Source organism: Nonomuraea bangladeshensis (assembly GCF_039529455.1).
GTDB lineage: Bacteria > Actinomycetota > Actinomycetes > Streptosporangiales > Streptosporangiaceae > Nonomuraea > Nonomuraea bangladeshensis.
In genome coordinates, this window is the sequence record NZ_BAAAMV010000008.1 from 111,834 (window position 1) to 169,504 (window position 57,671).

Consider the following 57,671-nt stretch of genomic DNA (forward strand, 5'->3'; position numbering starts at 1 on the left):
CTCGATCTCGTAGTTGTTCCACATCCACAGCCGGACGTCGGAGCCGGACGGGACGGGCAGGTCACGGGTGAGGGTGACGTTGGCCCACTCCTGGTCGAGGTTGGTCCACCAGGCGTTCGAGCCGCTGTGCGGGGTGACCATCTCCAGCGGCTCGGAGGCCAGGTTGACCCGGACGCCGTCGGCGGTCAGCTTGGGCGTGCGCGAGGACTGGCCGACGGTGACGAGCTTGGCGGCGTCGCCGGGGTCGAACGTCTTCGGGTTCGCCCAGCCGAGCACCCACTTGTCCCACAGGCCCATGTGCGCCGGCATCGACTGGAAGATCGGGCCGGAGTGCGAGCCGCTGGACATCAGGTCCCAGAAGTCGACCGCGGAGCTGGCCGAGCCCGAGGTGTCGTACAGGTCGGGCAGGCCGAGGTCGTGGCCGTACTCGTGGGCGAAGACGCCGACGCCGGAGTCCTCGGGCTGCACGATGTAGTTGGAGATCTTCTTGTTGGTGCCGGGGACGGTGTAGCCGCCGGCGACCGCGCTGGAGTGGGCCCAGATGGCGTAGGTGCCCTCGGCGCCGCCGTCGGAGGACTTGTCCTTGCCGGCGTGCACCAGCACCAGGTGGTCGATGACGCCGTCCGGCTCCTGGAAGTTGCCGTCGCCGTCGGCGTCGGAGATGTCCTCGACGTCGTAGTCGGCCCACGGGAAGTTCGGCTGGGCCTGGGCGAGGGCGTTGACCGAGTCGATGGCGAGCTGCTGGGCGCCGACCTCGTTGCTCGGGTGGCCGGACATGTCCTGGGGCGCGCCGCCGCAGGCCGCGGCGCCGTAGTACGCCTCGGAGTGCGGGACCTTGATCCAGCCGACCGCGGAGCCGGTCACCGAGTAGGCGCCCTTGGACATCTCCTCGTACATCTTCTTCATCGTGAAGCCGGAGATGTCGATGCCGGGCTTGCCGTCGCGCGGGTCCTTGAGGTCCTTGCGCACGCGCTCGGTGATGCCCTTGTCGCTGTAGAGCATCTTGTTGAAGTGCTCGGTGCTGAAGTCCTTGACCCAGAAGGAGTTGTTGTCCAGGTGGGGCAGGGTGGCCGGGTCGGGGATGTTGTTGTGCAGCGGGCCGTTCTTCAGGGTGCCCGGCGGCTCGACGACGCAGTCGTCCGGGGCGCTGTTGACGGTGCGCAGCCGGTTGAAGCCGGAGAAGTCGTCGTTGGCCTGCTCGTTGAACTCGACGAGGACGGTCAGGAGCTTGGCCGTGCGGGTCTGCTTGCTGTTCTTGAAGATCCACTCGGCCGGGTTGCGGCCGGTTCGCAGTGCCTCCCGCTCCCGCGCGGCGAGAATGCGCCCGGCGGCCGGGTTCCCGCTGCTGAACTTCCGGTCGTACTTCTGCGCCGGGGTCAGCGAGCGGGCCTTCTGGTCGGCGAGGCCCGGCTCCCGCGGCTCCCTCTCGACGGCCGGCGGGGCGTAGTTGATGTAGTGGTCCGCGGCCGTGGGCTCGTAGTGGGCGACCGAGGCCGCCTGAGCGGTGGGCACGGACAGGGCGGCGCCAAGCAGGGCGACCGCCGGAAAAGCTGCCAATAAGCGCTTAGTGCTGGGCACCAGGAACCCTTTCTGCCCGGGATCTCCGGGCGAATGGCCATAGGGCATGCAATGCCGGACGCTAGAGCTTTTATCAACGAATCGTAAAGTGCGTTGTTGAAACGTGACCAAAACACCACAATCGGAACATCAACGCTGCGGTGATCAGGTGGGAACGGGGGTCCTGCGGGGTCAGCCCTCCGTGTCCTCGCCCGGCTCCCGCTTCTCCCCCTCACGGGGGTAGTGCAGGTCGAACGCGGGCCGTTCGGAGCGGATGGGCGGGATCGCGGTGAAGTTGTGCCGGGGCGGCGGGCAGGAGGTGGCCCACTCCAGGGAGTTGGCGTACCCCCAGGGGTCGTCGAGGGTGACCTTGGGCGCCCTGCGTGCCGTCCTCCACACGTTCCAGAGGAACGGCAGCGTGGAGACGCCCAGCAGGAACGCCCCCACGGACGAGACCTCGTTGAGCGCGGTGAACCCGTCGCCGGGGCTGTAGTCGGCGTAGCGGCGGGGCATGCCGATCTGCCCCAGCCAGTGCTGCACCAGGAACGTGGTGTGGAAGCCGACGAACAGCAGCCAGAAGTGCAGCCGCCCGAGCCGGTCGTCCAGCATCCGCCCGGTCATCTTCGGCCACCAGAAGTAGAAGCCGGCGAACATCGCGAACACCACCGTGCCGAAGACCACGTAGTGGAAGTGGGCCACCACGAAGTAGGTGTCGCTGATGTGGAAGTCGAGCGGCGGCGAGGCCAGGATGACGCCGGTGAGCCCGCCGAGCAGGAACGTCACGAGGAAGCCGACCGCGAACAGCATCGGCGACTCGAAGCTCAGATGGCCCCGCCACATCGTGCCGATCCAGTTGAAGAACTTCACGCCCGTCGGCACCGCGATGAGGAACGTCATGAACGAGAAGAACGGCAGCAACACCTGCCCGGTCGGGAACATGTGGTGCGCCCACACGGTCATCGACAGCCCGGCGATCGCGATCGTCGCCCCGACCAGCCCCATGTAGCCGAAGATGGGCTTGCGGCTGAAGACCGGGAGCACCTCGGTGATGATCCCGAAGAACGGCAGCGCGATGATGTAGACCTCGGGATGCCCGAAGAACCAGAACAGGTGCTGCCAGAGCAGCGGGCCGCCGTTGTCGGCCACGAAGACCTGGGTGCCGAGCTTGCGGTCCGACTCCAGCACCAGCAGCGCGGCGGCCAGCGCCGGGAACGCCATGAGCACGAGCATGCTGGTCAGCAGCACGTTCCAGGTGAAGATCGGCATCCGGAACATCGTCATGCCGGGCGCCCGCATGCCGATGATCGTGGAGATGAAGTTCACCGCGCCGAGGATCGTGCCGAGGCCGGACAGCGCCAGCCCCATGATCCACAGGTCGCCGCCCACCTGCGGCGAGAACGTGGCCGACGCCAGCGGCGTGTACGCGAACCACCCGAAGTCGGCCGCACCGCCGGGCGCGAAGAACCCGGCCACCGCGATGATCCCGCCGAACAGGAACAGCCAGTACGCCACCGCGTTCAGCCGGGGGAAGGCCACGTCGGGCGCGCCGATCTGCAGCGGCATCACCACGTTCGCGAAGCCCGCGAACAGCGGCGTGGCGAACAGCAGCAGCATGATCGTGCCGTGCATGGTGAACAGCTGGTTGTAGAACTGCTGGTTCACCAGCTGCATGCCGGGCTGGGCCAGCTCGGCCCGCATCACCATGGCCATGACCCCGGCCACGAGGAAGAACGCGAACGAGGTGATCAGGTAGAGATAGCCGATGACCTTGTGGTCCGTCGTCGACAGCCACGACGCGATCACCGTGCCGGTGCGGCGGCGCCTGACCTGCTCGATCGAGGTCTCGCGGACAGTCGTCATCGGCTGCTCCCTCCGGTGTGGAGTGGGGATGCCCCCGATCCCCCCATTGCACGCCAAGGACGGCCGCTCGTGAAGCCGTTGACCGACATTCGCCCCCGGCGACTTCGCACGCCGCCGATTCTTCTATCCTTGGGCGGGCACCGATCCGATCCGGAGGAGAGACTTCTCGTGACCGCACAGCGTGACTACGACGCCCTCGTCCAGCGTGGGCTCTCGCTCGACCTCACCCGGGGCAAGCCGTCACCGCGCCAGCTCGACCTCTCCGACGATCTGCTCAAACTGCCCACGAGCTACCGTGCGGCCGACGGCACCGACGGCCGCAACTACGGCAACCTCCAGGGTCTCGCCGAGCTGCGCGAGCTGTTCGCGCCGCTGCTGCAGGTGCCGGCCGGGCAGCTCGTCGTGGGCGGCAACGCCAGCCTCGCGCTCATGCACGACACCGTGGTGCACGCGCTGCTCAGCCCGGTGCCCGGCGCGGCCCGGCGGTGGGTGGAGGAGCCCGAGATCACGTTCCTGTGCCCGGTGCCCGGCTACGACCGGCACTTCACGATCTGCGAGCGCCTCGGCATCAAGATGGTGCCGGTGCCGATGACCGCCGACGGCCCCGACATGGACGTCGTCGAGCGCCTGGTCGCCGCCGACGCGAGCGTCAAGGGCATGTGGTGCGTGCCGAAGTACAGCAACCCGACCGGCGTCGTCTACAGCGACGAGACCGTCAGGCGGCTGGCCGCGATGCCCACGGCGGCGCCCGACTTCCGCATCTTCTGGGACAACGCCTACGCGGTGCACCACCTCACCGACACCCCGGTCGAGCTGGCCGACCTGCTCGCGCTGGCCGCCGAGGCGGGCAACCCCGACCGGGTGTTCGTCTACGCCTCCACGTCCAAGGTGACGCTGGCCGGCGCGGGCGTGTCGTTCTTCGGCTCCTCGCCCGCGAACGTCGAGTGGTTCCTGCGCAACACCGCCAAGCAGTCCATCGGCCCCGACAAGATCAACCAGCTCCGGCACGTGGAGTTCCTGCGCGACCCGGCGGGCGTCGAGGCGCACATGCGCAAGCACGCCGCGCTGATCGGGCCGAAGTTCGAGCTGGTGGACAAGGTGCTCTCCGAGCGGCTCGGCGGCCTGGCGAGCTGGACCAGCCCCAAGGGCGGCTACTTCATCAGCCTGGAGGTGCCGCACGCGGCCGAGGTCGTCGCCAAGGCCAAGGCGGCGGGCATCGCGCTCACGCCGGCCGGGGCCACCCACCCCTACGGCAAGGACCCCGACGACCGGACGATCCGCATCGCGCCGACCTACCCGGACCTGGACGAGCTGGAGCAGGCCATCGAGGGCCTGACCGTCTGCGTCAGGCTGGTGGCCGAGGAGCACGGGCTCGCCTGAGCCCTTCAGGCATCAGCGGCCGGGGCGGAAGCCGAAGATGTACTCGCGCGTCTCGCTCGGATGGAACGAGACGCCCACCCCGGGCTCGTAGACGACGTTGTCGCGCGCGCAGTAGTAAAGGCGCTCCCACACGGCCAGGGCCTGCTCCCTGGCCGGCGCCTCCTGCGCGTCGCGCCTGCGCGCCCCGCGCGCGCCGAGCACGTTGAGCAGCCCGAACCCCCAGAACAGGCCCGTCAGGCAGAACGGCGCGAGCAGCACCTCGCCCCACTGCGGGTCCTGCCCCATCGCGATCACCAGCGAGACGACCAGATGCACCAGGGCCGCGCCGAGGAGCAGCAGATAGCCCTGGTTCCTGGTCCAGGCCGTGTAGTGGCGGCTGGGGAACGACAGCCACACCGCGAGCTGGGTGCGGCTCATCACGTGTTTGGACGCGCCGAGCACGGCGGCGGTGGGCAGGTCGGCGACCTCCCTGGCCCCGGGGAGACGGGCCCGCCCGATCTTGTACGTGGTCCCGGCGGCGACCGCTCCGGGGACCGCGACGACCTGGTCGGTCTCCGAACACACCGGGCACCTGACTTCCACCCGGGCAGTTTGTCCTTAAGGGCCGCCTTGCGCAAACCGTAGGCTGCTCCGCGTGAGACCGATTGATGCCCTGGCGCACTCCCTGTCCGAAGCCCGGGTCGTGACCGACCCCGACGTGATCGACTCCTACGCCCGGGACCGGACGTTCCTGGAGCCCGGCAGGCCGCTCGCCGTCGTCCTCGCCGCCTCCCGCGACGACGTGGTGACCACGCTGCGGTGGGCGAGCGAGCACCGGGTGCCGGTGGTGCCGCGCGGCGCGGGCACCGGCCTCGCGGGCGGGGCCGTCGCCGGGGACGGGGCGATCGTGCTGTCGCTGGCCCGGATGACCGCCATCAGGGAGCTGTCGCCGGCCGACGAGATCGCCGTCGCCGAGCCGGGCGTCATCACCGCCGACCTGGACCGGGCGGCCAGGGAGCACGGCCTCATGTACGCGCCGGACCCGTCGTCGCACGAGATCTCGACGATCGGCGGCAACCTGGCGACCAACGCGGGCGGGCTGCGGTGCGTCAAGTACGGCGTGACCAGGGACTCCGTGCTCGGCCTTGAGGTCGTGCTGGCCGACGGCCGGGTGCTGGAGACCGGCCGGCGCACGATGAAGGGCGTCACCGGCTACGACCTGACCGGGCTGTTCGTCGGCTCGGAGGGCACGCTCGGCGTGATCACGGCGGCCACGCTGCGGCTGCGGCCCGCGCCGGCCGGGCCGCCCGCGACGTTCGCGGCCGAGTTCGGCTCGCTGCGGGACGCGGGCGCGGCGGTGTCGGCGATCATCGCGGCGGGCTGCGCGCCGTCGCTCATGGAGCTGCTCGACCGGGCCACGCTGGAGGCCATCGACGACTGGCGGCACATCGGGCTGGAGCCCGGCACGCAGGCCATGCTCATCGGCCAGTCGGACGCGGGCGACGGGCAGGCGGCGGCCCGCCGGATGGAGCGGATCTGCGCCGAGCACGGGGCCTCGTTCGTGGCGGTGTCCTCCGGCCCGGCCGAGACCGAGGAGCTGGTGGGGTTGCGGCGGCTGGCGTACCCGGCCACCGAGCGCCTCGGCGCCTGCCTGGTGGAGGACGTGTGCGTGCCGCGTTCGGCGTTGCCCGACATGATCACCGCCATCGAGGCGGCCGCCGTCCGGCACGGGGTGCGCATCTGCACCGTCGCGCACGCCGGGGACGGCAACCTGCACCCCGTCTTCGTCTTCGAGCACGGCGCCGCCGAGCCGCCCCCCGAGGTGTGGGCCGCGGCGGACGAGGTGTTCACGCGGGCGCTGGAGCTGGGCGGGACGCTGACCGGGGAGCACGGAGTGGGGCTGCTCAAGCAGCGGTGGCTGGCGCTGGAGTCGGGGCCGGTGGCCGCCGACGTGCAGCGGGGCATCAAGGCCGTCTTCGACCCCCTCGGCCTGCTCAACCCGGGCAAGGCGATCCAGCAGCCGCCGCAGGTCTAGAGTTTGCCAAGCCGTGACCTTGGGTTTCCGGGTGCACACGACCTGCGGTGGGAGCTGACTGGCCGGGTCAGGATGCGGAAACTTCTGTCCGGACCGGCAGACGCCCCGCTTATCACGCTGGTAGCGTTTTGCCCCATCTGTTGGGGTTGTTATGGGGGTCCGACGTGAATCAGTTCCAGCCGTTGGCGGCGGACGATCCGCGGCGGCTGGGGGCGTATGACATCGTCGCCCGGCTCGGCGAGGGTGGCCAGGGCGTCGTCTATCTCGGCAAGAGCGACACCGGGGAACAGGTCGCGGTCAAGCTGCTGCACCACGCCCTGGTGGCCGACGCCGACGCGCGCACCCGGTTCCTGCGCGAGGTGGCGGTGGCGCAGCGGGTCGCGCGGTTCTGCACCGCGCCCGTGCTCCACGCCGACCTGGACGGCAGCCGGCCGTACATCGTGAGCGAGTACGTCCCCGGCCCGTCGCTGCGCGAGCTCGTGCTCACCGAGGGGCCGCGGCGGGGCGCGGCGCTGGAACGGCTGGCCATCAGCACGGCCACTGCGCTCGCCGCCATCCACCGGGCCGGGATCCTGCACCGCGACTTCAAGCCGGCCAACGTCCTCATGGGGCCCGAGGGGCCCGTCGTGATCGACTTCGGCATCGCGCGCGCCCTCGACTCGCCCGGCGCGACGGCCACGGGCATGGCGATGGGGACGCCGTCGTACCTGGCGCCTGAGCAGCTCAGCGGGGCCGCGGTGTCGGAGGCGGCGGACGTGTTCGCCTGGGGCGTCACCATGGTCTTCGCCGCCACCGGCAAGCCCGCCTTCGGGGCCGACTCGATCCCCGTCGTCATGAACCGGATCCTCAACGAGGAGCCGGAGCTGGGCGGGATGGAGGGCGAGCTGGGGGAGCTGGTCGCCGCCTGCCTGTCCAAGGACCCGGCGCAGCGGCCCACGGCCGACGGCCTCATCCTCCGGCTCACCGGCCAGCCCGCGCCGAAGGCCGCCATCGAGCCGGTCACCGGCCAGCACCTCACCGGCGCCCCCGGCCCGGGACAGCCCGGACAGCCGGGACAGCCCGGACACCCGGGACAGGACGCCGGCCCCTGGGCTCAGGGCGGCGGCCCGCAGCCCATGTTCCCGCCCCAGCAGGGCGGCCCCTTCCCCCACCTCGCCGCCGCCATCCAGAACGGCCCCGGCCAGCCCTCCGGCGCCCCGGGCGGCCCGGGCTCGGGCCACAGCGCACCGGGCGCGGCCTCGGGCCCCGGCGCACCTGGCGGTCCGGCAGCGGGTCCCGGCGCACATGGCGGCGCGGCCGGAGGTGCCGGCGCTCCCGGTGGGCACGGGAGCGTGGGCGGGGTTCAGCCCGGCGCTCCGAGTGGGCCCCAGGCCGGAGCGCCCGGTGGTCCTGCGCAGGCGGGCATGCCCGGTCAGGCCGGGCCTGGCGTCCCGCCGCAGGCACCCGGTCAGGCCGGGCCCGGCGTCCCGCCGCAGGCCGGTGCGCCCGGCCAGGGCGGAGGCCCTGGTGTTCCGCCGCAGGCGGGGAGGCCCGGTCAGGGGGGCCACGGGCCGTACAACGGGCCCCGTTCGCAGTCTCCCGGTGGACAGGGCGACGGGGCGCCGGCCAAGCAGCGGCGGACCATGACCCTCGCCCTCTCCGGCGCCGCCGCGGCGGCCCTGCTGGTGGTCGCCGGCGCCGTCGTGGTGCAGGCGAACAGCAAGGAGGTGCCGGTCGTGGCCGTCGGCGACGCCTCGCAGCGCACCGAGGACGGCGGTTCGGCCGCGGGCAAGCCCGTCGAGCCTCCGTCCACGCAGCCGACCGCCGACCCGGTGCTGCCCACGGACAGCCCCGTCCCGGTGGGCACCCTGGACATCGAGGAGCCGGAGAAGAGCGACAAGAAGAAGCGCTCCGAGCAGCCGGTCGCCCAGATCCCGACCCAGCCGAGTACGGCGCAGCCGCGCCCGCAGACGAACGACACCCAGCGCCCGCAGGCCACCTCGACGCCCAAGCCGACCAAGACGAAGAAGAAGGAGAGCCTCGGCGTCGACCCGGAGGCCGAGCCGACGGACGCGCCCACGCACAACCCGGACGAGACCACCAAGACGCACCCGCCGACCAAGCTCCCCGCCAAGCGGAACCCGTACACGGCGGCAGGCGTCTGCGGCGCCGGCTACAAGGTGATCAACTCCCACGCCCTGGGCAGCTACGCGACCGTCTACCTGCTCTGGAACGCGAGCGCGGGCAAGAACTGCGTGGTGACGCTGTCGCGCTACGTCTATCCCAACAAGGTCGAGATGAACGCGATCCTGCAGGTCAAGGGCGGATCCAGCGGCAGCAACCCGGGCTCGTTCAGCACCTACGCGGGCCCGGTCCGGCTGCCGGCCACGAAGAAGTGCGTGATCTGGGGCGGCTCGATCTCCAACGTGAGCTGGAAGTCCGGCTGGAGCCACTGCAAGTAGGCCGCCGGTCCGGCACGAAGCGTCCGGCTCTTCCGCATCGGAGGGCCGGACGCTACCGTACTTGGCGTGATCATCAGGTCGTCGGCGGGACAGCCGTGATCAGAAGCAGGCTCGATCCCGGGGGCGAGGACTACCTGGCGCGCCGCGAGGCCATGCTGGCCAAGCTGCGCGAGCTGGACGCCGAGCACGCCAAGGCGGTGGCCGGCGGCGGCGAGAAGTACGTCGAGCGGCACCGGCGGCGCGGCAAGCTGCTCGCCCGCGAACGGGTGGAGCTGCTCGTGGACGCCGACTCGCCGTTCCTTGAGCTGTCGCCGCTGGCGGCGTGGGGCAGCGACTACCCGGTCGGGGCGAGCGTGGTGACCGGCATCGGGGTGATCGAGGGCGTCGAGTGCGTGATCACCGCGAACGACCCGACGGTGCGCGGCGGCGCGACCAACCCGTGGACCCTCCGCAAGACGCTGCGCGCGGCCGACATCGCGCTGCGCAACCGCCTTCCGTACGTGAACCTGGTCGAGAGCGGTGGCGCGGACCTGCCGACGCAGAAGGAGATCTTCATCCCGGGCGGCCAGGTCTTCCGTGACCTGACGCGGCTGTCGGCGGCCGGCGTGCCGACGGTGGCGCTGGTGTTCGGCAATTCGACGGCGGGCGGCGCGTACGTCCCCGGCATGAGCGACCACGTGGTGATGGTCCGCGACCGCGCCAAGGTGTTCCTGGGCGGCCCGCCGCTGGTGCGGATGGCGACCGGCGAGGAGTCCGACGACGAGTCGCTGGGCGGCGCGGAGATGCACGCCCGGGTGAGCGGCCTGGCCGACTACCTGGCCGAGGACGAGTACGACGCGCTCCGCATCGGCCGCCGCGTGGTGCGCTCGCTGAACTGGCGCAAGCGGGGCGTCACGCCGCTGCCCGCCGAGGAGCCGCGCTATCCGGCGGAGGAGCTGCTGGGCATCGTCCCCGAGGACCTGAAGGTGCCGTTCGACCCGCGCGAGGTGATCGCGAGGGTGGTGGACGCGAGCGCGTTCGAGGAGTTCAAGCCGCTGTACGGCACCTCGCTGGTGACCGGGTGGGCGCGCGTGCACGGCTATCCGGTGGGGGTGCTGGCGAACGCGCGTGGCGTGCTGTTCAGCGAGGAGGCGCAGAAGGCGACGCAGTTCATCCAGCTCGCCAACCAGTCGAGGACCCCGCTCGTCTTCCTGCAGAACACGACCGGCTACATGGTCGGCAAGGACTACGAGCAGCGCGGGATCATCAAGCACGGCGCGATGATGATCAACGCGGTGTCCAACTCGACGGTCCCGCATCTGACGATCGTCATGGGGGCGTCCTACGGCGCCGGCAACTACGGCATGTGCGGCCGGGCCTACGAGCCCCGGTTCCTGTTCGCCTGGCCGAGCGCCAAGTCGGCGGTGATGGGGCCCGCGCAGCTCGCCGGGGTGCTGTCCATCGTCGGGCGGGCGGCGGCCGAGGCCAGGGGGCAGGCGTACGACGAGGAGGCGGACGCGGCGATGCGCGCCCTGGTGGAGGCGCAGATCGAGGCCGAGTCGCTGCCGTTCTTCCTGTCGGGGCGGCTGTACGACGACGGGGTGATCGATCCGCGCGACACCCGTACCGTGCTGGGCATGTGCCTGTCGGCGATCAACAGCGCGCCGGTGCCGGAGCCGGCCGGGTTCGGGGTGTTCCGGCCGTGATCAGCCGTCTGCTCGTCGCGAACCGGGGTGAGATCGCCCGGCGCGTCTTCCGTACCTGCCGGGCGCTCGGGATCGAGACGGTCGCGGTCTTCGCCGACCCCGACGCCGACGCGCCGCACGTGGCCGAGGCCGATCTCGCGGTACGCCTGCCGGGCGACCGGCCGGCCGGGACCTACCTGGACGCCGGCCGCGTGGTGGCCGCCTGCCGCGCCTCCGGGGCGGACGCCGTGCACCCGGGTTACGGGTTCCTGTCGGAGAACGCGGAGTTCGCGCGGGCGGTGCTGGCGGCCGGGCTGGTGTGGGTGGGCCCGCCGCCGGAGGCGATCGCCGCGATGGGGTCCAAGATCGAGGCCAAGCGGCTCATGGCGGCGGCCGGGGTGCCCGTGCTGCCCTCGCTCGACCTCGCGGCGCCCGATGAGTTCCCGCTGCTGGTCAAGGCGTCGGCCGGGGGCGGCGGGCGGGGCATGCGGATCGTCCGCGGGCCGGAGGAGCTGGCGCGCGAGGTCGACTCGGCGCGCCGGGAGGCGGAGGCGGCCTTCGGCGATCCCGCCGTGTTCGCCGAGCCGCTGTGGGAGCGGGCCAGGCACGTCGAGGTGCAGGTGCTGGCCGACGCGTACGGCACCGTGTGGACGCTGGGCGAGCGCGAGTGCAGCGTGCAGCGGCGGCACCAGAAGGTCGTCGAGGAGTGCCCCTCCCCCGGCATCGCGGCGGAGGTGCGCGAGCGGCTGTGCGAGGCGGCGAGGCGCGCGGCGGCCGCGATCGGCTACGTCGGGGCCGGGACCGTCGAGTTCCTGGTGCGCGGCGACCGGGTGGCGTTCCTGGAGATGAACACCCGGCTCCAGGTCGAGCACCCGGTCACCGAGCTGGTGCACGGGGTGGATCTCGTACGGCTGCAGCTGGAGGTGGCCGAGGGCGGCGCGCTGCCCGCGGAGCCGCCCCGGCCGTCCGGGCACGCCGTGGAGGTGCGGCTCTACGCGGAGGACGAGCACTACCTGCCGCAGTCGGGGGTGCTGCGGCGTTTCGAGGTCGGAGGAGACGTCCGGGTGGACTCCGGGGTGGAGTCCGGGTCGGTGGTGTCGCCGTACTACGACGCGATGCTGGCGAAGGTGATCGCGCACGGGGCGTCGCGGGCGGAGGCGGTCAGGAAGCTGGTGACGGCGCTGCGGCGGGCACGGCTGCACGGCCTCACCACGAACCGCGACCTGCTGCTGCGCATCCTCACCCATCCGGACTTCGCGGCCGGGGACACCCACACCGGTTTCCTCGACCCCGACGGGCCTCTCGCGACATCCCCGCCCGAGCCGACAGCCCCGTCCGAGCCCACAGCCCCGCCCGAGCCGACAGGGCCGGGCGAGCTGGCCGGGCTGGCCGCCGCGCTCGCGCTGGCCGCCGGCAACCGCCGCCGCGCGCCCGTGCTCGGCGGCCTGCCGAGCGGGTGGCGCAACGTCCGCTCCCAGCCCCGCCGCACCGCCTTCACCACGGGCGACGGCGGCACGATCGACGTCGTCTACGACCCGCTGCCCGCCGGCGTCACCGCCGTCAGCGCCGCGCCCGACCGGGTGGTCCTGGAACGCGACGGCGTCCGCCACGCCTTCGCCGTCGCCCGCTACGAGCCCGGCGGCCCGGTGTACGTGGACCACGCGGGCGGTCACGCCGAGCTGACCCCGCTCCCCCGCCTGCCGGAGCCCGTCGAGCACGTCGTCCCCGGCTCCCTGCTGGCCCCGATGCCGGGCAGCGTGCTGCACGTGGAGGTGGCGCCCGGCGAGCGGGTCGTCAAGGGTCAGGCGGTGCTGGTGCTGGAGGCGATGAAGATGGAGCATCGGATCACCGCTCCGGCCGACGGCGTGGTCTCCGGGCTGCACGTCGAGCAGGGCCGGCAGGTCGAGGCGGGGGCCGTGCTCGCGATCATCCACGAGGGGGACCTATGACGAGCCTGGTGCACGCAAGCCTGGCGGACGGTGTCGCGACCGTCACGCTCGACTCGCCGCACAACCGCAACGCGCTGTCGAGCCGCCTGCTGGCCGACCTGAAGGAGCAGCTGACCCGGGCGCTGGCCGAGCCCGGGTGCCGGGTGATCGTGCTGACCGCCACCGGCACGGTGTTCTGCTCAGGGGCCGACCTGAAGGAGCAGCGCGCCGCCGAGGGGAAGCCCGGCGCGCCGGTGACCGCGTCCCTGCCGGAGATCTTCACGCTGCTGTGGGAGAGCCCGAAGCCGGTCGTGTGCCGGCTCAACGGCACCGCGCGGGCGGGCGGCCTCGGGCTGGTGGCCTCGTGCGACTTCGCGGTGGCGCCGCTGACGGCGTCGTTCGCGTTCACCGAGGTGCGGCTGGGCGTGGTGCCGGCGATGATCTCCGTACCGGTGCTGCGGCGGCTCGATCCGCGGGCCGCGGCCGAGTACTTCCTGACCGGCGAGGTCTTCGACGCCGCGCGGGCGGCCGAGATCGGGCTGGTGTCGCGGGCGGTGCCGGAGGAGGAGCTGGACGCGGCGGTCACGCACTACACGGAGCTGCTGGTCAAGGGCGGTCCTGAGGCGCTGGCGATCACCAAGCGGCTGGTGCGGGAGGTGCCGGCGCTGCCGTTCGAGGAGGGGCTGCGGCGGATGACGGAGCTGTCGGCGGAGCGGTTCACCTCGGAGGAGGGGCAGGAGGGCATCGCGGCGTTCTGGGAGAAGCGGCCGCCCAAGTGGGTCTCGGGATGAGCCTGCGGATCGCCAACTGCAGCGGGTTCTACGGCGACCGGCTCTCTGCGGCGCGCGAGATGGTCGAGGGCGGCCCGATCGACGTGCTGACCGGCGACTGGCTGGCCGAGCTGACGATGTTCATCCTGGCCGGCAACCGGCTGAAGGGCCGGCCCGGCTACGCGCCGACGTTCCTGACGCAGCTTGAGCACGTCCTCGGCACGTGCCTCGACCGGGGCATCAGGATCGTCTCGAACGCGGGCGGCCTCGACCCGGCCGGCTGCGCCGAGGCGGTGCGCGAGCTGGCCGCCCGCCTGGGGCTGTCCGCGAGGGTCGCGCACGTGACGGGCGACGACCTCATCGGCCGCGACCTCGACCTGGTCAACGCCGACACCGGCGAACGCCTGACCGAGACGCCCCTGACCGCGAACGCCTACCTCGGCGGCCGGCCCATCGCCCAGGCCTTGGCGGCGGGGGCGGACGTGGTGGTGACCGGCCGGGTGACGGACGCCGCGCTGGTGACGGGCCCCGGCATCTGGCGCCACGGCTGGGGTCCTGACGACCTGGACCCGCTGGCCGGGTCCGTGGTGGCCGGGCACGTGATCGAGTGCGGCTGCCAGGCGACGGGCGGCAACTACGCCTTCTTCCAGGACGTGCCGGACCTGGCGCACTGCGGGTTCCCCCTCGCCGAGCTGCGCGCCGACGGCTCCGCCGTCATCACCAAGCATCCGGGGACGGGCGGGCTGGTGTCGGTGGGGACGGTGACGGCGCAGCTCGTGTACGAGCTGGGCGGCCCCCGCTACCTCGGTCCTGACGTGGTCGCCAGGTTCGACACGATCACCCTCACCGACGACGGGCCGGACCGGGTGCTGATCTCGGGCGTGCGCGGCGAGCCGCCGCCGGACACGCTCAAGGTCGCGGTCAACTACCTCGGCGGCTACCGCAACACGATGACGCTGGTGCTGACCGGGCTGGACGTCGAGGCCAAGGCGCGGGCGGCCGAGGCGGCGATCTGGGCGCGGATCCCGAAGGAGTCCTTCGACGCCGTGGACGTGACGCTCACCGGCTCGGGACTGCTGCGGATCACGGTCATGGACGCCGACCGCCGCACGGCCGGCCGCGCCTTCTCCTCGGCGGTGGTGGAGACGGGGCTGGCGAGTTATCCGGGCTTCCACGCGCTCTCGCCGCCGGGCGACGCCTCGCCGTACGGGGTCTACTGGCCGGTGCTCGTCCCGGCCGCCGAGGTGCGCCCGCGGGTCTGGCTCGACGGCGAGGAACTGCCGTACACGCCCGTCGCAACCTCGGCGGAGCCGATTCCCGTGCGCCCGGTGGAGAGGCGGGCCGCCGTCCCGTCGGGGCCGTGCGTGCGGCTGCCGCTCGGCCGAGTCGCGGGGGCGCGCTCCGGCGACAAAGGCGGCGATGCCAACCTCGGCGTCTGGGTGGACACCGACGAGCGGTACGCCTGGCTGGAGGCGTACCTGACGACCGGACGGCTGGCCGCGCTCCTGCCGGAGCTGGCCGCGTACCGGGTCGAGCGCCACGAACTGCCCAATCTCAGGGCGCTCAACTTCGTCGTCCACGGCCTGCTCGGCAGGGGCGTGGCCGCGAGCACCCGCATGGACCCGCAGGCCAAGGCGCTGGGCGAGGAGCTGCGGGCGCAGGTCGTGGACGTCCCCGCGGCCCTGGCGCGATAGCCGGGTTGACCGAGGGGTAGGGCTCTCGTAGGGTCCCCGCTAGAACATCATTCTGTCGAGAGGTGATCATGACCTCCACGCACATCGACGTCGGCGCGATCGACTTCGGCGCGCTCGGCGCGTGGATGGACGCCCAGGGACTCCCCGGCGGCCCGATCACCGGCGCGGCCCCGGTGATCGGCGGCACCCAGAACGTCATGGTCCGCCTGGAGCGCGGCGGCCGGTCGTACGTCCTGCGCCGCCCGCCCCTGCACGCCCGCAGCAGGAGCAACGAGGTGCTGCGGCGCGAGGCGCGGGTGCTGGCGGCGCTGCGCGGCACTCGGGTGCCCGCGCCGGCGCTGGTGGCCGCCCAGACCGAGCGGGAGCCGGTCTTCTACCTCATGGAGCCCGTGGACGGGTTCAACCCCTCCACAGGGCTCCCCGAGCCGCACGCCTCCGATCCGGCGATCCGGCACCGGATGGGGCTGGAGGCCGCCGCCGCGCTGGCCGAGCTGGGCCGGGTCGATCCCGGCGTGCTGCCGGGGTTCGGGCGTCCCGAGGGCTTCCTGGAGCGGCAGGTGCCGCGCTGGCTCAAGGAGCTCGACTCCTACGGCGACCTCGACGGCTATCCCGGCCCCGACATCCCGGGCCTGCGCGAGACCGCCGACTGGCTGAGCCGGCGGCTGCCCCGGTCGTACACGCCGGGGATCATGCACGGCGACTACCACTTCGCCAACCTCATGTTCGCCTGGGACGGCCCGCGGGTGGCGGCCATCGTGGACTGGGAGATGTGCACGGTCGGCGATCCGCTGCTCGACCTGGGCTGGCTGCTGGCGACCTGGCCGAGCGGCAACGGCTACGTGCCGGGCCTCCCCTCGCCCCAGGAGCTGGTGTCGTACTACGCGGCGCTGTCCGAGCGCGACCTGTCGGCCATCGGCTGGTACGCGGTGATGGCCTGCTTCAAGCTCGGCATCGTGCTGGAGGGCACGCACGCGCGGGCGTTCGCCGGCAAGGCGCCGAAGGAGACCGGCGACCTGCTGCACGCGATGACGCTGGGCCTTTTCGAACGGGCCGGGGAGTTCATGGAGGGCGCCCTGGACTGAGCGCCCACTACCCAAAAAGGACAATTTCCGGAAAAACGATCACAAAACACTCCCCGGGTCGTACAATTGCGCGCAATTGCACTTTGCATCGGGGAAGGATCGTCATGCGCATGAGATTCCTCGGCTCCACCTCGGAGGCCGGCGCCTGTCCCACCCTGTACGAGACCGACCGCGGCACCATCGTGGTCCAGGGCCTCGAGGTCACCGACGCCGAGGCGCTCGCGGACCTCCGCGACGTCCTCGCCGGCGAGACCGCGGTCGAGGTCCCCCGCGAGCTCATCACCGAGATCGCCCGCCGGGTCCTTCCCGACGGCGCAGCAACCGCTTTCCCGACCAGCGGAGGAACACCCTCGGCTACCGCTTGATCACAATTGCGGCGGGCCCTGGCATGATCCGAGCAACCAGGGCTAGCCTCTTGCCGCGTGACGTCGTTTCAGCAGGCGCGCATCGACCTCGGCGGTCAGCTGCGCCAGCTTCGGGAAGCCGCCGGCCTGTCGGGCAAGGAGCTGGCCGAGCGGGTGCACTGGCAGCCGTCCAAGGTCTCCCGGCTGGAGAACGCCAGGCAGACCCCCACGGAGGACGACGTGGTCACGTGGGCGCAGGCGGTCGGCGCCGCCGCCGACACGACGGACGACCTGATCAGCCAGGCCCTCGCGCTGCAGGAGCGGCACGACAGCTGGAAGCAGCGCTACCGCAGCGGCCTGGCCGCGATCCAGGAGGACATGCGCGACCTGGAGGCGCGCACCAGGCTGTTCCGCGCCTTCGAGCCTGGCATCGTCATGGGCCTGCTCCAGACCTCCGAGTACGCCCGCCACGTCTTCCGCAAGGTCAAGCGCCTCTACAGCGCCGCCGACCAGATCGACGCGGCCGTACGGGTACGCATGCAGCGCCAGGAGATCCTCTACGACCGCGGCCGCACGTTCCGTTTCGTGGTGCCGGAGGCCGCGCTGCGCACGATGCTGGCCCCGGCCGACGTGATGCGCGGCCAGATCGACCGGCTGCTCGCGGTCAGCACGCTGCCCAACGTGGAGTTCGGCGTGATCCCGGCCGAGACCGAGCTGCCGTCCGCGCCGATCAACGGCTTCTGGATCTACAACGACGCCATGGTGGGCGTGGCCACCATGACCAAGGACCTCGTCCTGCGCGAGCCCGACGACCTGGCTTTCTACGTGCAGGCGTTCGATGATTTCGCGAAGGTCGCCGAATTCGACGAGAGCGGGCGGGAGGTGATGATTCGCATTCTGCACGCGTACCGGAAACAAACTCCACATTAACCGCAGCAATTGCTTGCCCTCCGCCACAAGATCGTGCAATTCTGTCGCGAGACGTTGCGGAGGTGACGCATGATGCTTGATACGGCGCTCAGCCTCGAGCGGTTCGCCTGGCACGCGGGTCGTCACGCCGACCTGTCCGTCCAGAGCCTCGCTCTGGCCAGCGATCCTGCCTACGTGTCGGTGCGCAACCGCTTCTCCGCCACGCTCGCGGAGACGGTCACCTGCTCCGACGAGGGCGCGTTCGTCACCTCGTGGGGCTACCGGCTCGGCACGACGGACGACGTCGAGTCCGCCGCCGCCCGTCTCGCCTTCCTCCTCGCCGCCCTGCCCGCCTGAGCCTGGTCAGGCCGCGCAGTCGCGCAGGCCGTCCTGGCCGTCCACGGCGGCGCAGTTCTCCTGCACCCAGCTCGACACCTCGCCGCCGCCCCGGCCGGGGCCGCCGCCGGTCATGACGTACCTGAGCCGGCCCGAGGAGACCAGCTCGCGCAGCCGGTCCACGGTCATGGCCGGGTCGCCGCCGGTGAAGCCGCCCATCGCGATCACAGGTTTGCCGGTGGCGAGGATCAGGCCCGACGCCTGCTGGGCGCTGTTCACCGCGACCAGCCAGGTGGCCGTGCCCTGGTGGGCGACGAGGTACGCGGTCATGGCATCACTGACACCACCGCCGGGCCCGCCCCGCAGCGAACCGCGCGGCCCACCGCCCGGCCGCCCCGGTTGCCCCGTTCCTCCGGTAGAGGGCCCCGCGGTCGGGTTGGTGCCGTTCACCGGGGACGCGAGCGGCGTCACCGCGTACGCGGCCGGCCCGCCCAGCGTGGCGACCACCGTCGCCGCCAGCGCGAACGCCGTCACCTTCGCCGTCACCCGCGCCCGCGCCCGCGCCAGGACCAGCGCCGCCACGGCCACCAGGGTCGCCCCGAGCACGACCCAGGCCAGCCACGGCGTCCAGTCCGGCGTCCGGCGCAGCACCGTGAACGCCCACGCCCCGGTCGCGGCCACCGCGACCGGCAGGAGCCACGCCCAGGCCCGCGAGTTCCGGTACGCCCGCCACATCACGACCGCGCCCATGCCGGTGAGCGCGGCCACGGCGGGAGCCATCGCGGTCGTGTAGTACGGATGGAACGTGCCACTGGAGAAGCTGAACACCACGTAGTGCACGACCAGCCAGCCGCCCCACACCAGCCAGGCCGCCCCCGAGGGGGCCTCGCCGACGGGGAGCCGCCGCGTCCGCAGCAGCACGGCGACGGCCAGCGCCGCCACGCAGAACGGCAGCAGCCAGGAGATCTGCCCGGCCAGGACGTCGTTGAACAGCCGCCCGGCCCCCGGATCGCCGCCCCAGCGGGCCCCGCCGCCGCCGAAGCCACCGCCGAAGCCACCGCCCTGGCTCTGGCCGAAGATCCGCCCGAGCCCGTTGTAGCCGATGACGAGGTCCCGGACGGTGTTGTCGGTGGAGCCGCCGATGTAGGGCCGCGAGTCCGCCGGCCACAGGTCGACGATCACCATCCACCACGCGCTGGACACCGCCAGCACCGCACCCGCCGCGAGCAGCCGCCCCAGCCGCTTCGGCCAGGAGATCCCGGCGCACGCCAGGTACGCCACCGCGAACGCGGGCACCACCAGGTACGCCTGGAGCATCTTGGCGTTGAAGGCCAGCCCCACGAAGAGCGCGGCGAGCAGCAGCGGGCGCAGCCGTCCGGTCCGCAGCGACTCCAGGCAGAACCAGCCCGCCAGCGTCAGCAGCAGCACGAGCACGGTGTCGGGGTTGTTGTCCCGGTTGATCGCGACGGTGATCGGCGTCAGCGTCATGACGACGGCCGCGACCAGCGCGGCGGCGTGCGCGTCGCGGCCGGGCGGGAAGGACCGGCGCACGGCCGAATGCACGAGCGCCACGGCGGCCACGCCGGCCAGGGCCTGCGGCAGGAGCATGCTGTACGTGGCGTAGCCGAAGATCCGGGCCGACAGCCCCATCACCCACAGCGCGAGCGGCGGTTTGTCCACGGTGATGAAGGACCCGGCGTCGATGGCTCCGAAGAAGAACGCCTTCCAGCTGCCGGTGCCCGACAGGACGGCGGCGGCGTAGTACTCGTTGGCGTCGCCGCTGAGCGCCCAGGCGTACAGGAAGAAGGCCGCCGCGAGCACCGCCCACAGGGCGGGGCGCGACCAGCGCGGCGCGGGCAGGGCATGGCTGCCGGCGGCCCGGTGCGCGGGCCGCGGGAGGGTGAGGTTCATCGTGCGGTCCTCCGCCGGGGGTTGAACACCCACACGCGCAGGAGCAGGAAGCGGACGAGCGTGGCGGCGGCGTTGGCGGCGATGACCGCGGCCAGCTCGACGCCGTGCGTGACCTCCGCGGGCAGCAGCGCGAGGGTCCCCGAGGTGAGCGACAGCCCGACGAGGAAGGCGATCAGCCCCTCGAACTGGTGCCGCAGCGCGCCCGCCGAGCCGGTGACGCCGAAGGTGAAGCGCCGGTTCGCGGCGGTGTTGGCCACGGCGGTGACCAGCAGCGCGAGGGCGTTGGCGGCGAGCGGCGGGATGACCGGCCGCAGCAGGGAGTACAACGCCAGGTACGCCAGGGTGCTGACCACGCCGACGACCGCGAAGCGGGGAAGCTGGCGGGCCATGCCGCGCGGCAGCTCGGCCCGCTGGATCCGGGGCGGGACGGGGATGCCCGCGGCGCCGGAGAGCGTCTTGCGCGCCACCCTGACCATGCCGCGCAGGTCGTCCAGGGCGGTGCGGACGATGTCCACCCGGCTGTCCGGGTCGTCCACCCAGTCGACGGGGACCTCGTGGATGCGCAGGCCGTACCGTTCGGCCAGCAGCAGCAGCTCCGTGTCGAAGAACCACTGCTCGTCCTCGACGCCGGGCAGCAGCGCCCGGGCGACCTCGGTGCGCACGGCCTTGAAGCCGCACTGGGCGTCGGAGAACCGGGCGCCCATCAGCGAGCGGAGCAGCAGGTTGTAGGAGCGGGAGATGAACTCCCGCTTCGGTCCGCGCTCGACCCGCGAGTCCCGCGCCAGCCGGGTGCCGATGGCGAGGTCGCTGTGCCCCGACAGCAGCGGCGCGACCAGCGGCAGGAACGCGTCCAGGTCGGTGGAGAGATCGACGTCCATGTAGCTGACGACGTCGGCCTCGCTGCGCGACCAGACCTGGCGCAGCGCCCGTCCGCGGCCCTTCTCGTCCAGGTGCACGGCGCGGACGTGCGGCAGCTCCCGCTCCAGTTCGGTGGCGATCTGCCAGGTGTCGTCGGTGCTGGCGTTGTCGGCGATGGTGATCCGGAATCCGTAGGGGAAGTTCCTGGTGAGGTATCCGTGGAGGCGGGTGACGCTCGCGCGGAGCGCCCGCTGCTCGTCGTACACGGGGACGACCACCTCGACCAGGCGGGTCCGCACTGCTGTCGTGTCCATGCACCCAGCTCACGATTCGGATCTTTAACCGGACTTATCCGATTCTGAGCCACGAATGAGAGTTCCGGGAAGGTCCATTGTTGCGACCGCGCCGCCACCGGGCGCGTTCGCCAGGCTCACCTGACCGCCCGCCTCGGCCACGGCCTGGGCCACGATGGCCAGGCCGAGCCCGGATCCCGGCAGGCCGCGCGCGGACGGCGAGCGCCAGAACCGCTCGAAGACGTGCGGCAGCTCCTCCTCGGGCAGCCCCGGGCCGTGGTCGCGGACGGTCAGCCGCCCGTCCCGCAGCGACACCTCGACCCCGTTGTCGGAGCTGAACTTGGCCGCGTTGTCGAGGAGGTTGATCACCGCGCGCTCCAGTGAGGCGGCGTTGCCGACGACGTACCAGGGTTCGAGGTCGGTGACCACCTGCGCGCCGCGCAGCCGGGCACGCTCCACAGCGGCCGTCACGACCTCGTGGAAGGCCAGCTCGACGTGCGGCTCGTGGTCCTGGTCGCCGCGGGCGAGCTGGAGCAGGTCGGCCACCAGCGTGGTCAGCTCGGCGAACTGCGCCTTGACGTTGACCAGCAGCCGCTGCTTGGCCTCGGGGTCGATGCTGCGGCCGGTCTGCTCGCTGCGCAGCAGCAGGTCGATGTTGGTCCGCAGGGTGGTCAGCGGGGTGCGCAGCTCGTGGCCGGCGTCGGCGACGAGCTGTTTCTGGCGTTCGCGGGAGCCGGCCAGGGCGGAGGTCATCGCGTTGAAGGACGACGACAGGCGAGCGATCTCGTCGGTGCCGCGTACGGGGATGCGGGTGTCGAGGTCCTCGGTCTGCGCGATGTGCTCGACCGCCCTGGTCAGCTCGCCCACGGGGCGCAGCGCGGCGCGCGAGACGGCGAGGCCCGCCATGGCCGCGCCGAGCGTGCCGAGCGCGGCGATGCCGCCGAGCCCCACGGCGGCGTAGCGCAGGGTGCGCTCGACGTGCCAGAGCGGCCGGGCCGCCATCACGGCGAGGCCCGGCTCCACGTTGACGGTCACGACGCGCACCCGTTTGCCGTCCGTCGTCACCCCGTTGCGGTAGATGGGCTCCGGCAGGGGCTCCAGCGCCTTGCGGTCCTCCTGGGTGGGCACGATGGCCCGGCCGAGCGAGCAGGTGGTGCCGTCGGGGCGGAGCACCGTCGCCATGCCCTCGAAGTAGGGGCCCTGCGTGCCTTCTGGGCGGCACTCGTGGAGCAGGTACTTCACGTCCCCCTGGTTCTCCAGGATGCTCTGGTCCACCTGCGCGAGGACCAGCATCTGGATGATGAACCACGACAGGACCGCGCACAGCACGACGGCGGACGACACCGCCCCCGTCACGAGGAGCGTCAGCCGAGCCCGGAGGCTGCGGGGTCTCACGCGCCGGCCCGCAGGACATAGCCCACCCCGCGGACGGTGTGGATGATCCGCGGCTCGCCTCCCGCCTCCGTCTTGCGCCGCAGGTACATGACGTAGACGTCGAGGGAGTTGGAGGTGGGCTCGAAGTCGAAGCCCCACACCTCGCTCAGGATCTGGTCGCGGGTGAGCACCTGGCGCGGGTGCGACAGGAACAGCTCCATGAGCAGGTATTCGGTCCTGGTGAGGTCGAGCCGGCGCTCGCCGCGGGTGACCTCGCGGGTGGCGGGGTCCATGCGCAGGTCGGCGTACGTCAGCGTGTCACCCTCGGGGCCGCCGGTGCTGAGCGCGCCGCGCCGCAGCAGGGCGCGGACCCTGGCCAGCAGCTCGTCCAGCTCGAACGGCTTGACCAGGTAGTCGTCGGCCCCGGCGTCGAGCCCCGAGACCCGGTCGCCCACCGCGTCGCGCGCGGTGAGCATGAGGACCGGGATGTGGTTGCCCGAGGCCCGCAGGCGGCGGCAGGCGGTCAGCCCGTCGAGCCGCGGCATCATGACGTCGAGCAGCACCGCGTCGTAGGAGGCGCGGGCCAGCTCGTCGAGCGCGGCCTGCCCGTCGTTCGCGGTGACGACCCTGTAGCCCTCGAACTCGAGGCTGGACTGCAGTGCCTCGCGCAACGCGGGCTCGTCGTCGACTACCAGCAACCGTGCGGCCTCACTCATGCAGCAAACGCTAAGGGAACATCATGAGAACCCTATGAACGGGCCGTCCGTGTCCCCCGGGGTCACCAGGTGACGGGGAGCGCGTTGAGCCCGAAGATGGCGGCGTCGTACTTGGCGGGCACCTCCTCCTCGCTCACCGTGGCGCGCAGGTCCGGCAGGCGCTCGAACAGCGTGCGCAGGGCGATCTCCAGCTCGGCGCGGGCCAGGTTCTGGCCGAGGCACTGGTGCACGCCGTAGCCGAAGGCCACGTGGTGGCGGGCGCCGCGCCGGGCGTCGAAGTCGTCGGGGCGTTCGAAGGCCCGCTCGTCGCGGTTGGCGGAGGCGCCGAGGACGAAGATGCCCTCGCCCCGGCGGACGAGCTGCCCGCCGATCTCCTGGTCCTCGGTGGAGACCCGGTCGAAGGCCACCCAGTCGACGATGGACAGGTAACGCAGCAGCTCCTCGACCGCCATGGGCCAGCCGTCGGGGTCGGCGCGCAGCGCGGCGAGCTGGTCGGGGTGGCGCAGGAGGGTGAGCACGGCCAGCGGGATCATGTTGGCGGTGGTCTCGTGGCCGGCGACGAGGAGCAGGAAGATCACGCCGACGATCTCGTCGTGGGTGAGCCGGCCGCTGGTGATGATCCGGCCGAGCAGGTCGTCCTCGGGGCCCTTCTCGGCGGCGGTGACGAGCGCGTCGAGGTAGTTCCTGATCTCGGACGCGGCGGTGAAGCGGACCTGCTCGTCGTCGAGCGCGCTGAGCATCGAGCGGGTGCGCGACTGGAAGAACTCGTGGTCGGCGTACGGGACCCCGAGCAGCCTGCAGATGACCAGCGACGGCAGCGGCAGCCCGAAGTCGGCGACGAGCTCGGCCTCCGGTCCCTTGTGCAGCATGTCGTCGATGAGCCGGTCGGCGATGTCCTGGATGCCGGGGCGCATCTCCCGTACGCGGCGGACGGTGAACTCGGGGATGAGCAGCTTGCGGAAGCGGGTGTGCTCGGGCGGGTCGAGGTCGATGAAGTGCCCGGGGGCGTTCTCGGCCAGGAGCGCCTGGCGCTCGGGGGTGGCCCCTCCGGGGTGGAAGACGTGGTGGGGGTGGCCGGGCGTGGCGGGGCTGGTGCTGATGCCCCCTCCGGCCAGGACCCGCTGCGCCTCTGCGTGCCTCGTGACCAGCCAGACGACGCCGCCGGGCAGCTCGGCGCGGACGAGGGGGGCCTGCTCGCGCAGGTCGGCGTACTCGGGGGGCGGCGCGAAGGGGCACCTGCGCTGAGCGGGGAAGATCTGAGCCATAGTCTGCTCCCTACAGGCTGGACCACATTGCTTACTTACACGAAAGTAAGCAATGTGGGAACGTGCGTCAAGGATGGGAGCGGCATGGCAGGGCGGCGGACGGACACACGAGAGCGGATTCAGCAGGTCGCGCTGGAGCTGTTCGCCGAACGCGGATACGACAAGACCACGCTCCAGGAGGTCGCCGAACGGCTGGAGATCACCCGGCCGGCGCTCTACTACCACTTCCGGACGAAGGAGGCGATCCTCGCCAGCGTCGTGGAGCGGCTCGCCCAGTCGATGGACGAGCTGGTGGCGTGGGCCGAGGAGCAGCCGGCGACGGCGGAGGCCAGGAAGGAGATCCTGGCACGCATCTCGGGGCTGCTGGAGGACCAGTGGCGGCCGCTGTTCCAGTTCGCCCAGGTGAACCAGGGTGTGATGCGCGAGCTGCCGGCCGGGGAGCGCATGCAGCGGGGCCTGATCGCGATGATCTCCGTGCTGGCCTCGCCCGGCGACGATCCGGTGCGGGCGTTCGAGGCGCGGCTGGCGGTGCTCGCGGTGGTCCTCGGCAGCGTGCCGTTCCTGTTCGACCTGAAGGTGCCGGACGAGCGGCGTACGGAGGTGGCGCTGGAGGTGGCCGGCAAGCTGGTCGCCGGCGGCTACTAGCGGGCGGGCGATTACGCGCAGGCGAGCAGTTACGGGCGGGCGGTTACGGGCGGGCGAGCAGGGCCATCGCGGCGTTGTGGCCGCCGATGCCGCTGACCCCGCCGCCCCGGCGGGCGCCCGCGCCGCACATGAGGATGCGCTCGTGCTCGGTCTCGACGCCCCAGCCGCCCCGGCCGTCCTCGTCGTACGGCCAGCTCAGGTCCGTGTGGAAGATGTGGCCGCCGGGCAGCCCGGCGTCCCGCTCCAGGTCCACCGGGCTCTTGGCCTCGACGCAGGGCGTGCCGTCGGGCGCGCGGAGCAGGCAGTCCTCGATGGGCTCGGCGAGCACGGCGTCCAGCGAGGCGAACGTGGCGCGCAGGGCCGCCGCGCGCGCCCCCTCGGGGTCCTCGCGGAACAGCCGGGCGGGCATGTGCAGGCCGAACAGCGTCATCGTCTCGGCCCGGCCGCGTAGCTCCGGTCCCAGGATCGACGAGTCGGTGAGCGAGTGGCAGTAGACCTCGGCAGGCGGGAGGTCCGGGATCCGCCCGGCCGCCGCCTGCGCGTGGGCGCGGGCGAGCTGGTCGCGGGTCTCGTTGATGTGGAAGGTGCCACTGAAGGCCGCGCGCGGGTCCACGGAGTCGTCCTTGAGCCGGGGCAGCCGGCTCAGCACCATGTTGACCTTGAGCTGCGCCCCCTCGGGGACGGCGGGCTCGCGGCCGAGCAGCCGGTCGAGCACCGCGGGCGGCAGGTTGACCAGCACGTGCCCGCCGGTCACGGTGTGCTCGCCGCGCTCGTCGGCGAACGTGACCTCCCCGGACGGCGCGATCCCGACGATCTCCGCGCCGGTCCTGATCTCCGCACCCGCCCGGCGGGCCGCCGCCTCCAGCGCGCCCGAGACCGCGCCCATGCCGCCGACCGGGACGTTCCACTCGCCGGTGCCGTCGCCGATCACGTGGTAGAGGAAGCAGCGGTTGGCGAGCAGGTCGGCGGACGGGTCGGCGAAGGTGCCGATGAGCGCGTCGGTGAGGACGACCCCGCGGACCGTGTCGTCGGCGAACCGCGCGTCCACGGCCTGGCCGATCGGCTCGGCGAACAGCGCCCGCCACGCCTCCGGGCCGACCAGGCGCTCGATCTCGGCGGGCGCGCGGAGGGGTTCGAGGAGGGTGGGGGCCAGGGCCTCGGCCACCCGCCCGGTCATCGCGTAGAACTCCTGCCAGGCCTTGTGGTCGCTCTCGCCGCCGGTGACCGCCGCGAACGAGGCCGCCGTGCGGGCGGCGTCCTCGTTGTCGACCAGCAGGCCCGTGCCGGCCACCGGCGTGTACGAGGCGTAGCGGCGGCGGCGCAGCTCCAGGTCGAGGCCCAGGTCGCGGACGATCCGCGCCGGGAGGAGGCTGACGAGGTAGCTGTAGCGGGACAGCCGCACGTCCACCCCGGGGAAGGCGCGTGTGGAGATCGCCAGGCCGCCCACGTGGTCGTACCGCTCCAGCACCAGCACCCGCCGGCCGGCCCGGGCCAGGTAGGCCGCGGCCACCAGCCCGTTGTGCCCCGCTCCCGCCACGATCACGTCATACGCGCCCATCCCCGCACTTTACGTGTCATACCACGCCCCGCGTCAACGCCGGACGTGTGATCACCGGTGGGGATGACCGACCCCGGGAATGGCCGTAACCTGCATTGTCGGCGAGCGATGCCGTAGAGTTCGCCGTTCCCCGCCCCCGGATTTCGCAAGGAGCACGAGACCCACCATGCGCAGCACCGCCGACTCCGTCCTGCAGCCGTCCGACGAGGTGGCCGAGGCCCTGGCCAGTGGCGCCCCCGTCGTGGCGCTGGAGTCCACGATCATCTCCCACGGTCTGCCGCAGCCGCGCAACCTGGAGGTCGCGCGCGAGCTGGAGGAGATCGTCCGCGCGGCGGGGGCGGTGCCGGCCACGATCGCCGTGCTCGACGGCGTGCCCCGCGTCGGGCTGGACGCGGCCGGGCTGGAGCGCATCGCGACCGAGCCCGGCCTGCGCAAGCTGGGCCAGCGTGACCTGCCCATGGCCGCCGCGCTCAAGGCGAGCGGCGCGACCACGGTGTCGGCCACGTCGTTCCTCGCCGCGCGGGCCGGGGTCCGCATCTTCGCCACCGGCGGGCTCGGCGGCGTGCACCGGGGCTGGACCGAGGACCAGGACGAGTCCGCCGACCTCGACACGCTCGCCCGCACCCGCATCACCGTCGTCTGCGCGGGCGTGAAGTCCATCCTCGACGTGCCCGCGACGCTCCAGCGCCTGGAGACCCGCGGCGTCAGCGTGGTGGGCTACCGCACCGACGCCTTCCCCGGCTTCTACCTGCACACCTCCGGCCTGCCGATCGACTGGCGGATCGAGTCGCCCGACGAGGCGGCGGCGATCATGCGCGGCCAGGACGCGCTCGGCGGCCAGGAGACGGCCCTGATCGTCGCCAACCCCGTCCCCGTGGACCAGCAGCTCGACCCCGAGCTGCACGACCGCGTGCTGGCCGAGGCGCTGGCCGCCGCCGAGCGCGACGGCGTCAAGGGCCAGGCGATCACCCCGTTCCTGCTCGGCTACCTGGTCGACGGCACGGGCGGCGCCTCGCTGGAGGCCAACCTGGCCGCCGTGCGCGGCAACGTCGCCCTTGCCGCCCGGATCGCGGTGAGCTGGGCGGACTCGTGACCGACCGCGGTCTCCTGGTCGTCGGGGACGCGGTCACCGATGTGGTGGCGCTGCACGGCTCCCCCGTCCTGGCGGGCACCGACACCGCGGCCGACATCATGCTGCGTCCCGGCGGCTCGGGCGCGAACACCGCCGCCTGGGCCGCCCACCTGGGCGCCGACACCCGCCTGCTGGCCAGGCTGGGCTACGACAGCAGCGACTGGCACATCGCCGAGCTGACCAAGGCCGGCGTACGGCCCCAGGTGACCGTGGACCCCGACCACCCCACCGCCGTCGTGATCGCGATGGTGGACCCGAGCGGCGAGCGGTCCATGCTCACCAACCGGGGCGCGGGCGGCCTGATCTCCGCACGCGACTGGGACCCCGCCCTGCTGGAGGGGGTGGTCCGGCTGCACCTGTCCGGGTACGTGCTGTTCGCCGAGCCGGGTCTGGGCCTGGCCAGGGCCGCCCTGGCGGACGCGGCGGCGGCCGGGGTCGCGGTCAGCGTGGACCCGGCCTCGACCAAGCCCCTGCTCGACTTCGGCGCCGAACGTTTCATGGCCGAGACCGCCGCCGCCGACCTCGTCATCCCCAATCTCGACGAGGCCCTGCTGCTGTCAGGCGCGCGGACGCCGGAGCGGGCGGCCGAACTGCTGAGTGAGAGATACGGCACAGCCGTGGTGAAAATGGGCGCCGACGGCGCGCTGGCGGCGGTGGACGGCACCATCACCGCGCGGGTTCCCGGGCTGCCGAGCCAGGTCGTGGACACGACCGGAGCTGGGGACGCGTTCGCCGCCGGGTTTCTCGCGGCGACCTTGCGGGGATGCGGGGAAAGAGCCGCTCTTGAGGAAGGATGTCGTGCGGGTGCCGCATGTGTGGCCCAGGTGGGGGGTCGTCCACGGTACGGTTTGGATCTGAACCGTCTTTACCCTATTCACACTGATTGATAGCTTGCCGCGTAGGCTGCACCAAGAGCCACATGCGCAACGGGCAGCACACGCGGCACACTGGGGAGGATAAGGTCCGCCGATGGAAGTCGAGTCATCGATCTGCCTGAGCGACCTAGTCCCAGCTCTTCGCTGGAGCCGACCACAGCAGGTGGCCGAGGCGCTGGGCGACCCGCGCCTGCCCGCGGGATGGTGGTCCTCCCTCCCCCTCTCCAAGGCGCTCGGCACGGCGGGGCTCGACTGGATCTGCGAACGCCTCGGCCGGCTGGCCACCGCCCGCTGGGACCACCTGCCGCTGTCCGACCTGGTGCCCGCGCTGACCGTCCATCCCGTCGATCCCGCGCTGCCCGGCTGGCCCGAGGCCACCCGTACGGCGGTCATCGGCCTCGGCGGCTGGCAGCGGCTGCGCCGCCTGTCCCCCAGCGATCTCGGCACCCCGTCCGCCACGCCTGAAGTGGTGGTCGGCGCGGTCCTCCGCGAGATCCTCGGCCGCATCCCCGCCCTTCCCGCCGCCGGTCAGGCCGAGCTGACGCGGCCGGTGCCGCGCGGCGCGGACGGCGCCGAGGAGACCAGGAACACCGGCTCCTTCCCCGCCGTACCCTCGGGCGGCCCCTTCGTCGCCCCCTCCCCCAACGGCCAGAGCGGCCCCTTCCCCGCCCCTGCCGACGGCCGCGACGCCCCACTCGCCGCCTCTCCGGGCCAGAGCGGCCCGTTCCCCGCCCCTGCGGACGGCCGCGACGCCCCGCTCGCCGCGTCCTCCGGCCAGAGCGGCCCGTTCGCGGCTTCCGGCGGCGGGCAGAGCGGCCCGTTCGCCGCTTCTTCCGGTGGTGGCCAGAGCGGTCCGTTCGCCGCGCAACCGGGCGGGCAGAGCGCGCCCGGCACGGGACAACCGGGAGGGCAGCCCGGTGGGCAGCCGGGCGGGCAGGGCAACGGGCTGCCGCAGCGCCCTGCGGCGGCGTTCCCCGGGCGGCCCGCGGAACCGCCGGCGGGCGGGCAACCCGGCGAGCCGCGCCAGACGGGCTCGTTCCCGGCGCAGAGCGGCGACCGGCACACGGGCTCCTTCCCCTCCTTGCCCGGCGACCGGCAGGCCGGCCCCCTACCTGGCGGCCAGCAGACGGGCTCCTCCCCTGCCGTGCCCGGCGACCGGCAGGCCGGCCCCTCCCTACCCGGCGGCCCGCAGACGGGCCCCACCCCCGCCGTCCCCGGCGAGTCCCGCCAGACGGGGTCGTTCCCGGCGCAAAGCGGCGCGTTCGCCGCCCAGCCGCAGAACGGCGCCCTGCCGCAGCGCCAGACCCCCGGCCAGCCGTCTCAGCCCGGTCAGCCCGGTCAGCCCGGTCAGCCTGGCGCGGGAGCGCTGCCGCAGCGTCCGACGGCCCGGCAACCCGGCCGCGAGGAGACCGGCTCCTTCTCCGCAGCCCCGGGCAAGACCGGCGCCGGCTCCTCCCCGGTGCCGTTCGACACCGACCACGCGATGGTCCGCGTCGTCGACAACCTCTTCCGCGGCCTGGACAAGCTGGAGCTGGCCGTGGCCGTGCACCGGCTGTTCGCCGAGGACCCGATCAGCCTCCGCACGCTCGCCCACAAGCTGCTGGTCGAGCGCGAATCCCTCTCCCACGCCCAGCGCACGGCCGAGGAGCGCGTGCTGACCTGGCTGCGTTCCTCGGAGTCCGCGCCGGTGACCGGGCACATGTTCCGCCTGACGGAGTGGCTGGGCGCGGCGGCCACCGAGGAGCAGCTGATCGGCGCCGACCCGGCCCACCCGGTGATGGTGCCCTCCCTGCGCACCCCGCTCTGGCGGGTGCTGGTCACGCTCATGCCCGACCGCCGGCTCCAGGACGGCTGGCTCGTGGTGGGCGACATCCACGGCCTCCAGGCCCGTACGCGCCAGCTCCTGGCCTCGGCCCCGCCGGACGCCGACATGGTGGAGCTGATGGGCGAGCTGGGCATCCGCGCCCACTCCGCCAAGGCGTGGCTGGACGCCCTGCCGTCGGAGTCCGCCGACCCGATGGCCTCGGCCCCGTCCCCGGCCCAGCCCCTCCCCCGCCGCACACCGGGCGCGAACGGCCACCACCACCGCGGCGGCCAGCCGATCCCGTCCGCGACGGCCGGCTCGATCGACCCGTCGGCCGCGCTCGCCACGCTGTCGGCGCTGTCCGGCGGCCGGTCGGGCATGCTGCCCGCCGGCCTGGCGGGCGCCCCGGCGACGCCGCCCCCGCCACTGCCGAGCCCGTCCTCCGACCCGCGCCGCTGGCAGCGGATCGAGGTCACGCCGGAGCACCTGCGCGGCGGCCCGGTGCCGGTCCCCGAGGGGTACGCGGCCCAGCTCGGCATGCGCCCCGGCACCCTGCTGTCGGTCACCGGCCCCGGCGACAACGCGATCGTCCTGGTCTGGCAGGGCCACCAGCCGGTCTTCGACTCGCTCCAGCCGGTGCTCATGCGCCTGAACGCCCGCCCCGGCGACCAGGTGTACGTCACGGTGGACGGCTACCGCCTGGAGGCCCAGCTCACCGGCTAGCGGCGCCCGTACCCTTGATCACCACCTCCTTCGCGACGATGCTCTAACCCGGACGAACCTGTGCGGAGCAACGCGAAGGAGATCCATGAACGCCGGGACGACCCCCGACACCTCGGCCCAGCCACGCACCCCTTGGGGCACGATCGCCGTCGTCTACCTCGGAGGGGTCGTCGCGGCCATGAGCCTCGGCAAGTTCAGCCCCGTCGGGCCGGCGGTGGCGGCCGAGCTCGGGCTGTCGCTGGCGCAACTCGGCTGGGTCATCTCCACGGTGGTCGGCGTCGGTGCCGCCGTCGGCCTGCCCGCCGGCTACCTGATCCGCCGCCTCGGCGCCGAACGGTCACTGGTCGCCGGACTCGCCCTGACGGCGGTGGCGAGCGCGGCGGGGACGGTCGCGGGCGGCTACGCCTGGCTGCTCACCGCCCGGGGCGTCGAGGGCATCGGATACCTCCTGGTCACCATCGCCTGCCCCGCGCTGATCGTACGGCTGGCCAGGGAACGCGACCGCGGGACCGCGCTGTCCATCTGGGCCACGTTCGTCGCGGTGGGCCTGGGCGCGAGCACGCTCGCAGGGGGCGCGGTCGGCGCCGCGATCGGGTGGCGTGGCTGGATCGGCGTGCTCGCCGGGCTGACGCTCGTGATGGCGCTGGTGGTGCGTTTACGGCTGCCGCGCGGCTCCGCCCGGCCCCAGGGTGCCGGACCCGTGCCCCGCGTGCGGGCGCTGGCCTGGCCGGGCCTCCTGGCCGCGGCCTTCTGCCTGGCCGTGCTCGTGACCATGCCGGTGCTCGTCCTGCTGCCCACGCTCCTGGTCGAGCGGTACGGCCACTCGGCCGCCTCCGCCGGCGCGGTCACCGCCGTGATCTCGCTGCTCAGCGCGCTCGGCGGGGTGACCGTGGGGATGCTGCTGCGCCGGGGCACGCCGGTCGGCGTCCTCGCCTCTGCCGGGCTGCTCACGCTGCCGGCCGCCTGGCTCATGTTCGGCGGTCACGGCTCGTCGCCGGTCGCGCTGACCGGCGCGGCCGTCATCTCGATCGAGAACGGCTTCCTCGGCGCCCTCGTCATGGCCGTCCTGCCGCTGGTGCTGGAACGACTCGACCACGCCGACGTCGGCAACGGCATCATCGCCCAGGCAGGCAGCATCGGCTCCCTCCTCGGCCCGCCGCTGTTCGGCCTGGTGGCCGATGGCCTCGACCTGCAAGCCCTGGTGCCGGTCATCGCCGCCGGGATCGTGATCTCCGTCAGCGCACTACTACTGATCGGCCGAAAAACCTCCCGCACACTGCCCGCCACCTGACCCGCAGCCGTGGCCACGGACCTGCGGACACGGCGGCGCAGGGAAGGGACGGTGGGCTACGGAGAGACCTGAGTCACGGAGGCCCGGTAGGTCACGCGATTTCCCGAGTGTCGCAGCGGCTCCGTGCAGCAGGGAAGTACCCGGCGGTCGCAGGGCCCGCTGAGTCGCTGCGGTCCGGTGGATCGCGGACGGCCCGTGGATCGCGGAGAGCCCTCGGATCGCGGAAGGGCCCGCGGGTCAGGGGAGGTCGTCGAACAGGTGGAGGCGGTGGGCGGTGGCGGCGGCCTCGCCTCGGCCGGCGACGCCGAGCTTGGCCAGGATGTTGGAGACGTGCACGCTCACCGTCTTCACCGAGATGACCAGCGTCTCGGCGATCTCGCGGTTGCTGCGGCCGTTCGTCACCTCGCGCAGCACCTCCAGCTCGCGCGCCGTCAGGCCGAGCGGCTGCCCGTCGCCGGCGGGCTCGTCGGACGGGCCGCCGCCGAGGCGGGCCCGGCGGCGGACGACGTCGAGCTGTTCCAGCAGCGGCGCGGCGCCGAGCCTGGTGGCCAGCTCGCGGGCCCGTTCGAGCCGCGCCGCCGCCCCCTGCCGGTCGCCCGCCGCGAGCAGCGCCTGCGCCGACCCCAGGAGGGCGCGGGCCTCCGGATAGGGCTGCCCCAGATCGACCCAGGCCCCGACCGCGGCCTCCCACGCCTTGACCCGCCACGCGACCCGCGCTTCCACGTCGGCGGCCGGCGACTCCGACCTCGGTCGCGCAGCCTCGCCCGCCGCCGGCGGCTCCGGGCCCAGCAGTGCCTCGAAGGTGAGCCGCTGCGCCTCCTGCAGCTCGCCCTCGGTGCCGATGCGCCGCGCCACCTCCCGCAGCCGGGGCAGCGCCGCCGTCGCCTCCTCCGCCACGGACGCCCGCCCCGGAGCCGTCCTGCCCCCGGCTGTGGTCAACAGGTGGGCGAAGGTCACCAGGAGCTGCCACACGTAGCGCGGGCTGGACACCAGGTCGCGTTCCGCCAGTGCCTCGGCGGCCTCCCGCACCGCCTCGCCGGCCTCGCCGCGTGCCTCCAGCAGCTCCACCTTGCGCCGCAGATGCGGCAGCAGCGTCTGGTCGCGGTAGGTGCCCCGCGACAGCACCCCGCGCGAGGCGTCGAACAGCTGCTCGGCCCGGTCGAGCTGCCCGCGCGCGAGCGCGATGTCGGTGATGAACCCCTGCAGGCTCGCCCGGTAGGGCGCGGGGGGCGTGAGGTCGAGGGCCTGTTCGATGACCTCCAGCGCCTCGTCCCACCGCCCGAGCGAGACCAGCGGCTCGGCGAGGTTGATCGCGAGGAAGGTGCCGGAGGTGCGCGCCAGGCCGTAGTGGGCGGAGTCGGCGATGCCCGCGCGGGCGACCTCGGCGGCCCGCTCGTGCCACCCCGCGCCCTCCAGCGCGTCGGACTCGGAGATCGCGCAGCGCATGAGCGCGTTGTAGGCGTCCGCGGCGGCGGCGATGCGGCGTGCCTCGGCGAACGCCTCCATCTGCGTCTCGATCTCGTGATAGCGGTAGCGCGCCCAGGTGGCGGTGATGAGGGAGTTGGCCTCGACGTTGGCGTCGCCGACCGCGCGGGCGATCTCCCTGGCGATCTCGGCGGTGGCGATCTTCTCGTCCTTGTCCTCGGGACGGAAGAGCATGCGGGACAGGCTCTCCAGCACCTGGGCGCGCAGCCGCGAGGGCGGCTCGGCGGGCACCAGCGAGGCGGCGCGGCGCAGGTCGTCGAGATGGCCGGGGCGGCCCAGGTCGTAGCGGGTCAGGCCGCGCTGGCGCAGGACGACGGCGGTGCGCACCGGGTCGGTCGCGGGGTCGAGCTCGGCGAGGAGTGCGCCGGCCAGGGCGATGCTGCGTTCGTACTCGCCGGCCAGGTGGGCGACCACGGCGGTCTGCCGCAGCACCTCGAGGCGGTCGGCGCCGATGCGCCCGGCGGCGTCGGGCACCTGGTCCCACAGCTCCAGGACCCGCGAGAGCATGCGGAGCTGCTCGTCGTAGGCGGTGGAGGTGCGCGCGGCCGCCGCCGCCCGCCACGCGCTGACCAGCGCCCACGTGGAGTCGTGGGCGGCGTGCCAGTGGTGGGCCAGCTCGATCGCGCCGCGCGGGGCGGGCAGGATCGACAGGTCGCGCTCCAGCGCCTCGGCGTAGCGGGTGTGCAGGCGGGTGTGCTCGCCGGGCAGCAGGTCGTCGTGGAGCGCCTCGCGGATGAGCGCGTGCCGGAAGCTGTAGCCCTCGCCGTCGACCACGAGCACGTTGCCTGCGACGGCCGGGCGCAGCGCCCGCGACAGGGCGTTGTCGTCGAGCCCGGCGACGGCCGACAGCAGGTCGTGCTCCAAGCGCTGGCCGCCCGCGCTGGCCACCCGCAGCAGCTCCTGCGTCTCCTCGGGCAGCCGCTCGACGCGGGCGAGCAGCAGGTCGCGCAGCGACTCGGGCAGGTCGCCCCGGCCGCCGCCCTCGCTCAGCAGCGCCTCGACGAACAGCGGGTTACCCTCGCTGCGGGCGTAGATGAGGTCCATGTCGGCGTCCGCCGGCCGGCGCTCCAGGATGCTGGCCGCCTGCGCGACGGCCTCCCTGCGGGTGAGCCTGCGCAGCTCGACCCGGGTGACCCACTCGACCCGGCCCAGCTCGGCCAGCATGGGCCGCAGCGGGTGGGTGCGGTGCAGCTCGTCGCTGCGGTAGGTGACCACGAGCAGCAGCCGCCCGGCGGTGCGTTGGTAGCGGACCAGGAACGACAGCAGGTCGCGGGTGGAGCGGTCGGCCCAGTGGGCGTCCTCGATGACGAGCGCGACCGGGCGCTCCTCGGCCAGCCGCTCCAGCAGCCCGAGCACCAGCTCGAACAGGCGCGCGCGGGCCTCGGCGCCCTCCCTGCCGGGCTCGCCGAACTCGGGCAGCAGCCTGGCCAGCCCGCCGGCCGCGCCGCCGGGCACGAGCGCCGCGACGCCGTCGCGGCCGAGCCGCCGCACCAGCCCGCGCAGCACGGCGGTGAACGGCGCGAACGGCAGGCCCTCCGTGCCCAGCTCCAGGCAGCCGCCGACGAGCACCAGGGCGTCGTCGGCGCGGTCGGCGAACTCGCCCAGCAGCCGCGTCTTGCCGACCCCGGCCTCGCCGCCCACCAGCACGGTCGCGGGCACGCCGGCGCGCGCCTCGCCGAGCGCGTCGCGCAGGACGGCGAGCTCACGGGCACGCCCGACGAACAACGGGCTGACGGCGTGTACGGTCACGTACGCAAGGATGCCATCGCCCCCCGACAGAAGCGCCCGCCGATCGCCCTCAGCGCAGCACCTTGCGGAAGAACGTGGCCGACGCCTCGTAGCCGAGCGCGTGGTAGAACTCCGGCGCCCGCCGGGTGGCCATGGCGACGTAGCCGGCCTCCCGCGAGCGGGCCCACTGTTCGAACTCCTCCAGCAGCGCCCGCCCGATGCCCTGCCGGCGCGAGCCCGACTGGACCATGGCCTCCTCGACCCAGGCGACCGGCCCGTTGGCGAACAGCGTGAGGTGCGTGAAGCCCAGCAGATAGCCGCGGACCCGGCCTTCGGCGACGGCCACGAGCAGCAGGGCGGAGTCGTCCGCCAGCAGCTCGGGGAGTGCGGCGTCGAAGGCCTCGCGCTCGGGCCGGAACGTCAGCCCGAAGTCGCGGGCCAGCGCGAACACCTCGTCCGCGTCCGCCTTCTCCGCCCTCCTGATGAGAAGATCGTCAGCCGTCATGACCCCTGACAGTAGATCCTCGCGCGCCGGTGGCGCAAACATGGAAGCCCTCACGGGCCGGCGACCTCACAGGTCGGCCAGGCCGAGCTGGCGGGCGATGAGCATCCGCTGCACCTCGCTGGTGCCCTCGCCGATCTCCAGGATCTTCGCGTCGCGGTAGAAGCGGCCGACGGGGAACTCGTTCATGAAGCCGTAGCCGCCGAACACCTGGGTGGCGTCGCGGGCGTTGTCCATGGCGGCGTTGGAGGAGACCAGCTTGGCGATCGCGGCCTCCTTCTTGAACGGCATCCCGGCCAGCATGCGCTCGGCCGCGTGGTAGTAGGCCAGGCGGGCGGTGTGGGCGCGGGCCTCCATGTCGGCGACCTTGAACTGGATGGCCTGGTAGTGCCCGATGGGGTTGCCGAAGGCCCGGCGTTCCCTGACGTACTTCAGGCACTCGTCCACGCAGCCCTGGGCCAGGCCCACGCTGAGGGCGGCGATCGCGATGCGGCCCTCGTCCAGGGTCTGGAGGAACTGGGCGTAGCCGCGGCCGCGCTCGCCGAGCAGGTTGGCCGCGGGCACCCGGCAGTCGGAGAAGGACAGCTCGCGGGTGTCGGAGGCGTTCCAGCCGACCTTGGAGTACTTCTTCGACACGGTGAAACCGGGCGTCCCCGCCGGTACGAGGATCGTGGAGATCTCCCGCTCGCCGGTGAGCGCGGCCACGCCGACGACGCTGGTGATGTCGGTGCCGGAGTTGGTGATGAACGCCTTCGACCCGTTGATCACCCATTCGTCCCCGTCGAGCACGGCCGTGGTGCGCATGCCGCCGGGCACGTCGGTGCCGCCGCCCGGCTCGGTCAGGCCGAACGCGCCGAGCTCCGCGCCGGAGGCGAGCCTGGGCAGCCAGTGGGCGCGCTGCTCCTCGGTGCCGAAGCGGTAGATGGGCATCGCGCCGAGCGAGACCGCCGCCTCCAGGGTGATCGCCACGCTGGAGTCCACGCGGGCCAGCTCCTCCAGGGCCAGGCACAGGGCGAAGTAGTCGCCGCCCATGCCGCCGTACTCCTCGGGGAAGGGCAGGCCGAACAGGCCCATCGCGCTCATCCTGGCCACGATGTCGTAAGGGAACTCGCCGCGCTCGTAGTAGTCGCCGATCACGGGGGCGACCACGTCGCGGGCGAACGTCTCGACCGTCTTGCGCAGCTCTTCGTACTCGTCCTTGAGCATGTCAGCCTTTCGCGAGCGCCTGTACGACGCGGGATGGGCTGGGCCGGCCGAGCAGCCCGGCCAGCCAGGTGCTGGTGGCGACGAGCTTGCCCAGGTCGAGCCCGGTGTCGATGCCGAGTCCCTGCAGCATCCAGACGAGGTCCTCGGTGGCGAGGTTGCCCGTGGCGGACTCGGCGTAGGGGCAGCCGCCGATGCCGCCGGTGGAGGCGTCCACGGTGGTCACGCCGGCGCGGAGCGCGGCCAGGGTGTTGCCGAGGGCCTGGCCGTAGGTGTCGTGGAAGTGCACCGCCAGCCGCTCAGGCGAGCGGAACGCCTTGATGAGCGCGGTGACGTGGCCCGGCGTGCCGACGCCGGTGGTGTCGCCGAGCGAGAGCTCGTGGCAGCCGAGCCCGAGCAGCCGTTCGCCCACCCGGACGACCTGCGCGATCGGGGTCGGCCCCTCCCAGGGGTCGCCGAAGCACATCGACACGTACGCGCGCACCCGCACGCCGTTGTCGAGCGCCCTGGCGACGACCGGCTCGAACATCTCGAACTGGCTCTCCAGGCTGCGGTTGAGGTTCTTGGCGGCGAAGGTCTCGGTTGCGCTGGCGAACACGGCGATCTCGGCCACGCCGCGGTCGAGCGCCCGGTCCAGGCCGCGCTCGTTCGGCACCAGGACCGGGTAGCGGACGCCCGGCCTGCGGTGCAGCCGGGTCAGCAGCTCGTCGGCGTCGGCGAGCTGCGGCACCCACTTGGGGTGGACGAAGCTGGTGGCCTCGATGACCTTGTGTCCGGCGTCCGCGAGCCGGTCGATGAACTCGGCCTTCACCTCGACGGGCACGATCGCGGACTCGTTCTGCAGGCCGTCGCGCGGCCCGACCTCGTAGACGGTGACCTGCTTGGGAAGGCCGTCCAAGGGATGCGGCATCTAGTCCTCCTCGGGGGTCACGACGGCCAGCACGGCGTCCATGTCGACCGGCTGGCCGGGCTGGACCGGGAGGTCGGTCAGCACGCCGGCGCACGGGGCGGTGACGGCGTGCTCCATCTTCATGGCCTCGACGACGATGAGCGGCTGGCCGGCGCTCACCCGGTCACCCGGCTGGGCCTTGACGACGAGGACGGTGCCCGGCATCGGGCTGCGCACCACGCCGTCGCCGGAGGCTGCGGCTCCGGGGCGGTCGCCGGGGTCGCCGATCAGGTGGCGGGTGAACGCCCACGCCCGGCCGTCGTGGCCGAGCCAGAGCGTGTCGCCGTCGCGGGCGCACAGGTAGCGTACGGTCCGGTCGCCGAGCGTGACGGCCACCTCCGGGCCCTCCGCGCGCAGGCGGGCGGGCACCGGGCGCTCGTCCATCAGCACCTCGGCCGACTCGGCGGGCAGGCCGCGGACCCGTACCTCGTGGACGCCGTCCCTGGACGCGAGCCGCCAGGTCGTCCAGGCCCGCTCGCCGACCCGCCAGCCGTCGGTGACCTCCCACGGGTCGTCGCCCTGCGGCAGCGCGTGGAAGACCAGCCCGGCCGCGGCGAGCACGCCGGCGGGGGCGGCGGCGTCGGTGACCAGCTCGGGCAGGGCCCGCTCGACCAGGCCGGTGTCCAGCTCGCCCGCGCGTACGGCGGGGTGGGCGGCCAGGGCGCGCAGGAACGGCACGTTGGTCACCACGCCCAGCACGGTGGTGCCGGCGAGGGCGCGGTCGAGGGCGCGCAGCGCGGCCTTCCGGTCGGGGGCCCAGGCCACCACCTTGGAGAGCATGGGGTCGAACTCGCTGCCGACGACCCCGCCCTCGGACAGCCCGGAGTCCGTACGGACCAGCGGGCCGGAGCCGGCCGCGTGAGCGGCGGGACCGGGGACGCCGGGCTCGCGGAGCAGCAGGACGCGCCCGCCCGTCGGCAGGAAGCCGCGCGAGGGGTCCTCGGCGTAGACGCGGGCCTCGACGGCGTGCCCGCTCAGCCGCACCTCGTCCTGGCCGAACGGCAGCGGCTCGCCGGCCGCCACCCGGAGCTGCAGCTCCACCAGGTCGAGGCCGGTCACCAGCTCGGTGACGGGGTGCTCGACCTGGAGGCGGGTGTTCATCTCCATGAAGTGGTAGGCGCCGGTGGCGCCGTCCACGATGAACTCGACCGTGCCCGCGCCGACGTAGCCGACCGCCCGCGCCGCCTCCACGGCCGCCGCGCCCATACGGGCCCGCAGCTCGGGGGTGACGAACGGCGACGGCGCCTCCTCGATGACCTTCTGGTGCCTGCGCTGCAGGCTGCACTCGCGCTCGCCCAGATGCACCGCGCCGCCGAGGGAGTCGGCCAGCACCTGGATCTCGATGTGGCGGGGGCTGTCGACGTACCGCTCGATGAGCAGCGTCGCGTCGCCGAACGCGGCCCGCGCGGTCCGCCGCGCCGAGGCCAGCGCGTCGGGCAGCTCCGCGGCCGAGCGCACCAGCACCATGCCCTTGCCGCCGCCGCCCGCGGACGGCTTGATGAGGGCCGGGAAGTCGCGCCACTCCTCCAGCACGTCGCCGGGCTCGGCCCCGCCCGGCACCACCGGCACCCCGGCGGCCGACACCGTGGCCTTGGCCCGGATCTTGTCGCCCATGGCGTCGATGGCCTCGGCCGGCGGCCCGACGAACGCCGCACCAGCGGCGGCGCAGGCCCGCGCGAAGGCGGCGTTCTCGGCCAGGAACCCGTAGCCGGGGTGCACGGCCTGTGCCCCGGACGCGAGCGCCGCCCCCGCGATCGCGTCGGCGTCGAGGTAGCTCGGCACCTCCAGGGCGAGGTCCGCCTCGCGTACGTGCCGGGCGCCGGCGTCGGACGGCGTGTGCACGGCCACCGCCGTGACGCCGAGCCGGCGCAGCGTGCGGGCGATCCGTACGGCGATCTCGCCCCTGTTGGCGATGAGAACACGGTCGAACAGCATGATCACATCCGGAAGACGCCGTATCCGGCGGGTTCGAGCGGGGCGTTGGCCGCCGCGGACAGCGCCAGGCCGAGGACGGTGCGGGTGTCGAGCGGGTCGATCACGCCGTCGTCCCACAGCCTGGCCGTGGAGTAGTACGGGTTGCCCTGGTGCTCGTACTGGGCCCTGATGGCGTCGGCGTCGGCGGTGCCGACGGTGGTGAGGACGTTCGCGGCCTGCTCGCCGCCCATCACGGAGATGCGGGCGTTGGGCCACATCCACAGGAAGCGCGGCGCGTACGCCCGGCCGGCCATCGCGTAGTTCCCCGCCCCGAACGAGCCGCCGATGACCACGGTGAACTTGGGCACCCGCGCGCAGGAGACGGCGGTGACCATCTTCGCGCCGTGCTTGGCGATGCCGCCCGCCTCGTACGCCTTGCCGACCATGAAGCCGCTGATGTTCTGCAGGAACACCAGGGGGATGCGGCGCTGGTCGCACAGCTCGATGAAGTGGGCGCCCTTCATGGCCGACTCGCTGAACAGGATGCCGTTGTTGGCCACGATGCCGACCGGGTGGCCGTGCAGGTGGGCGAAGCCGGTGACGAGGGTGTGGCCGTACTCGGCCTTGAACTCCAGGAAGCGCGAGCCGTCCACGAGGCGCGCGATGACCTCGCGCACGTCGTACGGCTGGCGGGTGTCGGCCGGGACGATGCCGTACAGGTCGCGGGGGTCGTGGCGGGGCGGCTCCGGCGTGACCACCGGCCAGGGCCGCTCGGCGCGCGGGGCGAGCGTGGAGACGATGTCGCGGACGATGGCGAGGGCGTGCGCGTCGTCCTCGGCGAGATGGTCGGTGACGCCGCTGACCCGGGCGTGCAGGTCGCCGCCGCCCAGCTCCTCGGCCGTGACCTCCTCGCCGGTGGCCGCCTTCACCAGCGGCGGGCCGCCCAGGAAGATCGTGCCCTGGCCGCGGACGATGACCGCCTCGTCGCTCATCGCGGGGACGTACGCGCCGCCCGCCGTGCACGAGCCGAGCACGGCGGCGATCTGCGGGATGCCGCGGGCGGACATGGTGGCCTGGTTGTAGAAGATGCGGCCGAAGTGGTCGCGGTCGGGGAACACCTCGTCCTGCCGGGGCAGGAACGCGCCGCCGGAGTCCACCAGGTAGACGCAGGGCAGGTGGTTGTGCAGGGCCACCTCCTGCGCGCGCAGGTGCTTCTTGACGGTCATCGGGTAGTAGGTGCCGCCCTTGACCGTCGCGTCGTTGGCGACGATCACGCACTCGCGGCCCGAGACCCGGCCGACGCCCGTGATGATCCCGGCGGCCGGCGCCTCGTCGTCGTACAGGCCGTTCGCGGCCAGCGGCGACAGCTCCAGGAAGCGCGAGCCGGGGTCCAGCAGGCCGTCCACGCGGTCGCGCGGCAGCAGCTTGCCCCGCTCGACGTGCCGCCGCCGCGACCGCTCGGGGCCGCCGGGCGCGGCGGCGGCGAGGCGGTCGAGCAGGTCGGCGGCCAGGCGTTCGTTGATCTCGGTGTTGCGCTTGTACGCCTCCCCCGCCGGGTCGGCGGCCGAGCCCAGCACCGGCCAGTCGCTGCTCATGCGTCCCCTCTCATGCCCTCATGGCTCGAATGTTAGCGAGCGTTAACGTCATCGTCTAGCATGTGAGACGTGACCAGCACCTCCGCCACCCCTGCCCGCTCCCGGCGCAACAGGCGTGCGGAGATCCTGGAGGCGGCGGCCCGGCTGTTCGCGGCACGGGGCTTCCACGGCGTCCCGATCGAGGAGATCGGCGGCGCGGTCGGCGTCTCCGGCCCCGCGCTCTACCGGCACTTCAGCGGCAAGGAGGCGCTGCTGGCCGAGATGCTGCTCGACGTCAGCTCGCGGCTGCGCGAATCCGCCGTGGCCGTCGTGACCTCCTCCCCCGGGCCGGAGCAGGCCCTCGACGCGCTGCTCGACGTGCAGATCACCTTTGCCACCGAGCAGCCGGCGCTGATCGTCGTGCACGACCGGGAGCTCGGCAACGTGCCCGAGCCGCACCGGCGGCAGATCAGGCGGCTGCAGCGGCTGTACGTCGAGGAGTGGGTGACCGTGCTGGCCGAGCTGCATCCCGCGTGCCCGGCCGCCCGGCTGCGGGCCGCCATGCACGCGGTCTTCGGGCTGCTCAACTCGACCCCGCACAGCGCGGGCGAGCTGCCCGGCGGGGACATGCGGCCGCTGCTGCGCGCGATGGCCCGCGCGGCGATCGACGCCGCTGTTAACGCTCGCTAACACTTCCGTTGTCGTGGTGCGCGCCGACTAGGACTGACTTTCGCATCTCCCTGCGCTCGATCAAGTACGGAGGGTAACTTTCCCGATGTGGCCGCGCGGCTTCCCTCCGTCCTCCCTCCGCAGTAAGGAGCGCACCGAATGTTGGATCTCCAGAAGAAGTACGATGACCTGGAAGTGCGGGTCACGGCACTGGAAGCGGCTACTGTAAGCGGCGTGCCACAGCTCACCATCGCCGACCGGATCGACACGCTGCACCGGCGCGTGGACGACGTCGCCGAGAACCTCCTCGACAAGATCGACCGCGAGGTCGGCGCACTCAGGTCCGAGATGAGGGCGGGCTTCGCCAGAATCGACCAGCGATTCACCCAGATCGACCAGAAGTTCGCCCAGATCGACGAGCAATTCGTCAACATCGACCAGCGGTTCGTCCAAGTCGACCAGCGGTTCGCTCAGATCGATCAGCGGTTCGAGCAGGTCGATCAGCGGTTCGACCAAGTCGACCAGCGGTTCGCTCAAATTGACCAGCGGTTCGAGCAGGTCGACCAGAAGTTCGCTCAGGTCGACCAGCGGTTCGACCAGATCGACGAGAAGTTCGCTCAGGTCGACCAGCGGTTCGACCAGATCGACCAGAAGTTCGCTCAGATCGATCAGAAGTTCGTCGAGATCGACGGGCGCTTCGCCAGGGTGGAGGAAAGGCTCGACAGGCTCGAGAAGCGGCTCGACTCGCATGACGATCGCTTCGATCGCCTGGAGTCGATTCTCGGCCGGATCGAGAGCAAGCTCTCCAACTAGCAGCCGGCGACACGAAAAGGCCCGGAGCCGAAGCTCCGGGCCTTTTCCTGCCTACCTGCGGGTCACCCGGACATAATCCGTACGGCTGGAAGACCCGTACGTGTCGTCGTCACCCTTGAACACGAACTTCCAGCGCCCCGAGTCCCAGGCCCTGGCCTTCACGTAGAGGCGCCCGCTGTCACTCGACCGGAACGCCTTCACGTACTCCCACTTCTTCGACCCGGCCTTCTTGAAGTACAGCCCGACCTTGCCGCTGTACCCCTCCCAGCCGTCGTCGTCGGCGATCTGCAGCCGCCCCTTGAACCTCAGATACTTGCCGCGCTTCACCGGCTCCGCATAGGCGTTGAACCCGATGATCCGGCTGTCCGCCCTGCTCACCGCGGGCGGCGGGGCGGGCTGTTCGACCGTCACCCAGTCGGCGTCGCTGACGCTGCCGTTCACGCCGCGGGTGCCCGCGTACTCGGCCCGCCACCAGCCGGAGGCGACGGCGGTGGCGGAGGCCCAGAAGCGGCCGTCCCTGCCGGTCACCGCGCTGGTCACGTCCTCCCAGCGGGAGGAGCCCGCGGCCCTGAAGGACACGGTGACGCGCTGCCCGGCGAGCCCGTCGCGGCGCTCGGCCCTGAGCGTGCCGGTGAACGTCAACCGGTCGCCCTTGTCGACGGGCTCGGGCCGGGCGTCGAAGCCGTCGATCCTGCTGTCGGCGTTCGGGCGCCTGACGGCCACGCCGGCGAGGTCGCTGACGGAGCCCTTCGCGGCGGCGGTGGCGGCGAACACGGCGCGGAACGTGCCGCTCGTCCGGATCCGCACCCCGTCGCCGAACCAGCCGTCCTTCCCGGTCGTCGTTCTCGCGACCTCGCGGAAGTCGCCGGAGTGGCGGCCGCGGAACTGGAGGGAGACGGTCTGTCCCGCGTACCCCTTGCCGTCGGCGAGCAGGCGCCCGAAGACCTTGACCACGTCACCGCGGTCGGCCTCGCGCGGCCGGACGCCGAAGGAGGCGAACTTGGTGTCGAGCGCCTTCTTGACGACCACGTCGAAGGTCCCGGAGGCGGACTTCTCCTGGCCGCCGCCCGTGGCCGTGGCGAGGTAGCTCCACGTTCCGGTGGGCGAGGTCTCGAACTTCCTGGTGCCGGTCCACTTGACCCAGTCGCGTACCGGCGTCCTCGTCAGCTCGCCTATGGAGGTGTAGACCCCCGCGGGCGGCTTGAGCTGGAGGGTGGCCTTGTCCGCGTTCTTCGTGAAGACGGTGAAGGTGGCGGTGACCGGGCCGCCGGTCACGTCGAGCGGCGATGCGGGGCTGATGACCACCCTGCCGATCTCGACGGGTTTCTGCGGGGCCGCCGACGCGGCTGCCGGCGCGAGGGCGACCAGGGCCCCTGCGCCGATCATCACGGCGAAGGCGGTGACACGAAGGCGTTGTAACATGCGGGTTCCTTTCTGGAGACCCCAGTGCTTCAACGCGGCATTGAGGGTGCCACGTGTGTCTCCTTTAGAGACGCCCAGGTGAGTGGCGAGGTTCGAAATACTGACAAACGGTTATAGATAAGGGTCTATAACGACCGGACCGCAACCTGTCCCCACGCGTCGGGCAGACGCCGGGCCCGATGACAGACATAATCGGGGTGTGGCGCGGGACACTGTTGAAACACATTTCACCGAAGCCGTCGCGACCCTTGAAGCGGGCCCCCCGCGAGATCCGGCCCTGCCGGTCCGGGAGGGGACGACGCTGACCGGCGAGCGATGCCGGGCGCTGTTCCGGCGCCAGCTCGACAGCCGGCTGCTCGACATCGCCGCCCGCTGGCTGCGCGAGCAGAACGAAGGCTTCTACACGATCGGCTCGGCCGGGCACGAGGGCAACGCCGCGGTCGCCGCCGCGCTGCGGCCCACCGATCCCGCGCTGCTCCACTACCGTTCCGGCGCGTTCTACCTCACCCGCTCCGAGCAGAAGGGCCGGCTGCCCGAGCAGGGGCTGCGCGACGTCCTCATGGGCCTGAGCGCGGCGGCCGACGAGCCGATCGCGGGCGGCCGGCACAAGGTGTTCGGCCATCCCGAGCTGGCGGTCATCCCGCAGACCTCGACCATCGCCAGCCACCTGCCGAGGGCCGTGGGCATCGCCTTCGCCGTCGAACGCGCCAAGGCGCTCGGCGCGCCCTGCGCGTGGGAGCCCGACGCGGTGGTGGTGTGCAGCTTCGGCGACGCCTCGATCAACCACGCGAGCGCGCTGTCGGGCCTCAACCTCGCCTCCTACGCCACCTTCCAGGGGCAGGCGCTGCCGATCCTGTTCGTGTGCGAGGACAACGGGCTCGGCATCAGCGTACGCACGCCCAAGGGCTGGGTGGCGGCGGCCGCGCGGCGACCCGGCATCGAGTACTTCGCGGCCGACGGGTGCGACCTGGCCGACGCCTACGACGCCGCCGCGCGCGCGGTCGAGCACGTACGCACCCGCCGCTCCCCCGCCTTCCTGCACCTGTCGACGGTGCGGCTCATGGGGCACGCCGGGTCCGACGTGGAGGCGGCCTACCGCACCCAGCGCGACATCCGCGCCGACCTGGCCCGTGACCCGCTGCTGCGCACCGCCGCGATGCTCGTCGAGGCCGGCCTGGAAACCCCGGACGAGCTGCTCAAAAGGTACGAGAGCGCACGCGAGCACGTGCTGCGCATCGCCCTGGAGACCACCCGCCACCCGCGGCTCGGCACCGCCAAGGAGATCAAGGAGCCGCTCGCGCCGCGCGACCCCGACCTGATCGCCCGCATCAGCCCGGTGGCGGCCCCGCCCGCGGCCAGGGAAAAGGCGTTCGCCGGGGCGCTGCCCGAGCTCGACAAGCCGCTCACGCTCTCCCAGTCGATCAACCGCACGCTCGCCGACGCGCTCGCCGTCCACCCCGAGATGCTGGTGTTCGGCGAGGACGTCGCGCGCAAGGGCGGGGTCTACGGGGTGACGCGGGGGCTGCAGAAGCGCTTCGGCGCGGGCCAGGTGTTCGACACGCTGCTGGACGAGCAGGCCATCCTGGGGCTGGCGCTCGGGTCGGGGGTGTCGGGGCTGCTGCCGGTGCCGGAGATCCAGTATCTCGCCTACCTGCACAACGCGCTCGACCAGATCCGCGGCGAGGGGGCGACGCTGTCGTTCTTCTCCCGCGGCGCCTACCGCAACCCGATGGTGGTGCGGGTGGCGGGCTACGCCTACCAGAAGGGGTTCGGCGGCCACTTCCACAACGACAACTCGGTGGCGGCGCTGCGCGACATCCCCGGCCTGGTCATCGCCTCGCCGGCGCGGCCGGACGACGCCTCGGCGATGCTGCGCACGTGCCTGGCGGCGGCGCGGGCGTGCGGGACGGTCGCGGTGTTCCTGGAGCCGATCGCGCTCTACCACACGCGCGACCTGTTCGAGGAGGGCGACGGGGGCTGGCTGGCGCCGTACGCGCCGCCGTCGCGCTGGGCCGAGACGCACGTGCCGATCGGACGGGCCCGCTCCTACGGCGACGGGCGCGACCTGACGATCGTGACGTTCGGCAACGGGGTGCGGATGAGCCTGCGGGCCGCCGTGCGGCTCACCCAGGAGGGCTACGGCTGCCGCGTCCTCGACCTGCGCTGGCTCGCGCCGCTGCCGGTGGAGGACCTGGTGCGGGCCGCGGAGCTGACGGGGAAGGTGCTGATCGCCGACGAGACCCGGCACTCCGGCGGCGTCTCCGAGGGCGTGCTGGCGGAGCTGGCGGACGCCGGGTTCACCGGGCAGGTGGCGCGGGTGACGTCGGACGACAGTTTCATCCCGCTGGGCGGGGCCGCCGATCACGTGCTGCTGTCGGAGGCCGAGATCGAGCAGGCGGCCCGCAAGCTCCTCGGATGAGGCTTCAGAGCGGGTTCATCAGGTAGGCCCCGAACACCGCCGCCGTCACCGCCACCACGAAGAAGAAGAACACGAAGAAGCCGCCCGGCAGGATCGTCAGCCGGGCGAGCTGGTCGGCGTCGGAGTCCCTGGCCTGCCTGCGGCGCCGCTTCTGCTGCAGCTCGATGATCGGCCGGATCCCGCCGAGCAGCAGGAACCACACGGCGACGAAGGCGACGCCCTGCTGGACGGCGGCGGGGGCGTACATGCTGAGCGCGAACACCGCGCCCCCGGTGGCGAGGAGGATCAGCGCGCCGTAGAGGTTGCGGATCAGCAGCAGCATGCAGACCAGGAACAGCAGCACCGTCCAGATCAGCAGCGTGATCCGCCCCTGCTGGGTCAGCCACGCGGCGGCCAACCCGAGCAGCGGGGGCGCGAGGTAGCCCGCCATCGCGGTCAGCACCATGCCGGGCCCGGTCGGCCTCCCCCTGGTGAGCGTCACGCCGGAGGTGTCGGAGTGGAGGCGGATGCCCTCCAGCTTGCGCCGGGTGACCAGCGCCATGAGCGCGTGGCCGCCCTCGTGGGCGATCGTGATCAGGCCCCGGGAGACCTGCCAGGGCATGCGGAAGGCGACGATCGCGAGCGCGACCAGAGCCGAGACCACCACGACCCAGGGGTGGGGGTCAGGCTGAACCTTGATCAGGTGGGCCCAGAGCTTGTCCATCGAGACAGAACCCTATCGAGGTAAAGTCACGGCCGTGGTCACGGAACGACATTCTGACCAGGGGGTGCCGGAGTGGTGGCGGCGGCTCGGGCTGCCCGGCCTGGTCGACCTGCACGTGCACTTCCTGCCGGAGCGGATGGAGCGGCGGGTCTGGCATCACTTCCGTCACGGCGGGCCGCTGATGGGCGAGGGCTGGCACATCGCGTACGAGTGGCCGGTGGCGGAGCGGGTGGCGCACCTGCGGGCGATGGGGGTGCGGAGCTTCCCCGCGCTGGCGTACGCGCACAAGCCGGACATGGCGGCCGACCTGAACGCCTGGACGATGGATTTCGCCCGCCGTACACCGGGTTGTCTCCCGTCGGCGACCTTCTACCCGGAGCCTGGGGTGGTGGCGTACGTGCGGCGCGCCCTGGACGACGGGGCCCGCGTCTTCAAGGTGCACCTGCAGGTCGGCGGGTTCGATCCGCGGGTCCCCGAGCTGTCGGAGGTCTGGGGGCTGCTGGCGGAGTCGGGCGTGCCCGTCGTGGTGCACGCCAGCTCGGTGCCGGTGCCCGGCGGGCACGTCGGCGCGGAGCCCATCGGCGAGGTGCTGCGCCGCCATCCCCGGCTGCGCCTGGTGATCGCGCACCTCGGCATGCCGGAGTACGACCCGTTCTTCGAGCTGGCCCTGCGCTACGAGCGGGTGGCGCTGGACACCACGATGGCGTTCACCGACTTCAGCGAGCGGGGCATGCCGTTCCCCGCCCGGCTCCGCCCCGCGCTGCTTGATCTGGGACTTGCGGGGAAGGTGATCCTCGGCAGTGACTTCCCGACCATCCCCTACCCCTACGCGCACCAGCTCGACGCGCTCGCCCGCCTGGACCTCGGCGAGGACTGGCTCAGGGCCGTGTGCTGGCGCAATGGGCGGGCCGTGATCTGATATGAAGGTGAACGAACGTCACATGGCGCTGATCAGCGCTTTCTTCGACGCGCTGGGGCGAAACGACCTCGCGGCCATGGAGAGCTGCTACCACCCCGAGGTCAGCTTCGGCGACCCCATCTTCCAGGAGATCGAGGGCCGCGACCGGGTGATGCGGATGTGGCGGCTGCAGCTCGGCGTGCGCGACGGGTTGCGGTCCGCCTACAGGGACGTATGGGCCGACGACCACACCGGCACCGCGCGCTGGACCGCCCGCTACACCTTCTCCAGCACGGGGCGGGAGGTGGTCAACGAGGTGGAGGCGCTGTTCAGGTTCGAGGACGGGCTGATCGTGCGGCACCACGACGAGTTCGACTTCAAGCGCTGGTCGAGGATGGCGCTCGGCCGCCCGCACGGGCTGCTGTTCGGGTGGACGCCGATGTGGCGCAAGACCATCAGGGATCGGGCGACGCAGCAGCTCGACGCGCTCGCCTAGGAGAGGATCGGAGGGGCATGGCCAGGGTCAGGAGTCTGCGCCGCGGCGGTGACGCGCGCGAGGAGCCGCCCGAGCACTCGATGGACCCGCGGGCCACCGAGGAGCCCCCCTACCAGCCCACTGTCATCGACAACGCCATCTACCGCGACGGCGAGCGGGTCGACAACCCCGGCTCGCTCGCCGACGCCTTCGAACGGCTCAAGGACATGCCGGGCAGCATGGCCTGGATCGGCCTCTACCGGCCGAAGGAGTGGGAGCTGGTCAAGCTCGGCGAGGAGTTCAAGCTGCACGAGCTGGCGCTGGAGGACGCCATCGTCGGCTCCCAGCGCCCCAAGGCCGACCGCTACGGCGACACGCTCTTCGTGGTGCTGCGCGCCGCGCGCTACCTCGACGAGGCGGAGGAGGTCGCGTTCGGCGAGCTGCACGTCTTCGTCGGCCCCGACTTCGTGATCACCGTACGGCACGCGGAGGCCCCCGACCTCCAGGGCGTCCGGAGGCGCATGGAGTCCGACCCCGACCTGCTGCGGCAGGGCCCGCAGGCGGTGCTCTACGCGATCGTCGACGCGGTCGTGGACGGCTACGCCCCTGTGGTGGCCGGGCTGCAGAAGGACATCGAGGAGATCGAGGCCCAGGTCTTCAGCGGCGACCCCTCGGTCTCGCGGCGCGTCTACGAGCTGTCCGGCGAGGTCATCGAGTTCCAGCGGGCCACCGCGCCGCTCGTCGGCATGATCCACGGCTTCATCGCCGGAGCCCCCAAGTACGGACTCAACGACGAGCTGCAGAGCTACCTGCGTGACGTGGCCGACCACGCGATCACGGTGTCGGAGCGGGTGTCATCCTTCCGGCAGATGCTCCAGAACATCCTGGTCGTCAACTCCACGCTGGTCACCCAGGCGCAGAACGCCGAGATGGCCCGGATGACCGAGGCCAGCATCCAGCAGGGCGAGGAGGTCAAGAAGATCTCCGCGTGGGCGGCCATCCTCTTCGCGCCCACGCTGGTCGGGACGATCTACGGGATGAACTTCGACTTCATGCCGGAGACGCACTGGGCGTTCGGCTATCCGTTCGCGATCGTGCTGATGGCGGCCGTCTGCCTGGTGCTCTACATGGTCTTCAAGCGGCGCGACTGGCTCTAGTATCCCACCTCATGATCTCTCGTTTACCGGCGGCCGCGTTCGCCGCCGCCCTGACCCTGCTGTCCACCGCGACCGCCGCGCACGCCGCGCCCGTGACGGGCGCGCCCGAGCTCACGCACAACGCCCTCTACAAGGCGGCCAAGCTGCCCAAGGTCGGCTGCGGGCTGAAGAAGGGCACGACCGCGGCCTCCACGAGGAAGTACGTCACCACGCTCGTCGGCTGCCTCAACAAGGCGTGGAAGCCGGCGATCAAGGACTTCACGCCCGTGGAGGTGCAGTTCAAGGAGTCCAAGGACAAGAAGTCCTGCTCCACGGGCCTGGAGGTGTCGGGCTCGTTCTCGGAGATCTGCGCCACGGCCGTACGGGTGCGCCTCGCCGACGACTGGATCAAGGCGAAGGACGACAGGAAGGTGTTCACGTCCGTGGTCAGGACGTGGAGCGGGGTCGTGACCGGCCAGACCGGCATCGGCCGGGCCTGGTGGGGGCTGGAGAACGGCGGGGTCGAGACCGTCATGGACGAGCACAACCGCCGCTACTACCTGCAGCTCGACTGCTTCTTCGGGGTCTCGGCCAAGAGCCTCGGCCGGGTGGTCAAGGACTGGAAGCCCGTCCTCGGCATCCCGGACATCTGGAAGAACCGTTTCCACGGCAAGACGGCCAACCGCCTGTCCTGGGTGCGGGCGGGATACGAGACGGGCAAGCCGGGGGCGTGCAACACCTGGAAGGCGAGCTCGGCCAAGGTGGCCTGACGTCCTAGGGCTGTCACAGGGCCCCGACGACCAGGCCGACGAGGATCAGGGCGACGAGGGCGAGGCGTAAGGCGGCGAGCGCGCGCCGGTTGCCGTCCACTGCGGTCAGGGCTTCAGGCCGGCGTGCGTCTCCAGGCGTTCCAGGCGCTCCACGATCGGCCGCAGCTCGGCTTTGAGCTGGGCCTTGAGCGCGGCGGCCAGCTGTTCGGCCTGGCCGGGCGCGGGGGCGGGGGCGGCGGCCTGCTGGGTGTTGGCGCGCAGGTGCACGTACCCGGCCAGGGCCGCCGACACGGCGCGGCGGGTGAGGCGCGGCTCGGCGCCCAGGGCGCGCAGCACCTGCCCGGCCGTGCCGTCGGGCTCGGCGACCAGGCCGAGCAGCAGGTGCTCGCAGCCGACGTAGTTGTGGCCGAGCGCGATCGCCTCGGTGACGGCCAGTTCGAGGGCGTTGGCGGCGGGCGAGCTGAGCCGCCGCGAACCGGCCCCTGCCGGGTCGGCGTAGGCGGACTCGGCCGGGGCCGGGTCGGTGGCGGGCGGGACGTGCCGGTCGAGGTCGCGGCGCACCTGGTCGAGGCCGACCTCCATGGCGCGCAGCACGTGCAGGGCCAGGTTGGTGCCCTCGCTGAGCATGGCGTCGAGCAGGTGCCCGGTGCCGACCTCGGCGGTCCCCTGCGTGCGGGCGGCCTCGGCGGCGAGCTTGAGCACCGTACGGGTGCGGGCCGTGAGGTGGGTCAGCGCGCCGGTCGGCTGGTCCAGGTCGAGATCGCCGAGCGAGGTCTCCCTGATCGCGGTCACCCGGCGTACCGCCTGCTCCAGCGCCCGCTGGCAGACGGCGGACACCGGCACGCCGGCCTCCTTGACGGCCTCGGCGAGGTCGTCGGGCAGGTACACGTTGATCTTTGGCATACCCCCACCATAACCCTATTGGGGTTACACGTCCAGGGTCATAGTGGCGTCGAGTTCTCCGACTGTCGGTGGGAAGCCGTACCTTAGAGCGCGTGTCCCAACAGCCCCTGACCCTCGACGCCGTCCTCACCGACGAGGCGGTCCTGTCCACCTACCGCCGCATGTTCGCCGCGCTGGCCCGCGACAGCGGTGCCGTGGTCGACGACCCGGTGCTGGTCGACATCGCCGAGACGCTGTTCGCGGCGTTCGCGGAGGCGGGCGAGGAGTGGCTGACGCACGAGCAGATGCGCTTCGCCTGCCGCGCCTACCCCGGCGAGCAGTTCGACAACCGGCTGCGGGTGCTCAAGGGGCTCGGCGCGATCCGCGAGGTGTTCCCCAAGCCCAACCAGCTCCGCTACCGCGCCTCGTTCACCAGCGTCGTCGGGCTGATGTTCATCCGGCGCATGATGGACGACGGCGGGCAGTCGGAGATGCACCGGCTGCTCGCGCTCGAAGACCTCAACGTCGCCGACCCGCGCACCACCATGGAGGAGGCGCGGCAGAGCGCGGTCAACCTCGCGCGGGCGTTCCGGCTGTGGGCGCTGGAGCTGATCACGCTCACCACCGGCACCATCGAGGAGCTGCGCGAGCAGGCGCCCAAGCTGTGGGGCACCGAGGAGATCGCGCGGCGGGCGCAGGGCCTGCACGGCACCATCCTGACCCGCTGGCCCGAGCTCGACCGGGTCTGCACCGATCTGCGGGCCGCCATCTACGCCTACAGCGACGCCTCCCGGCGGGCGGCCGGGCGGCTGGCGGACTCGGCGGGCACCACCCGCAACCTCACGCTGCTGCCGACCGAGACGTGGCGCACCTTCTCGCAGACCGCGTCCAAGGAGCGGCTGGCCGCTGTGCTCGACGGGTTCGTCTTCGACGCGCCCGCGCCGTGGCACGATCCGGCCGCCATCGCGCGGGCCGTGGACGAGGCGCCTCGCCCGGCTCCCGCGCAGCCCACGCCGCCGCGCTCCACCCTGCCCGATCCCGGGCCGTCCGACTCGCTCGACACCTCGCCGGGAGCCGCCGTCGAGCGGCTGCGGGAGATGGCCGAGTCGCTGCTCGGCGGGTCCGCCCGGGTCGCGCTCGGCGACGTGCTCGGGCCCGACTGGGTGACCGCCCGGCGGGTGCTCGCCGACCTCACCAGCATCGATCTGCGGCCGGAGCTGCCCTACCGGCTGACCTGGAGCGACGAGCTGTCGGTCGATCCCGGGCGGGAGCCGGCCTGGCTGTCCTGCGGCCACCTGGAGCGTACGCGATGAGCACCGGTGAGGGGCAGGGGCTTACCGGGGAAGAGCGGGCCGCAGCGGGCCCGGACGCGAAAGGTCCGGTGGTGCGGGGGCCGGTTCCGGAGGGGCCGGTCGCGCATGTGCGGGCGCGGTCGGGCGGGCCGTTGCCGCTCGGGCCTGGGGCGCCCGCTCCGGCCGGGATGATACGGCTGACCTGGCCCGACTCCACCGGGCAGGCGCTGCCGGTGTGGCCCGACGGTGTGACGCCGGCGCTGCTGGAGGAATACCAGGTGGCGCCCGCGCCCGTGGAACGGGCCGGGGAGACGCGGCGGGTGCTGGCGGCCGTGCTCAAGTGCTGCTGGACCGACCTGTCGGTCGATCCTTGGCCGGGTACGCCCGCGCCGGTGGAGCTGGTGCTGGACACCTATCGGGCGCTGATCGGGCGTACCGACGACCTGATGCGCAACTGGGCCGTCGGGGCGCTGCGGCGGCTGCACGACTCGGCGTGGGTCGTCGTGGACGACGGTGTGGTCGTGCTCGGGCCGAGATGCGCGCTGTGGCCGGTGGAGGCGCACGCGCAACTCCAGGAGCTGGTGCGCCGGCTGCCCTCACCGGACCGGGCCGAGCTGACCGTGGTGGGCGACGCCGACATCGTGGCCGCCGCCATGCCCACGATGTCCAGCATGCCCGCCGAATCCGGAGAGTTCGTACAATCCGCCGGGCTCGCCGCGTCCGCAGAGGCCGCCGGGTCCGGTATGCCTGCCGCGTCCGTTCCAGATGCCGCCGCCGGTGGGCGGGCCGAGGGTGGGGGTGCCGGGTTCGATGACCTGCTCGGTGCGTACGACGAGCGGCGGCGGGCGGAGCTGGTGGCGGCTTACATGGTGGTGGAGCACGCGGCGGAGCCGGTGCAGGAGGTGCGCTTCGCCGCCCTGCGGGATCCGGCGCTGCGCCACACGCTGAGCGAGATGCTGGCCCGGCGCGGCCGGGTCCTCGTCCAGCACCGCGACCGCTGGATCTCGGGTTACGACGACGCCTGCGCGGCGATCCCGGCCGCCTCCGGCCCAGACGACCGCGCCGCCGAGACCCCGCCTTCCGTGGGCGGGGGGCGGCTCGGGGTGGCGGAGCGGGCGGTGCTGACGCTGGTGCTGGTGCACTCGGTGGCGATCCCGCGGGCCGAGGGGCTGCTGCCGGAGGACTCCTGGCTGTCGCCGCACCCCACCCCGGCCGACGAGCTGCGCCGGCACACGCAGCTGCCCATCGGGGAGCTGGAGGCGGCGCTCCGCACCCTGCGCCACGCCGGGCTGCTCGCGCAGGTGAAGGCCGGCGAGGAGGCGGGCGGCTACGTCCCTGGCCCGCAGTTCCACCGGCTCACCCCGGCGGCGCGGCGGCGGCTGCAGGAGGAGCTGATCCTCGCGGCCGGGCCCAACACGCCGCTGGCGGCGGCCGTACGGGCCCGCAGGTCGGCCAGATGACACGAACAGACACAGGCAGAGCCAGAGCAGCCACAACGGGCGGAAGGGTTACGGGGGTCACAGGTGTCGCAGGTGGAGAACGTCGTCGGAGACCGGGTGCTGATCGCCGTGCAGGCGGTCAACATCTCGCGGCTGTCCACCCATCCGGTGCCCACGGTCCCCGGCACGCTCATCGTGGTGGCGGGCGCCGGGCCGAAGGACTCCAACGGGGCGGGCAAGTCGTCGTTCATCGCCTCGATCACGGCGCTGCTGGGTGACGAGCAGTGGCGGTTCGCCTCGGGCGCGAAGGCGGTCTCCGAGCTGCTGTTCAACGCCGAGCTGGCGAGCGGCGCGGGCGGCCGGCAGTGGGCGAGCGCCGACCACGGCTACATCGTGGGCGTCTTCGCGCCACCCGGCATGAACGGCTTCCCCGACGACGACGCCCAGCCGGCCCAAGTGGACGAGCCGGACGCCGTGCCCGCTGACGAGCTGCTGCTGGTGGACTCGGGCGAGGCGGGCGGTGAGCTGTTCGAGGTGCCCGACACCTCCGGCGGCGCCCTCACGGTGTGGCTGCGCGTCAACCAGGAGGCGCCCCACCTGGAGATCCGCTGGCGTGAGGGCGTTCATCTGGCGGCGTCGCCGTCGGAGGCCGAGCGGGTGGCGCGGGCCGACGAGATCTGGGCGTCGCTGCCGAAGTCGGCGGGCAAGCGTGACGTCGTGGCGCGCGACCTGACCAAGGCGCTCTACGGCGACCGGGTCAGATGCGTGTCGTTCCTGTCCACGTCCGTACGCAGCAAGGTCGCCACGAACCTGCTCTCCCAGCCGCTCAACGAGATCTCCCCCGAGCGCGTCTTCGAGGCCATCGCCGCCCTGACCGGTCTGGACGCCGAGCTGGAGCAGGAGCGGGAGGCCCGCAGGGACGAGCACGCCAAGCGGGTGCGCGCGGCGCAGGCCGGCGAGCGGCTGGCGGAGTTCGAGGCGGAGTCGAAGGCGTTGCTGGGGACGTTCGACCGGCGGGACGAGGCGCGGGTCCGGCTGGCGGAAGCGTTGCGGTGCTGGCGGGGGCGGCAGGCGCGCAAGCTGGCCGACGCCGCGGCCAAGGACGACGCGCTGGCCGCCGAGCTCGACCGGCACCGCGCGGCCGGCGAGGCGGCGGGCGAGGCGATCGCCCTGGTCAGGGCCGAGATCGGCACGCTGCGCGAGGACACGCTCGACCGGCAGGTGTCCGAGGCGCGCAAGGAGCTGGCGGCGCTGCAGGCCAGGGCCGCCAAGCTGGACGCCGACCGGGCCGTGGCCGACAACTCCGCCGACGAGCTGCGCGGCCGGATCCCGGCGCTGGAGCAGAGCCGCAGGTTCGCCGACGGGCGGGACGTGCCCGCCGCCGAGCGGGAGCTGCGCGAGGCCAGGCTCCGGCTCAACGAGGCGCTGAAGGCGCTCGGCGTGGCCGACCAGGAGGTTGCGTCGGCGCAGGCGGCGCTGGACGACGCCGAGGGCGGGCCGGCCGCGGCCCAGCTCAACGCGCTCGCCGCGGCGGGCGTCGGCGCCACCGGCCTCCTCGACGCGCTCGACGTGGCCGAGCAGGCCCGCGACAACGCCGCGCACACGCCCGGACGGACGCGTACCGCCGGGCAGGCGGGCACTACCGGGCAGGTGGGGCGGTCGGTCGGGCAGGTGGTCGGGTTGCGGGGGTGGCCGCATGAGCATGCGGTCATCGTGGACGCCGCCCGGCTCGGCGAGGCGGCCGAGGCGTTGGCGGGGCTGCCGGGGTCGGTGCTGGTCAGCGCGGCCGGGGTGAGCGTGGTGGGGGCGTTCGAGGGGGTGGCGACCGGGCGGGAGGCTCGGATCAAGGCCGCCGAGCAGCGCCTGCACCGGGCCAAGGACGCGCAGGAGACGGCGGCCCAGGCCGTACACGACGCCGAGGAGGCCGTCGCCGAGGCGCAGCGGCGGCTGGACGGCGCCCAGGCCGGGGTGCGGCTGGCCGAGGTGGAGGCGAAGCTGGCCGAGCGGCGCGCCCGCCTGACCGAGCTCAACGCGGCCGTCGAGGAGCTGGCCCCCAAGGTCGCCGAGGCCGAGCGGCTGGCCGGCGCGCTCGACTTCCGGGCCCGCACCCGGGACATGGAGATCGAACGCCTGGAGGGCCGCAGACAGCGGCACGAGAGCGAGCGGGCGCAGGCCCGCGACCAGGAGGCGAAGGTCGCCGCCGAGCGGGAGGCGCTGCGCCTGGACGCGCTCGCCGCCGACTGGGGCGGCACGGCGGAGACCGCCAGGCAGTGGCTGGAGGCGCTGCCGGAGGATGAGCGGCCGCGCACCGCCGACGAGTGGTGGCGGGTCGCCGAACGCCACTTCGACCAGGCGCTGCGCGACACGTTCCCCGAGGAGGACGCCGAGATCCCCGAGGAGCTGGCCTTCCTGCTCAACGAGCGGGGCGGGAGCACGGCACGCGAGCAGGCCACGTTCGCGGCGGTGTGCGGGGCGCTCGCGTCCTATCTGCGCGCCCAGGAGGAGTACGAACGGCACCAGCGGCGGCAGATCGAGGCGCAGCTCGGCTCCCGGCAGCGCGACCTCTCGGCGGCGGCCCGGGGCGCCGAGGAGGCGGCGCAGTCCACGGCGGTGCACCGGGCGGCGCTGACCGCGGCGATCAGGGCGCGGCTGACGCGGGTGGCGGAGGAGTTCGACAAGCTCGACACCTCCTACGGCGGCTACGGCGCGACCCTGGAGTTCCCGGTGCCGCCCGCGCCCGCCGATCCCGAGCAGCGCTGGCAGTGGCGGGTCACGCCTAAGTGGCGGCGCGGCGAGGGCCAGGGGTTCGTGCCGTACAACCGGCGGGCCAACACCGCGCTCATGGACGAGAAGGCGGTCAAGCTGGTGTGCGCGGCCGCCATCGCCTCGTCCGGGGGCGGGCACCTGTGCCTGGTCCTCGACGAGCTGGGCCGCAACCTGGGCAAGGAGCACCGGCGGGAGGCGGTGGCGCTGT

Annotated in this window: 44 protein-coding genes (2 of these 44 cut by a window edge); 26 read left to right on the top strand and 18 right to left on the bottom strand. The window is 72.8% G+C overall.

Annotation, left to right across the window (positions count from 1 at the left end):
- Positions 1-1,578, bottom strand: partial view of an immune inhibitor A domain-containing protein gene (locus tag ABD292_RS26630; RefSeq protein WP_344211861.1) — the 5' portion only. It extends 1,170 nt beyond the left edge of the window; the window shows 1,578 of its 2,748 coding nt (coding positions 1-1,578); it begins with the start codon at positions 1,576-1,578; its stop codon lies beyond the left edge, outside the window.
- Positions 1,579-1,749: 171 nt separating this feature from the next.
- Complete coding sequence (ctaD, locus tag ABD292_RS26635; RefSeq protein ID WP_344211863.1) at positions 1,750-3,417, bottom strand: aa3-type cytochrome oxidase subunit I; 1,668 nt, start codon at positions 3,415-3,417, stop codon at positions 1,750-1,752.
- Positions 3,418-3,585: 168 nt separating this feature from the next.
- On the opposite strand from ctaD, the gene ABD292_RS26640 reads away from it, so the two are divergent.
- Positions 3,586-4,797, top strand: coding sequence for an aspartate aminotransferase type Ic (locus ABD292_RS26640; protein WP_344211865.1), 1,212 nt, complete (start codon positions 3,586-3,588; stop codon positions 4,795-4,797).
- 12 nt (positions 4,798-4,809) lie between these two features.
- On the opposite strand, the gene ABD292_RS26645 is transcribed toward ABD292_RS26640, so the two are convergent.
- A complete protein-coding gene (locus tag ABD292_RS26645; RefSeq protein WP_143082318.1) occupies positions 4,810-5,379 on the bottom strand; it encodes a hypothetical protein in 570 nt (189 codons plus the stop codon).
- Positions 5,380-5,431: 52 nt separating this feature from the next.
- Here ABD292_RS26645 and ABD292_RS26650 point away from each other — a divergent pair, with 52 nt between their 5' ends.
- From ABD292_RS26650 to ABD292_RS26695, 10 genes are all read left to right on the top strand, one after another.
- A complete protein-coding gene (locus ABD292_RS26650; protein ID WP_344211868.1) occupies positions 5,432-6,811 on the top strand; it encodes an FAD-binding oxidoreductase in 1,380 nt (459 codons plus the stop codon).
- Between the two features lie 164 nt (positions 6,812-6,975).
- Complete coding sequence (locus ABD292_RS26655) at positions 6,976-9,252, top strand: serine/threonine-protein kinase (protein ID WP_344211870.1); 2,277 nt, start codon at positions 6,976-6,978, stop codon at positions 9,250-9,252.
- Positions 9,253-9,404: 152 nt separating this feature from the next.
- Positions 9,405-10,937: an acyl-CoA carboxylase subunit beta gene (locus ABD292_RS26660; RefSeq protein WP_344212803.1), complete on the top strand. Its 1,533-nt coding sequence runs from the start codon at positions 9,405-9,407 to the stop codon at positions 10,935-10,937.
- The gene (locus ABD292_RS26665; RefSeq protein ID WP_344211872.1) at positions 10,934-12,865 is read left to right on the top strand and encodes an ATP-binding protein; all 1,932 of its coding nucleotides are present in this window, start codon (positions 10,934-10,936) and stop codon (positions 12,863-12,865) included. Before ABD292_RS26660 ends, ABD292_RS26665 begins: the two co-directional genes overlap by 4 nt.
- Positions 12,862-13,635 carry an enoyl-CoA hydratase-related protein gene (locus tag ABD292_RS26670; protein WP_344211874.1) on the top strand — a complete coding sequence of 258 codons (774 nt, stop codon included), beginning with the start codon at positions 12,862-12,864 and terminating at the stop codon, positions 13,633-13,635. Before ABD292_RS26665 ends, ABD292_RS26670 begins: the two co-directional genes overlap by 4 nt.
- Positions 13,632-15,308, top strand: coding sequence for an acyclic terpene utilization AtuA family protein (locus tag ABD292_RS26675; RefSeq protein ID WP_344211876.1), 1,677 nt, complete (start codon positions 13,632-13,634; stop codon positions 15,306-15,308). The genes ABD292_RS26670 and ABD292_RS26675 overlap by 4 nt, the downstream gene beginning before the upstream one ends.
- Positions 15,309-15,376: 68 nt before the next feature.
- A complete protein-coding gene (locus ABD292_RS26680; protein WP_344211878.1) occupies positions 15,377-16,390 on the top strand; it encodes a phosphotransferase family protein in 1,014 nt (337 codons plus the stop codon).
- Between the two features lie 104 nt (positions 16,391-16,494).
- Positions 16,495-16,755, top strand: coding sequence for a hypothetical protein (locus ABD292_RS26685; protein WP_344211880.1), 261 nt, complete (start codon positions 16,495-16,497; stop codon positions 16,753-16,755).
- A gap of 57 nt (positions 16,756-16,812) precedes the next feature.
- Positions 16,813-17,664: a helix-turn-helix domain-containing protein gene (locus ABD292_RS26690; RefSeq protein WP_344211882.1), complete on the top strand. Its 852-nt coding sequence runs from the start codon at positions 16,813-16,815 to the stop codon at positions 17,662-17,664.
- A gap of 69 nt (positions 17,665-17,733) precedes the next feature.
- Positions 17,734-18,000: a hypothetical protein gene (locus ABD292_RS26695; protein WP_329574290.1), complete on the top strand. Its 267-nt coding sequence runs from the start codon at positions 17,734-17,736 to the stop codon at positions 17,998-18,000.
- A gap of 6 nt (positions 18,001-18,006) precedes the next feature.
- Here the strand turns inward: ABD292_RS26695 and ABD292_RS26700 are convergent, their stop codons facing one another.
- From ABD292_RS26700 to ABD292_RS26720, 5 genes are all read right to left on the bottom strand, one after another.
- Positions 18,007-19,890 (bottom strand): ArnT family glycosyltransferase, encoded by a 1,884-nt coding sequence (locus ABD292_RS26700; RefSeq protein WP_344211885.1) that lies wholly within the window; start codon positions 19,888-19,890, stop codon positions 18,007-18,009.
- Positions 19,887-21,062: a bifunctional glycosyltransferase family 2/GtrA family protein gene (locus ABD292_RS26705; protein WP_344211887.1), complete on the bottom strand. Its 1,176-nt coding sequence runs from the start codon at positions 21,060-21,062 to the stop codon at positions 19,887-19,889. The genes ABD292_RS26700 and ABD292_RS26705 overlap by 4 nt, the downstream gene beginning before the upstream one ends.
- Before the next feature lie 24 nt (positions 21,063-21,086).
- Positions 21,087-22,397, bottom strand: coding sequence for a HAMP domain-containing sensor histidine kinase (locus ABD292_RS26710; RefSeq protein ID WP_344211889.1), 1,311 nt, complete (start codon positions 22,395-22,397; stop codon positions 21,087-21,089).
- Between the two features lie 35 nt (positions 22,398-22,432).
- Entirely contained in the window at positions 22,433-23,131 is a 699-nt protein-coding gene (locus ABD292_RS26715) for a response regulator transcription factor (protein ID WP_344211891.1), read from the bottom strand.
- A 62-nt stretch (positions 23,132-23,193) separates the two neighbouring features.
- Complete coding sequence (locus tag ABD292_RS26720) at positions 23,194-24,396, bottom strand: cytochrome P450 (RefSeq protein WP_344211893.1); 1,203 nt, start codon at positions 24,394-24,396, stop codon at positions 23,194-23,196.
- A gap of 84 nt (positions 24,397-24,480) precedes the next feature.
- Between ABD292_RS26720 and ABD292_RS26725 the strand changes: the two genes are divergently transcribed.
- A complete protein-coding gene (locus ABD292_RS26725) occupies positions 24,481-25,041 on the top strand; it encodes a TetR/AcrR family transcriptional regulator (protein WP_344211895.1) in 561 nt (186 codons plus the stop codon).
- Positions 25,042-25,084: 43 nt separating this feature from the next.
- Here ABD292_RS26725 and ABD292_RS26730 read toward each other — a convergent pair whose 3' ends face one another.
- Entirely contained in the window at positions 25,085-26,599 is a 1,515-nt protein-coding gene (locus ABD292_RS26730) for a phytoene desaturase family protein (protein WP_344211897.1), read from the bottom strand.
- Positions 26,600-26,765: 166 nt separating this feature from the next.
- On the opposite strand from ABD292_RS26730, the gene ABD292_RS26735 reads away from it, so the two are divergent.
- From ABD292_RS26735 to ABD292_RS26750, 4 genes are all read left to right on the top strand, one after another.
- Entirely contained in the window at positions 26,766-27,692 is a 927-nt protein-coding gene (locus tag ABD292_RS26735; RefSeq protein ID WP_344211899.1) for a pseudouridine-5'-phosphate glycosidase, read from the top strand.
- Positions 27,689-28,618 (top strand): carbohydrate kinase family protein, encoded by a 930-nt coding sequence (locus ABD292_RS26740; protein ID WP_344211901.1) that lies wholly within the window; start codon positions 27,689-27,691, stop codon positions 28,616-28,618. Before ABD292_RS26735 ends, ABD292_RS26740 begins: the two co-directional genes overlap by 4 nt.
- Before the next feature lie 82 nt (positions 28,619-28,700).
- Entirely contained in the window at positions 28,701-31,133 is a 2,433-nt protein-coding gene (locus ABD292_RS26745) for a hypothetical protein (RefSeq protein ID WP_344211903.1), read from the top strand.
- An 85-nt stretch (positions 31,134-31,218) separates the two neighbouring features.
- A complete protein-coding gene (locus tag ABD292_RS26750) occupies positions 31,219-32,424 on the top strand; it encodes an MFS transporter (RefSeq protein ID WP_344211905.1) in 1,206 nt (401 codons plus the stop codon).
- 237 nt (positions 32,425-32,661) lie between these two features.
- Here ABD292_RS26750 and ABD292_RS26755 read toward each other — a convergent pair whose 3' ends face one another.
- From ABD292_RS26755 to ABD292_RS26780, 6 genes are all read right to left on the bottom strand, one after another.
- The gene (locus ABD292_RS26755; protein WP_344211907.1) at positions 32,662-35,658 is read right to left on the bottom strand and encodes a helix-turn-helix transcriptional regulator; all 2,997 of its coding nucleotides are present in this window, start codon (positions 35,656-35,658) and stop codon (positions 32,662-32,664) included.
- Positions 35,659-35,707: 49 nt separating this feature from the next.
- On the bottom strand, positions 35,708-36,142 hold the full coding sequence (locus ABD292_RS26760) for a GNAT family N-acetyltransferase (protein WP_344211909.1): 435 nt from the start codon (positions 36,140-36,142) through the stop codon (positions 35,708-35,710).
- Positions 36,143-36,208: 66 nt separating this feature from the next.
- On the bottom strand, positions 36,209-37,345 hold the full coding sequence (locus ABD292_RS26765) for an acyl-CoA dehydrogenase family protein (protein WP_344211911.1): 1,137 nt from the start codon (positions 37,343-37,345) through the stop codon (positions 36,209-36,211).
- A gap of 1 nt (position 37,346) precedes the next feature.
- Positions 37,347-38,252 carry a hydroxymethylglutaryl-CoA lyase gene (locus ABD292_RS26770; RefSeq protein WP_344211912.1) on the bottom strand — a complete coding sequence of 302 codons (906 nt, stop codon included), beginning with the start codon at positions 38,250-38,252 and terminating at the stop codon, positions 37,347-37,349.
- Entirely contained in the window at positions 38,253-40,226 is a 1,974-nt protein-coding gene (locus ABD292_RS26775) for an acetyl/propionyl/methylcrotonyl-CoA carboxylase subunit alpha (RefSeq protein ID WP_344211914.1), read from the bottom strand.
- Between the two features lie 2 nt (positions 40,227-40,228).
- The gene (locus ABD292_RS26780; protein ID WP_425565185.1) at positions 40,229-41,782 is read right to left on the bottom strand and encodes a carboxyl transferase domain-containing protein; all 1,554 of its coding nucleotides are present in this window, start codon (positions 41,780-41,782) and stop codon (positions 40,229-40,231) included.
- Positions 41,783-41,869: 87 nt separating this feature from the next.
- Here ABD292_RS26780 and ABD292_RS26785 point away from each other — a divergent pair, with 87 nt between their 5' ends.
- Entirely contained in the window at positions 41,870-42,469 is a 600-nt protein-coding gene (locus ABD292_RS26785) for a TetR/AcrR family transcriptional regulator (protein WP_344211918.1), read from the top strand.
- Between the two features lie 138 nt (positions 42,470-42,607).
- Positions 42,608-43,261 carry a hypothetical protein gene (locus tag ABD292_RS26790; protein ID WP_344211920.1) on the top strand — a complete coding sequence of 218 codons (654 nt, stop codon included), beginning with the start codon at positions 42,608-42,610 and terminating at the stop codon, positions 43,259-43,261.
- Positions 43,262-43,312: 51 nt separating this feature from the next.
- Here ABD292_RS26790 and ABD292_RS26795 read toward each other — a convergent pair whose 3' ends face one another.
- Positions 43,313-44,683 (bottom strand): hypothetical protein, encoded by a 1,371-nt coding sequence (locus ABD292_RS26795; RefSeq protein ID WP_344211922.1) that lies wholly within the window; start codon positions 44,681-44,683, stop codon positions 43,313-43,315.
- A 199-nt stretch (positions 44,684-44,882) separates the two neighbouring features.
- Between ABD292_RS26795 and ABD292_RS26800 the strand changes: the two genes are divergently transcribed.
- Positions 44,883-47,102: a thiamine pyrophosphate-dependent enzyme gene (locus ABD292_RS26800; RefSeq protein ID WP_344211924.1), complete on the top strand. Its 2,220-nt coding sequence runs from the start codon at positions 44,883-44,885 to the stop codon at positions 47,100-47,102.
- Between the two features lie 4 nt (positions 47,103-47,106).
- Here ABD292_RS26800 and ABD292_RS26805 read toward each other — a convergent pair whose 3' ends face one another.
- Complete coding sequence (locus ABD292_RS26805) at positions 47,107-47,805, bottom strand: M50 family metallopeptidase (RefSeq protein WP_344211926.1); 699 nt, start codon at positions 47,803-47,805, stop codon at positions 47,107-47,109.
- Positions 47,806-47,839: 34 nt separating this feature from the next.
- Here ABD292_RS26805 and ABD292_RS26810 point away from each other — a divergent pair, with 34 nt between their 5' ends.
- Genes ABD292_RS26810 through ABD292_RS26825 form a run of 4 tightly spaced genes read left to right on the top strand, consistent with a single transcriptional unit; the run spans position 47,840 to position 51,084 of the window.
- Positions 47,840-48,724 (top strand): amidohydrolase family protein, encoded by an 885-nt coding sequence (locus tag ABD292_RS26810; protein ID WP_344211928.1) that lies wholly within the window; start codon positions 47,840-47,842, stop codon positions 48,722-48,724.
- Position 48,725: 1 nt separating this feature from the next.
- Positions 48,726-49,199: a nuclear transport factor 2 family protein gene (locus tag ABD292_RS26815; RefSeq protein WP_344211930.1), complete on the top strand. Its 474-nt coding sequence runs from the start codon at positions 48,726-48,728 to the stop codon at positions 49,197-49,199.
- Positions 49,200-49,216: 17 nt separating this feature from the next.
- Complete coding sequence (locus ABD292_RS26820) at positions 49,217-50,335, top strand: magnesium and cobalt transport protein CorA (protein WP_344211932.1); 1,119 nt, start codon at positions 49,217-49,219, stop codon at positions 50,333-50,335.
- Positions 50,336-50,346: 11 nt separating this feature from the next.
- Positions 50,347-51,084, top strand: coding sequence for a hypothetical protein (locus ABD292_RS26825; protein ID WP_344211934.1), 738 nt, complete (start codon positions 50,347-50,349; stop codon positions 51,082-51,084).
- A 105-nt stretch (positions 51,085-51,189) separates the two neighbouring features.
- On the opposite strand, the gene ABD292_RS26830 is transcribed toward ABD292_RS26825, so the two are convergent.
- Positions 51,190-51,987 (bottom strand): Clp protease N-terminal domain-containing protein, encoded by a 798-nt coding sequence (locus tag ABD292_RS26830; RefSeq protein WP_344211936.1) that lies wholly within the window; start codon positions 51,985-51,987, stop codon positions 51,190-51,192.
- A 92-nt stretch (positions 51,988-52,079) separates the two neighbouring features.
- On the opposite strand from ABD292_RS26830, the gene ABD292_RS26835 reads away from it, so the two are divergent.
- From ABD292_RS26835 to ABD292_RS26845, 3 genes are all read left to right on the top strand, one after another.
- Positions 52,080-53,279, top strand: a complete 1,200-nt coding sequence (locus tag ABD292_RS26835; protein WP_344211938.1) for a hypothetical protein — start codon at positions 52,080-52,082, stop codon at positions 53,277-53,279.
- Positions 53,276-54,718 (top strand): hypothetical protein, encoded by a 1,443-nt coding sequence (locus ABD292_RS26840; RefSeq protein ID WP_344211940.1) that lies wholly within the window; start codon positions 53,276-53,278, stop codon positions 54,716-54,718. Before ABD292_RS26835 ends, ABD292_RS26840 begins: the two co-directional genes overlap by 4 nt.
- A 72-nt stretch (positions 54,719-54,790) precedes the next feature.
- Positions 54,791-57,671, top strand: the 5' portion of a protein-coding gene (locus tag ABD292_RS26845; protein WP_344211942.1) for a coiled-coil domain-containing protein. It continues 215 nt past the right edge of the window; only the first 2,881 of its 3,096 coding nucleotides appear in the window; it begins with the start codon at positions 54,791-54,793; the stop codon falls past the right edge of the window.

What these genes read in the sequence shown, in the direction of transcription:
- ctaD (WP_344211863.1), bottom strand. Translation starts at nt 3,417, where the DNA reads ATGACGACTGTCCGCGAGACCTCGATCGAGCAGGTCAGGCGCCGCCGC.
- ABD292_RS26660 (WP_344212803.1), top strand. Translation starts at nt 9,405, where the DNA reads ATGCTGGCCAAGCTGCGCGAGCTGGACGCCGAGCACGCCAAGGCGGTG.
- ABD292_RS26670 (WP_344211874.1), top strand. Translation starts at nt 12,862, where the DNA reads ATGACGAGCCTGGTGCACGCAAGCCTGGCGGACGGTGTCGCGACCGTC.
- ABD292_RS26675 (WP_344211876.1), top strand. Translation starts at nt 13,632, where the DNA reads ATGAGCCTGCGGATCGCCAACTGCAGCGGGTTCTACGGCGACCGGCTC.
- ABD292_RS26680 (WP_344211878.1), top strand. Translation starts at nt 15,377, where the DNA reads ATGACCTCCACGCACATCGACGTCGGCGCGATCGACTTCGGCGCGCTC.
- ABD292_RS26685 (WP_344211880.1), top strand. Translation starts at nt 16,495, where the DNA reads ATGCGCATGAGATTCCTCGGCTCCACCTCGGAGGCCGGCGCCTGTCCC.
- ABD292_RS26695 (WP_329574290.1), top strand. Translation starts at nt 17,734, where the DNA reads ATGATGCTTGATACGGCGCTCAGCCTCGAGCGGTTCGCCTGGCACGCG.
- ABD292_RS26700 (WP_344211885.1), bottom strand. Translation starts at nt 19,890, where the DNA reads ATGAACCTCACCCTCCCGCGGCCCGCGCACCGGGCCGCCGGCAGCCAT.
- ABD292_RS26705 (WP_344211887.1), bottom strand. Translation starts at nt 21,062, where the DNA reads ATGGACACGACAGCAGTGCGGACCCGCCTGGTCGAGGTGGTCGTCCCC.
- ABD292_RS26715 (WP_344211891.1), bottom strand. Translation starts at nt 23,131, where the DNA reads ATGAGTGAGGCCGCACGGTTGCTGGTAGTCGACGACGAGCCCGCGTTG.
- ABD292_RS26720 (WP_344211893.1), bottom strand. Translation starts at nt 24,396, where the DNA reads ATGGCTCAGATCTTCCCCGCTCAGCGCAGGTGCCCCTTCGCGCCGCCC.
- ABD292_RS26725 (WP_344211895.1), top strand. Translation starts at nt 24,481, where the DNA reads ATGGCAGGGCGGCGGACGGACACACGAGAGCGGATTCAGCAGGTCGCG.
- ABD292_RS26730 (WP_344211897.1), bottom strand. Translation starts at nt 26,599, where the DNA reads ATGGGCGCGTATGACGTGATCGTGGCGGGAGCGGGGCACAACGGGCTG.
- ABD292_RS26735 (WP_344211899.1), top strand. Translation starts at nt 26,766, where the DNA reads ATGCGCAGCACCGCCGACTCCGTCCTGCAGCCGTCCGACGAGGTGGCC.
- ABD292_RS26745 (WP_344211903.1), top strand. Translation starts at nt 28,701, where the DNA reads ATGGAAGTCGAGTCATCGATCTGCCTGAGCGACCTAGTCCCAGCTCTT.
- ABD292_RS26750 (WP_344211905.1), top strand. Translation starts at nt 31,219, where the DNA reads ATGAACGCCGGGACGACCCCCGACACCTCGGCCCAGCCACGCACCCCT.
- ABD292_RS26760 (WP_344211909.1), bottom strand. Translation starts at nt 36,142, where the DNA reads ATGACGGCTGACGATCTTCTCATCAGGAGGGCGGAGAAGGCGGACGCG.
- ABD292_RS26765 (WP_344211911.1), bottom strand. Translation starts at nt 37,345, where the DNA reads ATGCTCAAGGACGAGTACGAAGAGCTGCGCAAGACGGTCGAGACGTTC.
- ABD292_RS26770 (WP_344211912.1), bottom strand. Translation starts at nt 38,252, where the DNA reads ATGCCGCATCCCTTGGACGGCCTTCCCAAGCAGGTCACCGTCTACGAG.
- ABD292_RS26775 (WP_344211914.1), bottom strand. Translation starts at nt 40,226, where the DNA reads ATGCTGTTCGACCGTGTTCTCATCGCCAACAGGGGCGAGATCGCCGTA.
- ABD292_RS26790 (WP_344211920.1), top strand. Translation starts at nt 42,608, where the DNA reads ATGTTGGATCTCCAGAAGAAGTACGATGACCTGGAAGTGCGGGTCACG.
- ABD292_RS26795 (WP_344211922.1), bottom strand. Translation starts at nt 44,683, where the DNA reads ATGTTACAACGCCTTCGTGTCACCGCCTTCGCCGTGATGATCGGCGCA.
- ABD292_RS26805 (WP_344211926.1), bottom strand. Translation starts at nt 47,805, where the DNA reads ATGGACAAGCTCTGGGCCCACCTGATCAAGGTTCAGCCTGACCCCCAC.
- ABD292_RS26815 (WP_344211930.1), top strand. Translation starts at nt 48,726, where the DNA reads ATGAAGGTGAACGAACGTCACATGGCGCTGATCAGCGCTTTCTTCGAC.
- ABD292_RS26820 (WP_344211932.1), top strand. Translation starts at nt 49,217, where the DNA reads ATGGCCAGGGTCAGGAGTCTGCGCCGCGGCGGTGACGCGCGCGAGGAG.
- ABD292_RS26825 (WP_344211934.1), top strand. Translation starts at nt 50,347, where the DNA reads ATGATCTCTCGTTTACCGGCGGCCGCGTTCGCCGCCGCCCTGACCCTG.
- ABD292_RS26830 (WP_344211936.1), bottom strand. Translation starts at nt 51,987, where the DNA reads ATGCCAAAGATCAACGTGTACCTGCCCGACGACCTCGCCGAGGCCGTC.
- ABD292_RS26840 (WP_344211940.1), top strand. Translation starts at nt 53,276, where the DNA reads ATGAGCACCGGTGAGGGGCAGGGGCTTACCGGGGAAGAGCGGGCCGCA.